The 54,036-nt window shown below is 66.4% G+C and carries 58 protein-coding genes, 1 other RNA gene, 2 pseudogenes and 1 riboswitch (1 of these 62 only partly in view); of the genes and pseudogenes, 32 read left to right on the top strand and 29 right to left on the bottom strand.

Annotated elements, in window-relative coordinates; genetic code table 11:
* From HNR60_RS14610 to rsmH, 4 genes are all read right to left on the bottom strand, one after another.
* Positions 1-82, bottom strand: the 5' portion of a protein-coding gene (locus tag HNR60_RS14610; RefSeq protein WP_184258787.1) for a UDP-N-acetylmuramoyl-L-alanyl-D-glutamate--2,6-diaminopimelate ligase. It extends 1,376 nt beyond the left edge of the window; 82 of the gene's 1,458 nt are visible here — the first part of the coding sequence; its start codon is at positions 80-82; its stop codon lies off the left edge, out of view.
* 119 nt (positions 83-201) lie between these two features.
* A complete protein-coding gene (locus HNR60_RS14605; RefSeq protein ID WP_184258785.1) occupies positions 202-1,950 on the bottom strand; it encodes a penicillin-binding transpeptidase domain-containing protein in 1,749 nt (582 codons plus the stop codon).
* Between the two features lie 2 nt (positions 1,951-1,952).
* The gene (gene ftsL / locus HNR60_RS14600; protein WP_184258692.1) at positions 1,953-2,333 is read right to left on the bottom strand and encodes a cell division protein FtsL; all 381 of its coding nucleotides are present in this window, start codon (positions 2,331-2,333) and stop codon (positions 1,953-1,955) included.
* On the bottom strand, positions 2,333-3,325 hold the full coding sequence (rsmH, locus tag HNR60_RS14595) for a 16S rRNA (cytosine(1402)-N(4))-methyltransferase RsmH (RefSeq protein ID WP_184258690.1): 993 nt from the start codon (positions 3,323-3,325) through the stop codon (positions 2,333-2,335). The genes ftsL and rsmH overlap by 1 nt, the downstream gene beginning before the upstream one ends.
* Positions 3,326-3,908: 583 nt before the next feature.
* On the opposite strand from rsmH, the gene HNR60_RS14590 reads away from it, so the two are divergent.
* The 4 genes from HNR60_RS14590 (at position 3,909) to HNR60_RS14575 (ending at position 6,913) form a co-directional block, all read left to right on the top strand.
* Positions 3,909-4,775 carry an N-acetylmuramoyl-L-alanine amidase gene (locus HNR60_RS14590; RefSeq protein ID WP_184258687.1) on the top strand — a complete coding sequence of 289 codons (867 nt, stop codon included), beginning with the start codon at positions 3,909-3,911 and terminating at the stop codon, positions 4,773-4,775.
* Between the two features lie 45 nt (positions 4,776-4,820).
* An RNA gene (gene rnpB / locus HNR60_RS14585) (RNase P RNA component class A) lies at positions 4,821-5,251 on the top strand.
* A gap of 68 nt (positions 5,252-5,319) precedes the next feature.
* Complete coding sequence (locus HNR60_RS14580; protein ID WP_184258685.1) at positions 5,320-6,426, top strand: RuBisCO large subunit C-terminal-like domain-containing protein; 1,107 nt, start codon at positions 5,320-5,322, stop codon at positions 6,424-6,426.
* Positions 6,413-6,913, top strand: coding sequence for a cupin domain-containing protein (locus tag HNR60_RS14575; protein ID WP_210313554.1), 501 nt, complete (start codon positions 6,413-6,415; stop codon positions 6,911-6,913). Before HNR60_RS14580 ends, HNR60_RS14575 begins: the two co-directional genes overlap by 14 nt.
* Positions 6,914-7,089: 176 nt before the next feature.
* Here HNR60_RS14575 and HNR60_RS14570 read toward each other — a convergent pair whose 3' ends face one another.
* Positions 7,090-8,685: a DHA2 family efflux MFS transporter permease subunit gene (locus HNR60_RS14570; protein WP_184258681.1), complete on the bottom strand. Its 1,596-nt coding sequence runs from the start codon at positions 8,683-8,685 to the stop codon at positions 7,090-7,092.
* Between the two features lie 46 nt (positions 8,686-8,731).
* Complete coding sequence (locus HNR60_RS14565; protein WP_184258679.1) at positions 8,732-9,955, bottom strand: HlyD family secretion protein; 1,224 nt, start codon at positions 9,953-9,955, stop codon at positions 8,732-8,734.
* A gap of 164 nt (positions 9,956-10,119) precedes the next feature.
* Here HNR60_RS14565 and HNR60_RS14560 point away from each other — a divergent pair, with 164 nt between their 5' ends.
* Positions 10,120-10,776: a TetR/AcrR family transcriptional regulator gene (locus HNR60_RS14560; protein ID WP_184258783.1), complete on the top strand. Its 657-nt coding sequence runs from the start codon at positions 10,120-10,122 to the stop codon at positions 10,774-10,776.
* Here HNR60_RS14560 and HNR60_RS14555 read toward each other — a convergent pair.
* Positions 10,761-11,933, bottom strand: coding sequence for an extensin-like domain-containing protein (locus tag HNR60_RS14555; protein WP_184258677.1), 1,173 nt, complete (start codon positions 11,931-11,933; stop codon positions 10,761-10,763). The two genes, HNR60_RS14560 and HNR60_RS14555, sit on opposite strands and share 16 nt — an antisense overlap.
* 152 nt (positions 11,934-12,085) lie before the next feature.
* Here HNR60_RS14555 and HNR60_RS14550 point away from each other — a divergent pair, with 152 nt between their 5' ends.
* Positions 12,086-12,331 carry a hypothetical protein gene (locus HNR60_RS14550; protein WP_184258675.1) on the top strand — a complete coding sequence of 82 codons (246 nt, stop codon included), beginning with the start codon at positions 12,086-12,088 and terminating at the stop codon, positions 12,329-12,331.
* Positions 12,332-13,322: 991 nt separating this feature from the next.
* Here HNR60_RS14550 and HNR60_RS14545 read toward each other — a convergent pair.
* The 4 genes from HNR60_RS14545 to HNR60_RS14530 form a co-directional block, all read right to left on the bottom strand.
* Positions 13,323-14,114: an ABC transporter ATP-binding protein gene (locus HNR60_RS14545; RefSeq protein ID WP_184258673.1), complete on the bottom strand. Its 792-nt coding sequence runs from the start codon at positions 14,112-14,114 to the stop codon at positions 13,323-13,325.
* Positions 14,108-15,157, bottom strand: coding sequence for an ABC transporter permease (locus HNR60_RS14540; protein WP_184258672.1), 1,050 nt, complete (start codon positions 15,155-15,157; stop codon positions 14,108-14,110). The genes HNR60_RS14545 and HNR60_RS14540 overlap by 7 nt, the downstream gene beginning before the upstream one ends.
* Positions 15,135-16,226, bottom strand: a complete 1,092-nt coding sequence (locus HNR60_RS14535; RefSeq protein ID WP_184258669.1) for an ABC transporter substrate-binding protein — start codon at positions 16,224-16,226, stop codon at positions 15,135-15,137. Before HNR60_RS14535 ends, HNR60_RS14540 begins: the two co-directional genes overlap by 23 nt.
* Positions 16,227-16,451: 225 nt before the next feature.
* Positions 16,452-16,772: a hypothetical protein gene (locus HNR60_RS14530; protein WP_347339347.1), complete on the bottom strand. Its 321-nt coding sequence runs from the start codon at positions 16,770-16,772 to the stop codon at positions 16,452-16,454.
* A gap of 309 nt (positions 16,773-17,081) precedes the next feature.
* On the opposite strand from HNR60_RS14530, the gene HNR60_RS14525 reads away from it, so the two are divergent.
* Positions 17,082-17,801 carry a L,D-transpeptidase gene (locus tag HNR60_RS14525; RefSeq protein WP_184258666.1) on the top strand — a complete coding sequence of 240 codons (720 nt, stop codon included), beginning with the start codon at positions 17,082-17,084 and terminating at the stop codon, positions 17,799-17,801.
* Positions 17,802-17,994: 193 nt separating this feature from the next.
* Complete coding sequence (locus tag HNR60_RS14520; protein WP_184258664.1) at positions 17,995-19,536, top strand: DUF4403 family protein; 1,542 nt, start codon at positions 17,995-17,997, stop codon at positions 19,534-19,536.
* A gap of 220 nt (positions 19,537-19,756) precedes the next feature.
* Here HNR60_RS14520 and HNR60_RS14515 read toward each other — a convergent pair whose 3' ends face one another.
* Together HNR60_RS14515 and HNR60_RS14510 are read right to left on the bottom strand one after the other, a co-directional pair.
* Positions 19,757-21,091: an NAD(P)/FAD-dependent oxidoreductase gene (locus HNR60_RS14515; protein ID WP_184258663.1), complete on the bottom strand. Its 1,335-nt coding sequence runs from the start codon at positions 21,089-21,091 to the stop codon at positions 19,757-19,759.
* 122 nt (positions 21,092-21,213) lie between these two features.
* Complete coding sequence (locus HNR60_RS14510) at positions 21,214-21,759, bottom strand: PRC-barrel domain-containing protein (protein WP_184258662.1); 546 nt, start codon at positions 21,757-21,759, stop codon at positions 21,214-21,216.
* Positions 21,760-21,959: 200 nt separating this feature from the next.
* A riboswitch (TPP riboswitch) is annotated at positions 21,960-22,097 on the top strand.
* Between HNR60_RS14510 and HNR60_RS14505 the strand changes: the two genes are divergently transcribed.
* The 8 genes from HNR60_RS14505 to HNR60_RS14470 all read left to right on the top strand — a co-directional run bounded on the left by HNR60_RS14505 (position 22,085) and on the right by HNR60_RS14470 (position 29,303).
* Positions 22,085-23,125, top strand: a complete 1,041-nt coding sequence (locus HNR60_RS14505; protein WP_184258661.1) for an FAD-dependent oxidoreductase — start codon at positions 22,085-22,087, stop codon at positions 23,123-23,125. It overlaps the preceding riboswitch by 13 nt.
* Positions 23,116-23,313 carry a sulfur carrier protein ThiS gene (gene thiS, locus HNR60_RS14500; protein ID WP_184258660.1) on the top strand — a complete coding sequence of 66 codons (198 nt, stop codon included), beginning with the start codon at positions 23,116-23,118 and terminating at the stop codon, positions 23,311-23,313. Before HNR60_RS14505 ends, thiS begins: the two co-directional genes overlap by 10 nt.
* Positions 23,314-23,522: 209 nt before the next feature.
* The gene (locus HNR60_RS14495; protein WP_184258658.1) at positions 23,523-24,305 is read left to right on the top strand and encodes a thiazole synthase; all 783 of its coding nucleotides are present in this window, start codon (positions 23,523-23,525) and stop codon (positions 24,303-24,305) included.
* A complete protein-coding gene (locus tag HNR60_RS14490; RefSeq protein WP_184258656.1) occupies positions 24,292-24,900 on the top strand; it encodes a thiamine phosphate synthase in 609 nt (202 codons plus the stop codon). The genes HNR60_RS14495 and HNR60_RS14490 overlap by 14 nt, the downstream gene beginning before the upstream one ends.
* 272 nt (positions 24,901-25,172) lie before the next feature.
* The gene (gene thiC, locus HNR60_RS14485; RefSeq protein ID WP_184258654.1) at positions 25,173-27,113 is read left to right on the top strand and encodes a phosphomethylpyrimidine synthase ThiC; all 1,941 of its coding nucleotides are present in this window, start codon (positions 25,173-25,175) and stop codon (positions 27,111-27,113) included.
* A gap of 428 nt (positions 27,114-27,541) precedes the next feature.
* A complete protein-coding gene (locus tag HNR60_RS14480) occupies positions 27,542-28,165 on the top strand; it encodes a hypothetical protein (RefSeq protein WP_184258652.1) in 624 nt (207 codons plus the stop codon).
* 409 nt (positions 28,166-28,574) lie between these two features.
* Positions 28,575-28,751, top strand: coding sequence for a hypothetical protein (locus HNR60_RS14475; RefSeq protein ID WP_184258650.1), 177 nt, complete (start codon positions 28,575-28,577; stop codon positions 28,749-28,751).
* Positions 28,752-28,859: 108 nt separating this feature from the next.
* A complete protein-coding gene (locus tag HNR60_RS14470; protein ID WP_184258648.1) occupies positions 28,860-29,303 on the top strand; it encodes a cupin domain-containing protein in 444 nt (147 codons plus the stop codon).
* Positions 29,304-29,342: 39 nt separating this feature from the next.
* Here the strand turns inward: HNR60_RS14470 and HNR60_RS14465 are convergent, their stop codons facing one another.
* Positions 29,343-30,755 carry a GGDEF domain-containing protein gene (locus tag HNR60_RS14465; protein WP_184258646.1) on the bottom strand — a complete coding sequence of 471 codons (1,413 nt, stop codon included), beginning with the start codon at positions 30,753-30,755 and terminating at the stop codon, positions 29,343-29,345.
* A 429-nt stretch (positions 30,756-31,184) separates the two neighbouring features.
* On the opposite strand from HNR60_RS14465, the gene HNR60_RS14460 reads away from it, so the two are divergent.
* Together HNR60_RS14460 and HNR60_RS14455 are read left to right on the top strand one after the other, a co-directional pair.
* Complete coding sequence (locus HNR60_RS14460) at positions 31,185-32,186, top strand: hypothetical protein (protein WP_184258644.1); 1,002 nt, start codon at positions 31,185-31,187, stop codon at positions 32,184-32,186.
* Positions 32,187-32,197: 11 nt separating this feature from the next.
* Positions 32,198-32,662 (top strand): hypothetical protein, encoded by a 465-nt coding sequence (locus HNR60_RS14455; RefSeq protein ID WP_184258642.1) that lies wholly within the window; start codon positions 32,198-32,200, stop codon positions 32,660-32,662.
* Positions 32,663-32,855: 193 nt separating this feature from the next.
* On the opposite strand, the pseudogene HNR60_RS14450 reads toward HNR60_RS14455, so the two are convergent.
* Together HNR60_RS14450 and HNR60_RS14445 are read right to left on the bottom strand one after the other, a co-directional pair.
* Positions 32,856-33,068: pseudogene (locus HNR60_RS14450) on the bottom strand (transposase); the annotation flags it as partial.
* Positions 33,069-33,185: 117 nt separating this feature from the next.
* Positions 33,186-33,467, bottom strand: a complete 282-nt coding sequence (locus HNR60_RS14445) for a hypothetical protein (protein ID WP_184258640.1) — start codon at positions 33,465-33,467, stop codon at positions 33,186-33,188.
* A 312-nt stretch (positions 33,468-33,779) separates the two neighbouring features.
* On the opposite strand from HNR60_RS14445, the gene HNR60_RS14440 reads away from it, so the two are divergent.
* Positions 33,780-34,934, top strand: coding sequence for a hypothetical protein (locus HNR60_RS14440; protein WP_347339346.1), 1,155 nt, complete (start codon positions 33,780-33,782; stop codon positions 34,932-34,934).
* A gap of 77 nt (positions 34,935-35,011) precedes the next feature.
* Here HNR60_RS14440 and HNR60_RS14435 read toward each other — a convergent pair whose 3' ends face one another.
* Positions 35,012-35,338 carry a DUF6968 family protein gene (locus HNR60_RS14435; protein ID WP_184258636.1) on the bottom strand — a complete coding sequence of 109 codons (327 nt, stop codon included), beginning with the start codon at positions 35,336-35,338 and terminating at the stop codon, positions 35,012-35,014.
* 186 nt (positions 35,339-35,524) lie between these two features.
* Here HNR60_RS14435 and HNR60_RS14430 point away from each other — a divergent pair, with 186 nt between their 5' ends.
* From HNR60_RS14430 to HNR60_RS14410, 5 genes and pseudogenes are all read left to right on the top strand, one after another.
* A complete protein-coding gene (locus HNR60_RS14430; protein ID WP_184258634.1) occupies positions 35,525-35,770 on the top strand; it encodes a DUF2188 domain-containing protein in 246 nt (81 codons plus the stop codon).
* Between the two features lie 2 nt (positions 35,771-35,772).
* A pseudogene (locus HNR60_RS14425) lies at positions 35,773-36,189 on the top strand (DoxX family protein); the annotation flags it as partial.
* 300 nt (positions 36,190-36,489) lie between these two features.
* Complete coding sequence (locus HNR60_RS14420) at positions 36,490-38,517, top strand: methyl-accepting chemotaxis protein (protein WP_184258632.1); 2,028 nt, start codon at positions 36,490-36,492, stop codon at positions 38,515-38,517.
* A 347-nt stretch (positions 38,518-38,864) separates the two neighbouring features.
* Positions 38,865-39,164 (top strand): hypothetical protein, encoded by a 300-nt coding sequence (locus tag HNR60_RS14415; RefSeq protein ID WP_184258630.1) that lies wholly within the window; start codon positions 38,865-38,867, stop codon positions 39,162-39,164.
* A complete protein-coding gene (locus HNR60_RS14410) occupies positions 39,161-39,370 on the top strand; it encodes a hypothetical protein (RefSeq protein ID WP_246432957.1) in 210 nt (69 codons plus the stop codon). Before HNR60_RS14415 ends, HNR60_RS14410 begins: the two co-directional genes overlap by 4 nt.
* 145 nt (positions 39,371-39,515) lie before the next feature.
* On the opposite strand, the gene HNR60_RS14405 is transcribed toward HNR60_RS14410, so the two are convergent.
* From HNR60_RS14405 to HNR60_RS24485, 3 genes are all read right to left on the bottom strand, one after another.
* The gene (locus tag HNR60_RS14405; RefSeq protein ID WP_184258628.1) at positions 39,516-39,746 is read right to left on the bottom strand and encodes a hypothetical protein; all 231 of its coding nucleotides are present in this window, start codon (positions 39,744-39,746) and stop codon (positions 39,516-39,518) included.
* Positions 39,747-40,052: 306 nt separating this feature from the next.
* On the bottom strand, positions 40,053-40,535 hold the full coding sequence (bfr, locus tag HNR60_RS14400) for a bacterioferritin (RefSeq protein ID WP_184258625.1): 483 nt from the start codon (positions 40,533-40,535) through the stop codon (positions 40,053-40,055).
* A 165-nt stretch (positions 40,536-40,700) separates the two neighbouring features.
* On the bottom strand, positions 40,701-41,108 hold the full coding sequence (locus tag HNR60_RS24485) for a (2Fe-2S)-binding protein (RefSeq protein WP_184258623.1): 408 nt from the start codon (positions 41,106-41,108) through the stop codon (positions 40,701-40,703).
* 421 nt (positions 41,109-41,529) lie between these two features.
* On the opposite strand from HNR60_RS24485, the gene HNR60_RS14390 reads away from it, so the two are divergent.
* Positions 41,530-41,850 carry a hypothetical protein gene (locus HNR60_RS14390; protein WP_184258621.1) on the top strand — a complete coding sequence of 107 codons (321 nt, stop codon included), beginning with the start codon at positions 41,530-41,532 and terminating at the stop codon, positions 41,848-41,850.
* Positions 41,851-42,065: 215 nt separating this feature from the next.
* On the top strand, positions 42,066-42,350 hold the full coding sequence (locus HNR60_RS14385; RefSeq protein WP_184258620.1) for a hypothetical protein: 285 nt from the start codon (positions 42,066-42,068) through the stop codon (positions 42,348-42,350).
* Positions 42,351-42,465: 115 nt separating this feature from the next.
* Here the strand turns inward: HNR60_RS14385 and HNR60_RS14380 are convergent, their stop codons facing one another.
* The 5 genes from HNR60_RS14380 to tam form a co-directional block, all read right to left on the bottom strand.
* Positions 42,466-43,710, bottom strand: a complete 1,245-nt coding sequence (locus HNR60_RS14380) for a lytic murein transglycosylase (protein WP_184258618.1) — start codon at positions 43,708-43,710, stop codon at positions 42,466-42,468.
* Positions 43,707-43,949: a hypothetical protein gene (locus HNR60_RS14375; protein WP_184258616.1), complete on the bottom strand. Its 243-nt coding sequence runs from the start codon at positions 43,947-43,949 to the stop codon at positions 43,707-43,709. Before HNR60_RS14375 ends, HNR60_RS14380 begins: the two co-directional genes overlap by 4 nt.
* Before the next feature lie 107 nt (positions 43,950-44,056).
* Positions 44,057-44,257 (bottom strand): hypothetical protein, encoded by a 201-nt coding sequence (locus HNR60_RS14370; RefSeq protein ID WP_184258614.1) that lies wholly within the window; start codon positions 44,255-44,257, stop codon positions 44,057-44,059.
* Between the two features lie 71 nt (positions 44,258-44,328).
* Positions 44,329-44,913 carry a TIGR00645 family protein gene (locus tag HNR60_RS14365; RefSeq protein WP_184258612.1) on the bottom strand — a complete coding sequence of 195 codons (585 nt, stop codon included), beginning with the start codon at positions 44,911-44,913 and terminating at the stop codon, positions 44,329-44,331.
* 114 nt (positions 44,914-45,027) lie between these two features.
* Positions 45,028-45,798 carry a trans-aconitate 2-methyltransferase gene (gene tam, locus HNR60_RS14360; RefSeq protein ID WP_184258610.1) on the bottom strand — a complete coding sequence of 257 codons (771 nt, stop codon included), beginning with the start codon at positions 45,796-45,798 and terminating at the stop codon, positions 45,028-45,030.
* 259 nt (positions 45,799-46,057) lie between these two features.
* On the opposite strand from tam, the gene HNR60_RS14355 reads away from it, so the two are divergent.
* The 4 genes from HNR60_RS14355 (at position 46,058) to HNR60_RS14340 (ending at position 47,347) form a co-directional block, all read left to right on the top strand.
* Entirely contained in the window at positions 46,058-46,360 is a 303-nt protein-coding gene (locus HNR60_RS14355) for a BrnT family toxin (protein WP_184258608.1), read from the top strand.
* Complete coding sequence (locus tag HNR60_RS14350; protein WP_184258606.1) at positions 46,344-46,604, top strand: BrnA antitoxin family protein; 261 nt, start codon at positions 46,344-46,346, stop codon at positions 46,602-46,604. The genes HNR60_RS14355 and HNR60_RS14350 overlap by 17 nt, the downstream gene beginning before the upstream one ends.
* An 87-nt stretch (positions 46,605-46,691) precedes the next feature.
* Positions 46,692-46,949, top strand: coding sequence for an AbrB/MazE/SpoVT family DNA-binding domain-containing protein (locus tag HNR60_RS14345; protein WP_184258604.1), 258 nt, complete (start codon positions 46,692-46,694; stop codon positions 46,947-46,949).
* The gene (locus tag HNR60_RS14340; RefSeq protein WP_184258602.1) at positions 46,946-47,347 is read left to right on the top strand and encodes a PIN domain-containing protein; all 402 of its coding nucleotides are present in this window, start codon (positions 46,946-46,948) and stop codon (positions 47,345-47,347) included. Before HNR60_RS14345 ends, HNR60_RS14340 begins: the two co-directional genes overlap by 4 nt.
* Positions 47,348-47,355: 8 nt before the next feature.
* Here HNR60_RS14340 and ettA read toward each other — a convergent pair whose 3' ends face one another.
* Positions 47,356-49,005, bottom strand: coding sequence for an energy-dependent translational throttle protein EttA (gene ettA / locus HNR60_RS14335; RefSeq protein ID WP_184258600.1), 1,650 nt, complete (start codon positions 49,003-49,005; stop codon positions 47,356-47,358).
* A gap of 230 nt (positions 49,006-49,235) precedes the next feature.
* On the opposite strand from ettA, the gene HNR60_RS24175 reads away from it, so the two are divergent.
* Positions 49,236-49,442, top strand: coding sequence for a hypothetical protein (locus tag HNR60_RS24175; protein WP_246432956.1), 207 nt, complete (start codon positions 49,236-49,238; stop codon positions 49,440-49,442).
* A 294-nt stretch (positions 49,443-49,736) separates the two neighbouring features.
* Here HNR60_RS24175 and HNR60_RS14330 read toward each other — a convergent pair whose 3' ends face one another.
* Positions 49,737-50,960 (bottom strand): L,D-transpeptidase family protein, encoded by a 1,224-nt coding sequence (locus tag HNR60_RS14330; protein ID WP_184258597.1) that lies wholly within the window; start codon positions 50,958-50,960, stop codon positions 49,737-49,739.
* Positions 50,961-51,316: 356 nt separating this feature from the next.
* On the opposite strand from HNR60_RS14330, the gene HNR60_RS14325 reads away from it, so the two are divergent.
* Entirely contained in the window at positions 51,317-52,213 is an 897-nt protein-coding gene (locus tag HNR60_RS14325) for a hypothetical protein (RefSeq protein WP_184258595.1), read from the top strand.
* 4 nt (positions 52,214-52,217) lie between these two features.
* Here HNR60_RS14325 and sseA read toward each other — a convergent pair whose 3' ends face one another.
* Entirely contained in the window at positions 52,218-53,075 is an 858-nt protein-coding gene (gene sseA, locus HNR60_RS14320) for a 3-mercaptopyruvate sulfurtransferase (protein WP_184258593.1), read from the bottom strand.
* Between the two features lie 315 nt (positions 53,076-53,390).
* Positions 53,391-53,816: a rhodanese-like domain-containing protein gene (locus HNR60_RS14315; protein ID WP_184258591.1), complete on the bottom strand. Its 426-nt coding sequence runs from the start codon at positions 53,814-53,816 to the stop codon at positions 53,391-53,393.
* Between the last annotated feature and the right edge of the window lie 220 nt (positions 53,817-54,036).

Here is a 54,036-nt window from a genome sequence, read left to right as displayed (position 1 = left end):
CCGACGCCACGCCGCGGACCTCGATCGCGGCGGCCTCGGCGGCCATCGCGGCATCATCGCTGAAAAGCTCGCGGAGCTTCATATTCATCCAGTCCGGCGCATGCGAACAACCGACGTCCCAACGGTCCCGGAGCTTTTAGCGCAACCAGACCCCAGCGCAACCGATTGCGCCCTCTCCGCCGGCCTCGGCCGGTGGAATCACTATTGAGTGACCTTCGATGCCGCAAGAATGAGGCGGTCGGACGGCGGCAGATCGAAACGCGGCTCGATTCCCAACAGCGGCGCGATGCGGGCGATCACCTTGCCGCCTGCCGGTACCGCATTCCAGCCCGAGGTGATGAAGCCGTGGGTTTCCGGCAGCGCCTTCGGCTCGTCCAGCATCACCAGCACCTGAAACTGCGGATTGTCGGCCGGCAGAATCGCGGTGAAGGAGTTCAGCACCTGCTTCTTCGAATAGCGGCCGCCGACGACCTTTTCGGCGGTGCCGGTCTTGCCGCCGATATAATAGCCCTTGGCGATCACCTCGGCCGATTTGGCGGTGCCGATTTCGGCGTTCAGCCGCATCAGGTAGCGGATCTTGTCGCTGGTGTCCTTGCGCACCACGCGCTTGCCGATCTCCAGCGCCTCCTGCTCGGTGCGTTTCAGGAAGGTCGGCGGAATCAGATAGCCGCCATTGACCATGGCATTGATGCCCATCACCGCCTGCAGCGGCGCCACCGCGATGCCGTGGCCGAAGGAAATGGTGATGGTGTTGAGCTCGCTCCAGCGCTTCGGCACGATCGGAGCTGCGCTTTCCGGCAATTCGGTGCGCAGCCGATCCATCTGGCCGACCTTTTTCAGGAACGCCTTGTGGGCCTCGACGCCCTGCGCCAGCGCGACGCGGGCCGCGCCGATGTTCGACGAGTAGGTGAAGACCTCGGTCAAGGTGATGGCGCGGCCGAGATTATGGGTGTCGTGGATCGCGAACTTGCCGAAATGCAGCGCGCCGCGGGCGTCGTACAGTGTGTTGAGATTGGCCTTGCCGGAATCCAGCGCCATCGCCAGCGTCAGCGTCTTGAAGGTCGAGCCCATCTCGTAGACGCCGGTGGTCAGCCGGTTGATGCGGTCGGGGTCGTGCGCCTCGCGCGGATTGTTCGGGTCGAAATCCGGCAGCGACACCATCGCGACGATCTCGCCGGTGCGCACGTTGGAGACCAGGCCGGAGGCGGCCTTGGCGCTGTATTTCTCCTTGGCCTTCATCAGCTCGTCGCGCAAGGCGTGCTCGACCCGCAGGTCGACCGCCAGCTCGACCGGCTTCTGCAGCCGGTCCGAGGCGAAGCCGGCGCGATGCAGGTCGGCGAGGCCGTTGGTGTCGAGCCATTTCTCGATGCCGGCGATGCCCTGGTTGTCGATGTTGACGAGCCCGATCAGATGCGACACCGCGGGGCCGGACGGATAGACCCGCTTGTTCTCGCGCAGGAAGCCGACGCCGGGCACGCCGAGCTTGCGGATTTCCCGCTGCTGCAAGGGGGTGATTTCGCGCTTCAGCCAGACGAAGCCTTTTTTCGACATCAGCCGGTCGCGGACTTCGCCGGTGTCGAGATCGGGCAAGGTCGCGGTCAACAGCTCGATCGCCTCGTCCTTGTCGACGATGCGGCGCGGCTCGGCGAACAGCGACGGCGTCTTGACGTCGGTCGCCAGCACTTCGCCGTTGCGATCGACGATGTCGGGCCGCGCGGTCGCCACCGCGTCCTGGGCTGCGGCGCGGCGGCCGCTATGGGTGTCGCCGACCACCGCGATGGTGACCAGGCGAAATCCGATCACCGCATAGATCGCGCCGAACGCCAGCATCGCGAAGCCGACCCGGGCCCGCGCCTTGACCGCGCGGTCGACGTCGCGGCCGTACAACAGGCCGCGGATCAGCCGCTGTCGCCAGGGCTCCGTCGGCTTCGGCTTGGAATTCGGTTGAATGCTCACCGCCCCACCTCCGGCGCCGGCAACGAGCCGGTGATGATGTCGGGATCGATGGTGTCGATCATCGCCCCGATCGAATCGGATTCGCTGGGATTGGCGAGATTCGGCGGCCGCTCCGGCAGGTTCTTCAAGGAATCGAATTGCTGCGCCGACACCGGCTTCAGCTTCAGATGCCGCTCGGCCAGCCCCTGCAGCCGCAACGGCGCGTCGAGCTTGGCCCATTCGGCGCGCAACACCGCGATCGCCTCGCGCTGCTCGCGCACCTCGGCCTGCAGCCGCAGCACCCGCTCGGTGCGCGCGGTGGATTCCATTTTGATCTGGTAGACATAGGCCGCGGCGAACAGCAGCGCGCCGATCACGAGAAGATGGAGCAGCCGCATCAGCGCCTCCCCATCACAGTATCGAGCGTCGGCCAGGCCGGCAGGTCGCCGCCGGCATGGGCCGGCGCCGCGGTGCGTTCGCCGGCGCGCAGCTTGGCGGAGCGCGCGCGCGGATTGCCGGCGAGTTCAGCGGAACCTGCGGTGATCGGCCGCTTGGTCAGGATCGCGAAGCTCGGCGCCTCCTGGTCGAGCTCCGGCCGATGCCGCGAACCGCCGCCGGTCTTGCCGCGGGCGTTGAAGAAATTCTTGACGATGCGGTCTTCCAGCGAGTGGAACGAGACCACGACCAGCCGGCCGCCGGGCTTCAGCACCCGCTCGGCGGCGGAAAGCGCCAGATGCAGCTCGTCGAGCTCGGCGTTGACGAAGATCCGCAAGCCCTGGAACGTCCGCGTCGCCGGATGGATTTCGCCGGGCTTGGCGTGCACCACCTTGGAGACGATATCGGCGAGCGCCTTGGTGGTGGTGATCGGCGCATTGGTGCGGGCCGCCACGATGGCACGCGCCACCGCGCGGGAATGCCGCTCTTCGCCGAAGATGTAGATGATGTTGGCGAGTTCGGCCTCGGAGGCCACCGCGATCACGTCGGCGGCGGAGGGGCCGCTCTGCCCCATCCGCATGTCGAGCGGCCCTGAGAGCCGGAACGAAAAGCCGCGCTCGCCTTGGTCGAGCTGCATCGAGGAGACCCCGACGTCCATCACCACGCCGTCGACGGTCTCGGCGCCCTGCGCGGCGCAGACTTCGGCGAGGTTGGAGAAGCGGTCTTCCACCAGCGTCAGCCGGCCGCCCGATCGCTCGACCAGGTCGAAGCCGCCGGCGATCGCGGTGCGGTCGCGGTCGATGCCGATCACCCGGCTGCCGGGGGTCGACAGGATCATCTGCGAATAGCCGCCGGCGCCGAAGGTGGCGTCGACATAGACGCCGCCGTCGCGCGGCGCCAGCAGGTCGACGGCCTCCTGGCCGAGCACCGGAATATGGCGGGACGGCTCGCTCATCGGCGCGGCCCTGCAGCCGCGTGGGGCCGCAATCCGGGTCGCCCCGGCCATTGCGTGATGCCGCGTCCGCGGCGGCTGCCCCAATCCGACATCAACCAGCCCATTCCACCCGTGATTTCCAAGCCTTGATCCATGCCTTGCCGCCGTCCCCGCGGCCGCTGGCAAGGTCGCGCGACCGACCAATCGCGCGCGCGCATCGATCCCGAGGCCCGGGCGACGTGCAGGCAAACCCGGCGCGCCGCATGGAATTGCATCGGTGACCATGGCTCGGGCGTCAAAAGGGCCTCGGCCGACCCCACCGGGCTCGGCTCTTCAGCATTGAGTAACGTCACTTAGCGTTAAGAAACCGTTGACGGGACCGATCGGATTGAAGCTGCCGAGGCGGGCGTTTGGCGTCCCCGTCAGACTTGCCGTCGACGCGGAACGGTATGCGAGTGGTGCAGAGCGTCCACACTCCACAGAAAATGGCATCATCCTGTCACGCAACCGTTGCACCGCGACTCCCGGCTCCGGATAGTAGGCGCGAGCAGCCGGTGGGCTGCAGGGCATCGCTGCCGTCCTCCTGCCTGGATTAGGTTGTCCCATGCTCTCAGCTCCGTTTGCAGTTGCACGACCAGATCCGAAGCGTCGACGGTCCCTCCCCGTCCCCAAGGGCGTCGCTGAGATGAAGACCTTTACCCCGGATTCATCCGTCGTCTCCGACGTGATTCCGTCGCCCAATCATGGCGAGCGGAACAAGGCCCGACTGCCCGACATGATCGTGCTGCACTACACCGGGATGCCCGATGTCGAAGGCGCGCTGGCGCGGCTGTGCCAGGCCGGCACCGAGGTGTCGGCGCATTACGTGGTGCTGGAAGACGGCAGGATCATCCAATGCGTGCCGGAAGCGCGGCGCGCCTGGCACGCCGGCGTCGCCTCGTGGGCCGGCGAGGAAGACATCAACTCCTGCTCGATCGGCATCGAAATCGTCAACCGCGGCCACGACTGGGGCTATCCGGATTTTCCGCTGCGCCAGGTCGCAGCGACGATTGCGCTATGCCGCGGCATCATCATCCGGCGCGGCGTGCAGGGCCACCGGGTGCTGGCGCATTCCGACGTGGCGCCGTCGCGCAAGAAGGATCCCGGCGAGAAATTCCCCTGGCAGTCGCTGTCGGATTCCGGGGTCGGGCATTGGGTGCCGCCGGCGCCGATCGTGCGCAGCGACGCGCTGAAGCTCGGCACCGACGGCGACGAGGTGATGGCGCTGCAGCGGGCGCTGGCCGACTACGGCTACGGCCTGACGCCGAACGGCCGCTACGACCCCGCCACCGCCGAGGTGGTGACCGCGTTCCAGCGGCACTTCCGCCCACAGCGGGTCGACGGCATGGCCGACGCCTCGACTCTGGCAACGCTGCAGAAGCTGCTCGACCGCCGCCGCGAGGCGCCCACGGTCGCCGCCAGGCAGCTGTAACGGCAGCCTTGACGCGGCGGCGCGAAGCCCGCATGGCTTCTCGCGTCAGTCGGCCGGACGGCCGCTCTCGCTACGGTCGAAAGGCTGCGAGGGAGGAAAGTCCGGGCTCCATCGACATACGGTGCCGGATAACGTCCGGCGGGGGCGACCCCAGGGAAAGTGCCACAGAGAACGAACCGCCCGGCGAAGTCCGCAAGGACGAAGCCGGGTAAGGGTGAAAAGGTGCGGTAAGAGCGCACCGCGTTTCCGGCAACGGAAACGGCAGGGTAAACCCCACCGGGAGCAAAACCGAATAGGGACGGCATCGCGGACAGTTCGCTTTCGGGCGATAACTCCGCAGGGCGATGTCAAGCTCGCCGTCCGGGTAGGTTGCTAGAGGCAGCGTGCAAACGTTGTCCCAGAGGAATGGCCGTCGCGTATCGCTCGTGCAAGCGGGCGGTGCCCTCCAGAACCCGGCTTACAGGCCGGCTGATACTTACGAACGAGGGGTTCGGCGCAACACGCCGGGCCCCTCGCCAGTTCGTGCCCTGCGAAAGCAAGCCGGATGACCGAGCCGCGCATCATCGCCACCTATCACATCGCCAGCGACGCCGACCGCATCGAGCAGCGCGCGCAGGGGCTCGCCATCGAGCAGAGCGTCGAATGCCCGCTGGAGGCGATCGGCGATCCGGCCATTCTCGATACAATCGTCGGCCGGGTCGAGGACATCGTCGAGTTGCAACCCGGCCGCTATGCGGTGCGCGTCGGCCTTGCGGCGGCAACCGCGCCTGCCGAGCCCGGCCAATTGCTCAACATGCTGTTCGGCAACAGCGCGATCCAGGACGACGTCGCGCTCGCCGACGTCGCATTGCCGGACAGCTACCTCGCGGCGTTCGGCGGGCCGCGGGTCGGCCTCGCGGGGATCCGGGCGCTGACCGGCGCATCGCAGCGCGCCCTCACCGCCTCGGCGCTGAAGCCGCAGGGGCTGTCGCCCGCGGCGCTGGCCGGCATCGCCGAGCAACTGGCGCGGGGCGGCGTCGATCTGATCAAGGACGATCACGGCCTCGCCGACCAGGCCTTCAGCCCATTCGCGGCGCGCGCCGTGGCGGTCGGCCAAGCGGTGCGCGAGGCCAATGCGGCGAGCGGCGGTCGTACGCTCTATGCGCCCAATATTTCCGGCACGCTCGACGACATGCGGCGGCAGCTCAGCATCATCCGCGAGGAAGGCATCGGCGCGCTGCTGGTGGCGCCGATGATCGTCGGGCTTTCGAACTTCCACGCGATTGTGAAGGAGGCCGCGGGTCTCGTTGTCGTGGCGCATCCGGCGATGGCGGGTGCGGTCAAAATTGCTCCGCCGCTGCTGCTCGGCAGGCTGTTCCGACTGCTCGGCGCCGACGCCACGGTGTTTCCGAACTACGGCGGCCGCTTTGCTTATTCGACCGACACCTGCCGCGCGCTGGCTGCGGCGTCGCGCGATCCCTGGGACCAACTGAATGCTTGCATGCCGGTGCCCGCGGGGGGCATCATGCTGCATCGCGTCAATGAGTTGCTGCAGTTCTACGGACAGGACGTGATGCTGCTGATCGGTGGCAGCCTGCTGGCCGCGCGGGAGCAGTTGACCGAACAAGCGTCACGATTTGTCGATAGGGTTGCCAGCCATGGTCAACGATAGAACGACGACGTACGGCGAAACCGAACGACAGTCAGAACAACCTGGCGTGCGCGCCGCGGCCGGCCCCGGCCGATGGCAAGACGTCGAGTTGATGGCCTACAAGCAGGACGACGCGGCGCCGTTCCGTTCGGTGACGCGTCAGGTGCTGTTTTCGGATCCGCGGCTCGGCTGCGAGTGGCGCTATTTCGAAGTCGCCGCGGGCGGTTATTCGACGCTGGAGCGGCATCACCACGTCCACGCCACCATGATCCATCGCGGCCGCGGCCAATGCCTGGTCGGCGAGGTGATCAGTGACGTCGCGGTGGGCGACCTGGTGTTCATCCCGCCGATGACCTGGCATCAGTTCCGCGCCAATGCCGGCGAGATCCTGGGCTTCCTCTGCCTGGTCAACGCCGACCGCGACCGGCCGCAACTGCCGCGCTCCGACGAACTGGCGACGCTGCGCCAGAACAAGACGATCGCGGAGTTCATCGGCGCGGAGGCGTAATTCAGCGTCGCCTCACTGCAACAACCACCGCCGTCATTCCGGGGCGCGAGGCCGCAGGCCAAGCGAACCCGGAATCTCGCTGCGCGGCCAGCATCTGGAGCGAGATTCCGGGTTCGCGCGAGCTTCGCTCTCGCGCCCCGGAATGACGGCGATTAATGATGGCGGCTGACGTGATCTCAATGCGCGTCCGGCGCGCCCATCGGGTTGCCGGGCTTGGCCAACAGCACCACAAGCGTGCTGAGCCCGATATACATCACCGTCATCAGCAGGAACGAATCCGCAAAGCTCATCACCACCGCCTGGCGGTGCACGATCTGGTTGAGCTGCTTCATCGCCATCAATGACGCGTCGCCGAGGCCCTGGAAGCGCTGGGTGAAGGTGTGGAGCAGATCGACCGCCTGGGCGTTGCCCCAGGTCACCTTGTCGTGCAGCCGCGAGATGTGGAAATCGGTACGGTCGTCGAGCGCGGTGTTGAGCGCGGCCAGCCCGACCGCGCCGCCGAGATTGCGCATCAGATTGAACAGCCCGGAGGCGTTCTTCAGCCGCGCCGGCGCCAGCGTGCCGAGCGCCACGGTGTTGACCGGCACCATCGCCAGCATCATGCCGACGCCGCGGCAGATCTGCGGCCACAGCAATTCGTAGAAGTCGTAATCCCGCGTCATCCAGGTCATCTGCCAGGTGCCGAACGCGAACAGCAGCATGCCGGCGGCGATCATCAGCCGCATGTCGACCTTCTGCATCAGCCGGCCGACGATCGGCGCCGACAGGAACATCGCAACGCCGGAGACGAACATGGTCTCGCCGATCATCAGCGCGCTGTAGCCGCGCACTTCGGCGAGATAGCGCGGATACAGATAGGTCAGGCCGTACAGCCCGATGCCGACCACGAAGGCGAACATGCAGCCGAGGCCGAAATTGCGGTTGGCGAAAGTTCTGATGTCGACGATCGGCTCGTGCGCGGTCAGCACCCGCCAGAAGAACGCCACCGCCGACAGCACGCAAACCACCGCGAAGATCGCGATCGAATCGTCGTGGAACCAGTCGTTGCGCGGCCCCTCCTCCAGCACGTATTCCAGCGAGCCGAGGAAACCTCCCATGAAGGCGAGCCCCCACCAGTCGAAGTGGTCGAGCAATGCGAAATGCGGCTCGTCGAAATCGACCAGCAGCAATACGCCGATAGTGATGCCGATGCCGGGCACGACGTTGATGAAGAACAGCCAGTGCCACGACATCAGGTCGGTGATGTAGCCGCCGATGGTCGGCCCCACGGTGGGCGCCAGCGTCGCCACCAGCCCGATGATCGGACCGACGATGTGAAACTTGCTGCGCGGAAACACCGTGTAGGCGGAGGCGAACACGGTCGGGATCATGCCGGCGCCGACGAAGCCTTGGATCGCCCGCCACAGGATCATCTGCTCGATCGACGAGGTGAAGCCGCACATCAGGCTGGCGCCGGTGAAGCCCGCCGCCGAGATCGCGAACAGATAGCGGGTGCCGAGCGCGCGCGACAGGAATCCAGACAGCGGAATCGCGATCACTTCGGCGATCAGATAGGCGGTCTGCACCCAGGAGATTTCGCTGGAGCTCGCCGACAAGCCGGCCTGGATGTCCGACAGCGACGCCGAGACGATCTGGATGTCCAGGATCGCCATGAACATCCCGAACACCATGATCAGAAACGCCAACAGCCGCATCGGCGCGATGTGATCCGACGCCACCGGCGGGGCCGGCGGCGCGCCGGCGGCGGCCGGGGATGCGGTGGTATCCGACATGAAGCAGTCCGGGTTGATGATGGCGCTTTAAGCTGCGCCGACGCTGTTAGTCCTTGGTGTTGACGGTGACGTAGACCGACATGCCGGCGCGCAGCATGTTCTCCCGCGCCACCTCGGCCGGCACCTTCACCCGCACCGGCACGCGCTGCACGATCTTGGTGAAATTGCCGGTGGCGTTGTCGGGCGGCAGCAGCGTGAACACCGCGCCGGCCGCCGGCGACAGGCTGTCCAGCGTGCCTTCGATGTGCCGGTTGCTGAAGGCGTCGACCGAGATCTCGACCTTCTGGCCGGGCTTCAGCCGGCGCAGCTGGGTCTCCTTGAAGTTGGCGTCGATATAGACGTCGTCGAGCGGCACCACATTGCCGAGCCGCTGCCCGGCCTGGATGAAGTCGCCAGTGTTGACCAAGCGATTGGAGAAGATGCCGTCGACCGGGGCGCGCACGATGGTGAAATCGAGATCGCGCTGCGCCTTGGCCAGCGCGGACTGCAACTCCACCAGTTGCGCGCGGGCCTCGAGCTGCTGCGCCTTGGTGACTTCGACATTGTCGCTGGCCGCCGCATAAGCCGCCTGCGCCGCCTGCACCGCCGCAGCGCCCTGGTCGCGGCCGGCCTGCGACACTTCGAACGTGGCGCGCGACGCAAAACCCTTGGTGCTGAGCGCCTGCTGGCGATCGAAATCGAGGCCGGCGCGCTTCGACGCGGCGTCGGCAGAGGCGAGCTGCGCCTTGGCCTGCTCCACGGCGCTTTGCTGCGCAATGACCTGGCGGCCGATCCGCTCGATGGTCGCCTGTTGCGTCGCGATCTTGGCGCGCGCCGAATCCACCGCGATCCGATAATCGCCGTCGTCGATCCGGAACACGACGTCGCCTGCGCGGACCTGAACGTTGTCGCCGGGCAGGATCGCGGCGAGATGACCCGACACCCGGGCGCCCAGCGTGGTGTTGTTGGCCCGCACATAGGCGTCATCGGTGCCGACCATGAAGCGGCCGACCAGCATGTAGTTGACGCCGAAATAGATCGCGGCCAGCGCCAGCAAGGCCGCGACGCCGAGCCCGATCAGCTTGCGCTTGTTGGACTTGCCGGACGCCGGGCGCGGCGCGACCTCGGCCACCGCCTCGGTCGGCTCCTGCAGCGGCGCTTCGGCGCGCGGCGACGCCGTCTGCTCCGGCTGCGGGCGAAGCGGATCGTGGGCAGGCGCTGCGACGCGCGCCGGCACGCCGTCGGCATCGGTGTCGACCGGCAGAATGCGGGCAGTCTGGCTTCCGGCCATCGCAGGCTCCTTGGGCAATTTTGATGGAGGCGGACGCAACCGCCCCTGCACGAAGCAAATTACCATTGACCGAACGGTTCGGTCAACGTAGATTCTTATTCTCGATGGTAAGGAAATCCCCCTTCGAAATCGTTCAGAAGGCCGTCTCAGCGGACAAACCAACCATGGTGGCAGTTTCCAGCTCGCACGCCGGCTCTCCCGGTGAAGACGACAGCGCCAAACGCCGGCAGATTCTCGACGGCGCGCGCGCGGTGTTTCTCGAGCTCGGCTTCGACGGCGCCAGCATGGGAGAGATCGCGCGGGCAGCCGGGGTGTCGAAGGGCACGCTCTATGTCTATTTCACCGACAAGAGCGCGTTGTTCGAAGCCATCGTCGCCCGTGAAGTGCTCGAACAGTCCAAGATCGCGTTCAACTTCGATGTCGCCCGCGACACCCCCTCGACGCTGCGGGATTTCGGAATGGCCTATATTCAGTTGTTGTGCCGACCGGGCGGCGGTTCATCGATCCGCACGGTGATGGCCATCGCCGAGCGCATGCCGGAGGTCGGGCAGCGCTACTACCACAATGTGATCGCTCGGGTGATCGATCGGTTGGCGAACTATCTCGAGCAGCGCGCCGGCCTCGGCGAGCTGGCCATCGACGACTTCCACCTGGCGGCATCGCAATTCATGAAGTGCTGCCAGGCCACCTTGTTCATGCCGTTTCTTTTTAACGCCAAGCCGTCCCCCTCTGCCGAGGAGATCGCGCGGGTCGTCGACAGCGCGATCCGGATGTTTCTCGCCACCTATCAGGTCAAGCGCGACGACTACTCGTCTTCGTAATCGTCGTCGCTGGCCGGCTTGTGCCGCGGCGGCACCTTGTGAGCGCCCAAAGACCCTGTGGTTGAAGGCGAACTCGACGCATAGGGGTTGCGCTGCTGGGCCCGCGCCGCGACCTCTTCGCCGGACACCGCGGCCGGCTGGCAGATGATACGGCGGCTCGAGCGGCGCATCAGATCGACGTGGATGTGATCGTAGTGGAACACGTTGGAGCCCGGCGCCAGCACGGTGTTGAACACCTGACAGGCCGAGCCTTGCACGTCGCGCAGGAAGCCCTGCTCTTCCGGAAGTCCCTTCCAGCCGTCCTTGACTGAAATCCGCCGGCCGTCGGCGAGCGTAAAGGCGGCGATGTCGAGCGCGTTGCCGAAAGCGTGTTCGGAAATATGCGCGCGCGAATTGCCGTTCATGCCGCGGCAGGAATAGGCGGAGATCTGCTTGATCTCGACGACGCGGACGCCGAACCAGCGCACCGCCGCGGGCTGCACCGCATCCGCCAGCCATTTGTCGAGCGCCGAGACGATCGGACAGGCCAGCGTCGCCACCGGCTTCACCGCCACCGGACCGACCGCGCCGGTGACATTATTGTCCGGTCCGGGACCGAGCCGCGGCTGCGAATAATCTTGTGGCAAACCTTGGGCAGCGCCGCGATCGGCCGAATAGCCGCCGCCTGCGGCCGCCGCCGGGCGATAACGTGCCGGTTCCATGCGCTGCGCGGCGCCCTCGGGCGGCAGCTCGATGTCTTCGGCCGGCTGCGCGACGCCGGGCGGGTTCAGCGTCATCGGTCCGGCGGCGGATGGGGATTGCGATTGCGGCGCCCGGGTCACCGGATAGGCGCTTTGCGAGGAGCGCTGCGGGTTGACCGGCCAGCGCGGCTGGTTGCCGCCGATCGCGCCGGGCGGCCGCAGGTCGTCGGCAAAGCCGAGACTGGCGCTTTCGCCCAACGCTGCGACCTTCAGCGGAAACTCGGCGCCGCAGACCCCGGGACCGGAGATCGGATCGATCCGCACCAGATCCTGGGTCTCCTTCACCGCGCCGGATTTCAGGCAAGCGATCTCGGCCTCGGCGCGCCAGGGCTCGCGTTCGGCTTGATACCGACCGCAACCAGCCATCGCAACGAGGACGAAGGAGCCGACGAGATACAAACAAACTCCGCGCGTCATTCGCGCACAATCGAACAACTTGTTTAACGATCTGTTCGTGGCGCGCGTTCATCGCCGGTTAACCATCGCGGCACTGCCGTTAAGGTTGAGCGGTTAGGTTAAGTGCATCTACGCGTTGACGGCGCGGCCGGCGCGGCGCACACGACGGCATGATGATCGACGACGACGACCGCTATCAGCTCGACGCGCAGGGCAACCGCGTGCTGATCGGGCTCACCGTCGAGGAGACCGCGGAGTTCTTCCGGCTCGAGGACGCGATCGCCGAGTCCTGCCCGCGCTCACAGCTCGCCGGCGACGACTGGTCGCTGCCGGAAGACGGCCGCTGGCTCGAATTGTTCGAAAAACACGAATCGGCGCGGCGGCCGTTTCTCAACGTCGACCACAAGACCAAGCATTGAGCGGGCGAGAAAAGCGCCGCAACTCACCACGTGGCATCGAGCCATTAGCCCGCATGAGCGCTGCGATATGCGGGAGACAGCGGGTGTTGCGCCAGATACCAAGAAGACTGTCATTCCGGGGCGCGAGTTCGTCAGAACGAGCGAACCCGGAATCTTGCTGCGGGTGCAAGCCTCCGCCACGTGTTGCGAGATTCCGGGTTCGCGCGCGGCTTGCGCCGCGCGCGCCCCGGAATGACGGCTCTTAGCGGGGAGACGCCGCGACGAGGAGTCCCGGATATCGCTGCACTCATCCGGGCTACGGGTCACTGCTAACTCAGCTCACCACGTTGCATCGAGCCAGTAGCCTGCATGAGCGCAGCGATATGCGGGAGACAGCGGGTGGTTGCGCCCGATACAAAGACGACTGTCATTCCGGGGCGCGAGTTCGTCAGAACGAGCGAACCCGGAATCTTGCTGCGGGGTGCAGGCCTCCGCCACGTGTTGCGAGATTCCGGGTTCGCGCGCGGCTTGCGCCGCTCGCGCCCCGGAATGACGGCTCTTAGCGGGGAGACGCCGCGACGAAGAGTCCCGGATTTCGCTGCGCTCATCCGGGCTACGGGTCACTGCTAGCTCAGCTCACCACGTGGCATCGAGCCATTAGCCCGCATGAGCGCTGCGATATGCGGGAGACAGCGGGTGGTTGCGCCCGATACAAAGAAGACTGTCATTCCGGGGCGCGAGTTCGTCAGAACGAGCGAACCCGGAATCTTGCTGCGGGTGCAGGCCTCCGCCACGTGTTGCGAGATTCCGGGTTCGCGCGCGGCTTGCGCCGCGCGCGCCCCGGAATGACGGCTCTTAGCGGGGAGACGCCGCGACGAAGAGTCCCGGATATCGCTACGCTCATCCGGGCTACGGGTCACCGCTAGCTGGATTCCGGGTTCGCTTGCAGCTTCGCTGCTCGCGCCCCGGAATGACGGCTTTCAATTTGGGAGCGTCGACCCGCTAACTCATCTCACCACGTCGCATCGAGCCCGAGCAGGCCGAGGATCTGCTGACGCAGCTCGGCGAGATAAGCGTCGCCGCGGTGCCGCGGATACGGCGTATCCACCGTGATGTCGGCCTTGATGCTGGCCGGCCGATCGCTGAACACGATGACGCGCTGCGCCAGGAACAGCGCTTCCTCGACGTCGTGCGTCACCAGCAGCGTGGTGAAGCCGTTGCGCTGCCACAGCGAGACGATCTCGGTCTGCATGCTGAGCCGCGTCAGCGAATCGAGCTTGCCGAGCGGCTCGTCGAGAATGAGGATCTGCGGATCGTTGACCAGCGCACGCGCCAGCGAGACGCGCTGCGCCATGCCGCCGGACAATTGATGCGGATAGGCGTTGGCGAAACCGCTCAAGCCCACCAGCTCGATCGCGGCGTCGACGCGGGGGCGCTGGCTCTTGATGATGCCCTGCGCCTCGAGCCCGAGCGCGACGTTCTTCCACACCGTGCGCCAGGGAAACAGCGTCGGATCCTGAAACACCACCACGCGCGACGGATGCGGCCCCTTGATAGGACGGCCGTCTTCGGTGAGAGACCCCGAGCGTGGCGGCTCGAGACCTGCGACCAGCCGCAGCAAGGTCGACTTGCCGCAGCCGGACGGCCCGAGCAGCGCCACGAATTCGCCGGGCTTGGCATTGAGCGAGACGTGATCCAGCACCGGCAGCAATTTGCCGTCGATGTCGAAGTGATGGCTGACGTCGTCGATGTCGAGCGCGGCGCCGGCGAGCGGTGCCTCCTGTTTCAGCGCCAGCGCTACCATTTCACGACACCCTTCTGCCAGATCAGCAATCCGTCGCGCACCCGGAACAACGCCGTGATGGCGCCGGAGCACAGTAGCGACATCACGATCAGCGCCGCATACATGTTGGCGTAGGCGGCCCAGCCCTGCGCCCATTGCAGATACCAGCCGAGCCCGGCCTTGACGCCGATCATCTCCGCCACCACCAGCACCGCGAACGACGCGCCGAGCCCCATGAACAGCCCGACGAAGACGTGCGGCAGCGCAGCCGGAATCGCCACCTTCAGCACCAGGAACGACGGCTTGGCGCCGAGCGTACGCGCCACGTCGTAGTAAGCGTTGCTGACGCTGGCGACGCCGGACCAGGTCAGCACCGTGACCGGAAAGCCGGTGGCCAGCGCGATCAGGAAGGTCGAGGCGCTCCAGCTCGACGGAAAGGTGAAGAACGCAATCGGCAGCCAGGCGGTCGCCGGCAGCGGGCCGATGAAACGCAGGATCGGATGAATCCAGTAGCCGACCGCGACCGACCAGCCGATCGAGACCCCGGTGACGAAGCCGAGCAGCGCGCCGATGGCGTAGCCGCCGAGTTGCAGCTTGACCGAGGCCCAGACGCTGGCCGCAAGTTTCGGCAGGTCGTCGGTGTAGACCTCGACGATCGCCTGCGGCGGCGGGAAGAACGGCAGCGGCAGCCAGCCGAATTTCGCGGTCGCCAGTTCCCACACCGTCAGCAGCAGCCCGAGCAGCAGCAGCCACGGCGCGCGTTTGCGCAAGCCCGCGCCGACGCGGCCGAACCACGGCGCGCCGAGGCTGAGGATCGCGATGGCCGCCGCAATGCCGAGCGCCGCGGCGCCGACGTTGCGGGTCTGCGACCAGTCGCCGGCCTCGACGTCGGGCAGCAGCAGCGACACCAGCCCGAACGCCGCCCAGGCAAGCCCTGCGAGCAATCCGGTCGAGCCGGCCAATAGCGTCGCCAGCGGCGGCCAATTGGCGCCGGCGAAAGCGGCGCCCTCCTCGGCCGACTGCGGCAGGGTGAATTCCGAATTAGACGCCGAGGACATTGGCATAAATCCTTTCGGCGAATTTCGCGGTGTCGGTCGACGGCTTGAACACCGAGACCAGTTTGAGATCGTCGGCGTAGCCCTTCAGCTCGCGCTTCAACTGATCGCCCGCCGGGTGATGATGATGGGTGTGGTAGCGCACCAGCGACCGTAGATCGTCTTCGGTCGCAGTCTTCGGCGCATAGGGCAGATACGACGCCGCGGCCTTGTCGGGATTCTGCGTGATGAACATCGCCGCATCGCGCAGGCCGACCGCGATGCCGCGCGCCACCTGCGGCTCGTCGCGGATCAGGCTGCCGCGCACGCCGACGATGCAGCAGGAGATGTCCTTGTAGGGGCCATCAAGATTGGAGCCGATCTCGCGGAACGCGCCGTCCTTGAGCCAGAGATAGGCGATCGGATCGGACGCCATCAGCGCCTGCACCTCGCCCTTCTCCACCGCGAGCCGCAAGAGATTGCCGGGATATTGCCGCCACTCCACCTCGGTGATCGGGTCGATGCCCTGCTTGGCGAGCTGGATCGAGAAGAAATTCTTGTCCGGCCCGGTGAGATCGCCGACCGCGACCGTCTTGCCCTTGAGGTCGGCGACCTTGGTGATGCCGGAGTTCACCGGCGCGATGGCGCGCAGGCAGCCGCCATGCGTCCCGGTGACGATCTTGACGTCAAAGCCCTGCTCCAGCGGCTTCAGCCAGCGCAGCGCCATGCCGATGCCGGCGTCGCTCTTGCCGGTGGCGATCGCCTCCAGCAACTGATCGGTGGCGCCGGAGAAATTCACCAGCTCGACGTCGAGATTCTGCTTCTGGAAGAAGCCGTGGTCGATCGCCACCGGCAGCGTGACGCCGCAGATCGCGTTGGCGTTCCAGGAAATCTTCAGCTTGCGCGGCGCGCCGGTCGGCGCCGGGGCTTCCGACGAGGCGCGGCAGATCGGAAATTCGGAGAAGTCGATCGCGGGCGCCGGACGGCCGGGGAAGGCGCTAGCGCCCCACACCCCGAGCGGCGCGGCCAACGCCGCGGCGGCACTGCCGCGGAGCAAGGCACGGCGGTTGAGCACCGCCTTGTTATCAGTGGTCGGCATCGCGGTCTCCAGTTTGCAGCATCGATCTGCCGCAAATGATGGGGCCGGCGAATAACTTCCGTCAACGAAATGGAATTTCGAATTTGGTGCGACGCAAAGACGGTTCGTCTCGCATCCTCAGCGCCGGCAGATCACGCCGTCTCGCGTAGCATGATGTCACTTCGCGTCGCGGCGGCGAGAGATTTTCTGTCTCGCGCGACGAGCGATGGGGGACGGCGCGTGGCGCTAGTAGCCGTAGTCGTCGATATAGCGGTCGAACGGACCCGGCGGCAGCGTCTGCTGCCATTCACCGACCGAGGCATAGCCGGGGCCGCAGCCGCCGCAGCCCTGCACCGGGACCAGATGCCGGACGTAGTTCGGCGGCGCCTGCACCCAGACCACCGGCGGCGCCTGCGGGATCCGCGGCATCGGGGCGGCGTAATACATCGGCGGCGGCGCGCGGCGCACATAGCGCGGCTGATACGGCGCCGCCATGTAGTCGGCGGCGAATGCCGAGGTCGACGCCAGCGCCGCAATGGCTGTGACGCAATACTGGAGCTTGTTCACGGGCGTTCTCTCGCGTCGGAAGGACGATGCTGCGGCCACCCTGGCGCAAGAAGGTAAAGGAACGTTTGCGATCCGGCCGGGCCGCGCCGTCGATGAACCGATTGCTAATTCGAGCGCACGAAACTGCGGCATCCCGCCCAAAGCTTGGCAACGCTGTTGGCACAAAGGTGGCCGCGACGACACAATTCCGGCGCCAATGAAACCATTTCCCGCCATCGACAACAACGTCCGGAAACCATTGCGGCCTATCTCTGCAACCAACGAAGCGCCGCAAGGGCGCTCACAGGGCGCTCAAAACGGAGACAGGTCATGTTCAAGTCCGCTCATCCCAAGCTCGCTGGTGGCAAGTTGACGTCCCGCCGCAGCATTGCCTCGCTCGCAGCCCTGGCGATCGGCGTCGCCGGCTTTGCCGGCCCGGCCGCCGCCGCGCCGCTGCCGCTGTTCCCGTTCCTGCCGCTGCCGATGCTGCAGCAGCCGATGCAGCCCGCGCCGCAGGCCGAGGCCGTTCCGCAGGATGACGACGCCGTGGTGACCAACGAATTGCCGGCGCGGCTGCGCCGCCAGGTGGTGAACTACACGACGCGCGAGGCGCCCGGCACCATCGTGATCGACACCGGCAACACCTATCTCTATCTGGTGCTCGGCAATGGTCGGGCGATGCGCTACGGCATCGGGGTCGGCCGCGACGGCTTCACCTGGGCCGGCGTGCAGCCGATCACCCGAAAGGCGGAATGGCCGAACTGGACGCCGCCCGCCGAGATGATCGCCCGGCAGCCCTATCTGCCGCGCTTCATGGCCGGCGGCCCCGGCAACCCGCTCGGCGCCCGCGCAATGTATCTCGGCGGTTCGATCTATCGCATCCACGGCACCAACGCGCCCTCCACCATCGGCACAAGGGTGTCGTCCGGTTGCATCCGGCTGACCAATGCCGACGTCGCCGATCTGTATTCGCGGGTCAATGTCGGCACCAAGGTGGTGGTGCTGCCGATCGATCGTCGCGCCGACGCTGCGGAGCGCAGCCGCGGCTGATCACGCCGGATCGGGTGGCGCAAATAACGCCACCCTGCCCGCGATGCCGCAACCGACCACGGTCCGATTTGCCCCGCCTTATCCCCGACGTATTTGGATAGCTGCCTCCCGCCGTGCCGACGATCCGTTCGGCGCGGCTGGCGCGGCTCGCCTGACGGCTGTAATCTCGCCAGACGCAACCTCCGGGGCCCACATGCGTCTGAAAACCATCCTAATCACGGTCGCCGTGCTGGCCGTGTCGTCCGTTGCCGGCCTGATCGCGGTCGATCGGCTGTCGCCGCGCGTCGTCGAGACCAAGGCGCCGCCGCTGGCGCCGTTGCCGGCGCTGCCCGCGGCGCGGACCTCGACCATCGTGGTGCCGGTGTCGATCACGCTGAACGCGATCCGCGACGTCGCCGAACGCGCCGCGCCGCGCAACTTCGCCGGTAAGGCGCCCAATCCGATGCCGCAGCTGTTGCAGGACGCCGACATCAACTGGACCGCGGCGCGCGGCGCCATCACCGCCGCCGGTTCGCAGAACCAGCTCGGGCTGGCGGCGCCGATCAACGGCACGCTTGCGGTGAAGGGCGCGCTCAACGGCAACGCCAAGGGCGCGGTCAACGACGTGCTCGGCAAGCTGCTCGGCGGCAAGGCCGCGGCGCAGATCGGCGTCAACATCAAGAACTTCCACGCCAACGCCGACATCAAGGGCGCCATCATGATGGCGGCGCGGCCGACCATCACGCCGAACTGGCGGGTCGAGCCGAATCTCACAGCCCAAGTCTCGCTCGGCGACAGCTCGGTCGCGGTCGCCGGAATGCACGTCAACGTGCCGGCGCAGGTCAAGCCGATGATCGACAAGGCGGTCAACGAGCAGCTCGCCTCGTTGCAGCAGCGGATCCGCAACGACGCCACGCTGGAGCAGAACGCGCGGCGCGAATGGAGCCGGATGTGCCGCTCGATCCCGCTGCAGGGCATCGCGGTGCAAGGGCTGTGGCTGGAATTGCGCCCCACCCGGGCGCTGGCGGCGCAGCCGAAAGTCGACGGCAGCGCGGTGACGCTGACGCTCGGCATCGAGGCCGAAACCCGCGTCACCGCGGCGCAGACCAAGCCGGACTGCCCGTTCCCGGCGACGCTCGGCATCGTGCCGGCGGAGGCCGCCGGCGTCTCGATCGCGGTGCCGATCGACACGCCGTTCACCGAAATCGACCGCATTCTGGAGGCCCAGCTCGCCAACAAGACCTTCCCGGAGGACGGCTCCGGCGCCGTCGAAGTCACCGTCAAGCACGCGACGGTGAAGGCCTCCGGCGATCGGCTGCTGATCGCGCTCACGGTCAACGCCCGCGAGAAGAAGAGTTTCTTCGGCCTCGGCGGCGACGCCACGGTGTATATCTGGGGCAAGCCGGTGCTCGATTCCGAGAAGCAGACGCTGCGGCTCGCCAATCTCGAACTCGCGGTGGAATCCGAGGCGGCGTTCGGACTGCTCGGCGGCGCCACCCGCGCCGCGATGCCGCTGTTGCAGCAGGCCTTAGCCGACAAGGCGGTGCTCGATCTGAAGCCGTTCGCCAGCAACCTGCAGCGCCGGATCGGCGCGATGATCGCCGACTATCATCTCAACGAGGAAGGGCTGCGGGTGGCCTCGGAAATCGACAGCCTGCGGCTGACCGCGCTGGCCTTCGACTCCACCACGCTGCGCGTCACCGCCGCGGCGGACGGTTTCTTGAACGTCACCGTGACCGCGCTGCCGAAGTTGTGAGGGGTTGCTGCGTGCGTGCTCGCAGCCCATCCTTCGAGACGCCCGGCTGCGCTGCGCTCAGCCGGGCTCCTCAGGATGACGGTTACTTTGTAGGAGCTTCACCCAACTAAGCGCCGTCATCCTGAGGCGCTCGCCGACGACGACGGCAGCGTTACTACGCAGCAGGCGCAGGCGAGCCTCGAAGGATGCGGCAACAATGTCGAGCCGCTGATCCGCCTCCTCAATGCAGCTTGACGCTGGGCGTCGGGCGCTGCGAGATGGTGGACAGCATCGCCCGCCAGAACACCGTGGAGCGGCCGTGCAGCGCCGCCTCGTGCATCTTGTAGAGCGAGCGATACATCAGCCGCGCGAACATGCCCTCGATGAACATGCTGCGGCCGATCGCGTAGCCCATCAGATTGCCGACCGCGGAATACTTGCCGAGCGACACCAGCGAGCCGAAATCGCGATACTCGAACGGCGGCACCGGCTGCCCGGCCATGATCGGCGCGATGTTGCGGATGATGTGCGTCGCCATCTGATGCGCCGCCTGGGCGCGCGGCGGCACCGGCGCGTCAAAGCCCGGGCGCGGACAGGAGGCGCAATCGCCGATCGCGAAGATGCTCGGATCGCGGGTGGTGCGCAGCGAGGTGTCGACCATGAGCTGATTGATCCGGTTGGTCTCCAGCCCGTCGAGACCCGCGAGAAAGTCCGGCGCCTTGACCCCGGCCGACCACACCACCAGTTCGGACGGAATCATTTCGCCGCTCGACAGCACCACGCCGTCGGCGCGCACCTCGGCGACCCGGGCGCTGGTACGCACTTCGACGCCGAGCTCTTTCAAGAGATCCTGCGTGGCGCCCGAGATCCGCTCCGGCAGCGCCGGCAGGATCCGCGGCGACGCCTCGATCAGCACGATGTGGATGTCGCGCGAAGGATCGATGCGGTCCATGCCGTAGCCGACCACGTCGCGCACGGTGTGGTGCAGTTCGGCGGCAAGTTCGGTGCCGGTGGCGCCGGCGCCGATGATCGCGATGTGCAATTGCCCCGGCCGCGGCCCTTCGGGTTGCGCGTTGGCGCGCAGGCAGGCGTTGACGATGCGGCGGTTGAAGCGGCTGGCCTGCTCCGGGGTTTCCAGCGGCACCGCGAATTCCGCGGCGCCCGGGGTGCCGAAATCATTGGTGATGCTGCCGATCGCCATGATCAGCGTGTCGTAGGGCAGGCTCGACGCCGGGGTGATCTCGCGGCCTTCTTCGTCGAGCATCGCCGCGAGCTTGAGCTGTTTCTCGGCGCGGTCGAGCCCGACCACCTCGCCGTAGCGGTAGACGAAATTGTGCCAATGCGCCTGCGCCAGATAGTTCAGCTCGTGCTGCGAGCGGCGCAGGCTGCCAGCGGCCACCGAATGCAGCAACGGCTTCCAGATATGGGTACGCGAGCGCTCCACCAGCGTCACCTTGGCGAGGCCCTGCTTGCCCAGCGTATCGCCGAGCTTGGTGACCAGTTCGAGCCCGCCGGCTCCGCCGCCCGCCACCACGATGCGGTGCGGCCGTTTGGCTGCGCTCGCCAGTTCAGTCATGCGTCTGCCCCCGTTGTGCCGCGCGAGCCTAGCACGGCGCCGTTCCATTGCGCTTCACGCATGCAATAAAAAGGCCGGGCGGCAACGCCACCCGGCCTCGTAACACTACGAATCGATGGCGTTCAGTTGGAGTACTTGAACTCCGGCAGCGCCTTCAGCTCGTCCTTGCTGGCGTTGAACACCGCATGATCGGGATACCACTTGTTGGCGCTGGAGCTGGACGCGGTCGACGCGGCCGAGCCTGTGGTGGTGCTCGCCGCCGTGCCGGTGCCGGCCGCCGTGCCGGTCGCGGCGGAGCCGGCCGGACGATTGTTGGCGGCGCTGCGCAGCGGCTCGTTGACCCATTTGATCTTCTCGAACGGGATCGCGATGTTGCGCTCGCCCATGCCGAGGAAACCGCCGACGCCGATCACCGCGGCCTGCACCTTGCCGGACTGATCGACCAGCAATTCGCTGATCTCGCCGAGGCTCTCGTTGTTGTCGTTGTAGACGTTGATGCCGATCAGCTTCGAGCTGCGCCATTGACCCTGATGCGACATGCTGGAGCCCGACGAAGCGGACGCGCTGGGCGCAGGCGTCGTGGTGGTGGCGCTGGGCGTCTGCGCGACGGCGGCGGTGGCCAGCAACGCGGTGCCGAGCAAGCCGGCCGTAATGGATTTCGCGAACATGTTTGTCTCCCTGTTGTAACGGTCATGGCGAAACGACGGTCGCGCGCGCATGTTCCGGACCTGCGACAATTTTCACGCCTGACGGCGGGTTCCATCGCGCCTGTCACGACGCCATGAAAATCAAGTGCAGCTGCGCGCGTTAGTTGCGACGGCCGCAGCCAAAGGCGCGTTGACACCGGGCGCCATCGGCCTACATTGCGGGCTGTTCCGAGGGGGGCTCCGACGAGGAGCTGAGATACCGCTTGCTGGCATTCGCATCGTGCGAATCACCGGGGCGCGGTGACCCTTTGAACCTGATCCGGGTCATGCCGGCGAAGGGACAGGGATGTACCAGACGACGCAGACTAAGCGCGGGCCGTTGCCCGTTGATCTCCGCACAAATGCACCGATTTCGGTGATCGGCGCCGGCATTGCCGGGGCCTGGCAGGCCTTGATGCTGGCCCGCGCCGGACGCGATGTGACGCTCTACGAGAGCGGCGATTCCGAAATGACGCAAGCCACCAGCCATTGGGCCGGCGGCATGCTGGCGCCGTGGTGCGAGGCCGAATCGGCCGAGCCGGTGATCAGCCGGATCGGCATGCGCTCGCTCGACATCTGGCGCGAGGAATTTCCCGAGACGCCGTTCAACGGCTCCTTGGTGGTGTCGCATCCGCGCGACCGCGCCGACTACGAGCGCTTCGCCAAATTGACCACCGGACATCAGCGGCTCGACGCCAAGGGCATCGCCGAGCTCGAGCCGGCGCTGGAAGGCCGCTTCCGCGAAGGCCTGTTCTTCGCCGATGAGGGCCATGTCGAGCCGCGCGTGGTGCTCGCCAAGCTGCACGAGCGGCTGATCGCAGCCGGCGGAACTATTCACTTCATGTCGGCGCAGAACCCCGACGAACTCGACGGCGTGGTGATCGATTGCCGCGGATTGTCCGCGCGGGACGCGGCGCCGGAACTGCGCGGCGTCAAGGGCGAGATGATCGTCATCGAGTCGAAGGACGTGCAGTTGTCGCGCCCGGTGCGGCTGATGCACCCGCGCTGGCCGGTCTATGTGATCCCGCGGCCCGACAACGTCTTCATGGTCGGCGCCACCACTATCGAGAGCGAGGACGAGGGCGTCAGCGTGCGCTCTGCGCTGGAGCTGCTGACCGCGGCCTACGCGCTGCATCCGGCGTTCGGCGAAGCGCGGATTCTCGAATTCGGCTCCGGGCTGCGCCCGGCGTTCCCGGACAACCTGCCGCGGATCGCGCTCGGCAACGGCCGCATCGCGGTCAACGGGCTGTATCGCCACGGCTTCCTGCTGTCGCCGGCGCTCGCCGAGATGACGCTCGCCTATGTGCAGCGCGGCGTCATCAACAACGAGGTGATGCAATGCGTGTGATCGTCAACGGCGAGCACACCGAAGTCGCCGCCGGCCGCGTCGACGCGCTCTTGAGCGAGCTCGACTACGCCGGCAGCCACGTCGCGGTGGCGGTGAATTTCGAGGTGGTGCCGCGGACCAAATGGGCCGACACGGCGCTCAACAGCGGCGACGAGATCGAGATCATCACCCCGCGACAGGGAGGGTGAGCGATGGATCACTTTCTTCACCTCTCCCCGCTACGCGGGGAGAGGTCGACCGGCGAAGCGAAGCGAAGTCGGTCGGGTGAGGGGCTGAGCACGGCCTTCCATCCATCGTCGGGATTCGCCGAGGGCTCGCCCCTCACCCCACCCCTCTCCCCGCAAGAGCGGGGCGAGGGAGCGCGCCGTGCTCCGGGGAGCAGCGCGAGGACACGATCATGGTGAACTTCTGCGGCAAGGAATTCTCCTCGCGGCTGCTGATCGGCAGCGCGCTGTATGAATCGCCCGCGATCATGCAGGACGCGATCCGCGCGTCGGGCGCGCAGATCGTCACGGTGTCGCTGCGGCGCGAGACCGCCGGCGGCAAGGCCGGCGACGTGTTCTGGTCGCTGATCCGCGACCTCGGCGTCACCGTGCTGCCGAACACCGCGGGCTGCCGCACCGTGCGCGAGGCGGTGACCACCGCGAAACTCGCGCGCGAACTATTCGGCACCAACTGGATCAAGCTCGAAGTGATCGGCGACAACGACACGCTGCAGCCCGACGTGGTCGGCCTGGTCGAAGCCGCGACCGAACTGGTCAATGACGGCTTCGAGGTGTTTCCCTATTGCACCGAGGACCTCAGCGTCGCGATGCGGCTGGTCGACGCCGGCTGCCGTGTGGTGATGCCCTGGGCGGCGCCGATCGGCAGCGCGCGCGGCATCACCAACCGCGACGCACTCAAGCTGTTGCGCGACCGGCTGCCCGATATCACGCTGGTCGTCGATGCGGGGCTCGGCGCGCCGAGCCATGCCGCAGCCGCCCTCGAACTCGGCTTCGACGCCGTGCTGCTCAACACCGCGATCGCCAAGGCCGCCGACGCGGTGGCGATGGCCGGCGCCTTCAAGCTCGCGGTCGAAGCCGGCCGTATCGCCTACGAGTCCGGGCTGATGGACGCCCGCGATTTCGCCTCGCCCTCCACTCCTGTGATCGGGACACCGTTCTGGCATGCCGTATCCTGATCGCTTCTATCCGGTGGTCGACAGCCTCGCCTGGGTGGCGCGGCTGGTCGCGCAGGGCGTCGGCACGCTGCAGCTGCGGGTCAAGGAGCTCGACGATTCGCAGGCGCTGCAGCTGGTGACCGACGCACTCGCCTTGGTGAAGGACACCCCGACCAGGCTGGTGATCAACGATTACTGGCGCGCCGCGATCGTCGCCGGCGCGCAGCATCTGCATCTCGGCCAGGAGGATCTTGCCGACGCCGATCTTACCGAAATCCGTAACGCCGGGCTGACGCTCGGGCTATCGACCCACGACGACGCCGAACTCGAGACCGCGCTCGCCGCACGGCCGGACTACATCGCGCTCGGCCCGATCTTTCCGACCACGCTGAAATCGATGCGCTTTGCGCCGCAAGGCATTGCGAAGATCAGCGAGTGGAAGAAGCGCGTGGGCACGATTCCATTGGTGGCGATCGGCGGCATCAAGCTGGAACAGGCCGCCGAGATCTTTGCCGCCGGCGCAGACTCCATCGCGGTGGTCAGCGACGTGACGCAGAACCCAGACCCCGACGCGCGGGTGCGGGCCTGGCTCGACCATGTCGCCGCGGCGGCGTGATGAACGACGGAACCGACAAACGTGCCCCGGACGCAGTGCAACGCGCCGCACTTGCGGCGTGGTGCGCTGCAGAGCCGGGGCCGTTACGGAACGCAGCATATGGAACGGTCCCGGTTCTGCGGAGCAGCGCGAAGAGCGCTGCACCGCGCCCGGGACACCAAAGCTCAGTAAGCGGATGAGGTTGTTCCTAACTCGCAATGACGGGGCGATTGCCCCTCAGGATAACGACTACAAACGCTACCCGTCGATAAAAACCGCAACAGGAGGATAGCATGAACATCCGGTCCAATCCCGACACCACGCTGCCCGCTGTGACCACCGGCCCGCTGCCCTCCTCGAAGAAGATCTTCGCGACGCCCAATGAGGCGCCGGATCTACGCGTGCCATTGCGCGAAATCATCCTCAGCGAAGGCGCCGGCGAGCCCAATCTTCCAGTTTACGACACCACCGGCCCCTACACCGACCCCAGCGTCACCATCGACGTCAACGCCGGGCTGTCGCGGATCCGCACCGCCTGGGTGAAGGAGCGCGGCGGCGTCGAGGAATATGTCGGCCGCGACGTCAAGCCGGAAGACAACGGCAATGTCGGCGCCGCCCACGCCGCAAAGTCCTTCAACGCCTATCACAAGCCGCTGCGCGGCACAGGCTGCGCGCCGATCACGCAACTCGAATTCGCCCGCGCCGGCATCATCACCAAGGAGATGATCTACGTCGCCACGCGTGAAAATCTCGGCCGCAAGCAACAGCTCGAGCGCGCCGACGCCGCATTGGCCGACGGCGAATCGTTCGGCGCCGCGGTGCCGGCCTTCGTCACGCCCGAGTTCGTGCGCAGTGAAATTGCTCGTGGACGCGCGATCATCCCCTGCAACATCAACCACGGCGAACTCGAGCCGATGATCATCGGCCGCAACTTCCTCACCAAGATCAACGCCAACATCGGCAACTCCGCGGTGTCGTCGTCGGTGGAAGAAGAAGTCGACAAGATGGTGTGGGCGATCCGCTGGGGCGCCGACACCGTGATGGACCTCTCCACCGGCCGCAACATCCACACAACGCGCGAATGGATTCTGCGCAACGCGCCGATCCCGATCGGCACCGTGCCGATCTACCAGGCGCTGGAGAAATGCGAAGGCGATCCGGTCAAACTGACCTGGGAGCTCTATCGCGACACGCTGGTCGAGCAATGCGAACAGGGCGTCGATTACTTCACGATCCACGCCGGCGTCCGGCTGCAATACATCCACCTCACCGCCAACCGCGTCACCGGCATTGTATCGCGTGGCGGATCGATCATGGCGAAGTGGTGCCTGGCGCATCATCAGGAGAGCTTCCTCTACACGCATTTCGACGAGATCTGCGACCTGATGCGCAAATACGACGTGTCGTTCTCATTGGGCGACGGGCTGCGGCCGGGCTCGATCGCCGACGCCAACGACCGCGCGCAATTCGCCGAACTGGAAACGCTCGGCGAACTCACCAAGATCGCCTGGGACAAGGGCTGCCAGGTGATGATCGAAGGCCCCGGCCACGTGCCGCTGCACAAGATCAAGATCAACATGGACAAGCAGCTGAAGGAATGCGGCGAGGCGCCGTTCTACACGCTCGGGCCTTTGACGACCGACATCGCACCAGGCTACGACCACATCACCTCGGGCATTGGGGCTGCGATGATCGGCTGGTTCGGCTGCGCCATGCTGTGCTACGTCACGCCGAAGGAACACCTCGGCCTGCCCGACCGCAACGACGTCAAGGTCGGCGTGATTACTTACAAGATCGCCGCCCACGCCTCCGATCTCGCCAAGGGCCATCCGGCGGCGCAATTGCGCGACGACGCGCTGTCGCGCGCGCGGTTCGACTTCCGCTGGCAGGATCAGTTCAACCTAGGCCTCGACCCCGACACCGCGCAGGCGTTCCACGACGAGACGCTGCCGAAGGACGCCCACAAGGTGGCGCATTTCTGCTCGATGTGCGGGCCGAAATTCTGTTCGATGAAGATCACGCAGGATGTGCGCGACTACGCCGCCTCGCTCGGCGACAACGAGAAGGCGGCGCTGAATCTCGCCGGCGGCAGCTCGTTGGGCAGCGTCGGGATGTCGATGAGCGGCGTGATCGAAGACGGCATGGCGCAGATGAGCGAAAAGTTCAAATCGATGGGCGAGAAGCTTTATCTCGATGCGGAGAAGGTGAAGGAGAGCAACAAGGCGCTGTCGTAAGGGCCGCTTTGTCGCCAGCATCACGTCATGCCGGGGCTTGCCCCGGGGCCTCCATCTGGAAACAATGGCCGGGCGAAAGCCCGGCCGTTATGTTGATCGGCAGACCGTAGCCCGTGGCCCGTAGGATGGGTTGAGCCCTTGCGAAACCCATCGCGACGGATCGCCCGTGGCTGATGGGTTTCGCTGCGCTCAACCCATCCTACGCTCAACTGCGCTCAACCCATCCTACGCTCAGCCCATGCTACGTAATAACGATCGGGATTCTCCCCACGGGGCAGAAGCCCGCGGGTGCGCGGCGGCGCGGCGCGCCTCCTAAGCCGACGCCGATGTGTTGCGTCGGCTCACGCGATGACCACCCGCGATTACCACCACAGCCTCTTGTCCGCCGCGGCGGGATTAACTAGCCTTGCGTGCAAGGGGGCTTTTCGATGCGTGTGGCGTATCGCGTCGTCGTAGCGATGAGTCTGAGCCTGCTGGCCGGTTGCGTCACCGCGCAGCAGCAGAAGGTCGTTCTGTCGCAACGGCAGTCGGCGTTCACCACGCCGCTCGACGGCAGATGGCGCAAGGCCCATGAGACGCGCCCGGTCGCCATCCTGCTCGGCCGCGCCGAGACCACGGCCATCCTGTTGCCACGCCGCGCCGCGCTGGAGGCGAGTTGTTATCGCGGCAAGCCGCGCGTCCGGCTCGCCTACGACGTGGGCTTGCGCGGCGGGCCGATTTCGGTGGCGTATCATTTCAACGACGCCGCCGAGCAGACCGGGACCGTGCTGGTGCGCGGCCTGCGCCGCAACATCGTGGTGATCGATTATCAGCCGACCGCCACCGCCTTCCTCGCCGAGCTGCGCGCGTCGACCACGCTGAAGGTGCGGGTGTCGCGCTCGGTGTTCGAGATGCACGACGCCGGATTCCGCTGGGACCCCGACGACCCGGTCCTCAAAGAGGTGCTGGCGGCCTGCCAGAGCCCGATGCTGGACGACAGGCGGCAAGACCAGCCCGACGACACCGACGAGGCGCTCGACGAGGCGATCAGGGACGTGCTGCCGGAGATCTAGCGGGGATGAGATGGGATTTTCGGCATCCACGCGGTCGGCACGCTTCACTTTGCCCTCCCTGCTCTCTGATACGAACGCGGCCCAAGCAGCGAGCCCGTAGCCCGTAGGATGGGTTGAGCGCTTGCGACACCCATCGCAAGGACTAGCGCGGGGCTGATGGACTTCGCTGCGCTCAACCCATCCTACGGCGGCGTTAGCGGTGTCGCTTCCCGCGTATCGCTGCGCTCACGCGGGCTACGGCGCTACAGCTCGATCATCGCAACCGGAGACATCCTGGTCACCCGGATCCGGCACGGCCGCGAAGCCCGCAAATGGCGCCTTAACCAAATACTAACCATAAACTCATCCACAATGAACCAAAGTTTAACCATCCCATTGTCACCGCAGGAAATTCATTCAGGAGCGGACGATGAGCGAAGCGGTTTTGATCTTGCCCAATATGCGCGGCGGCGTCGCGACGGTCGGCAACAAGGTGCACACGTTGTTTCGGTTGAACAGCCGGCAACGCATCGTGGCGGAGACGGCAACGGCGTCCGCGGCAGCCGGCGAGACCGCTCAAGCCAACAGTCGCGGCGAGCCCGCGTAGCAAGGGGAAACCCAGCTCAGCGAAGCGACATCCGCAGCGGCGATTGACTTCCTGTCGGCGCGCTGATCTTGATTGATCGGCGACGCAACCCCTCGCAAAGGATCGCCGATGCACCGCCACGCTCCAGTGATAGCACTCGCCCTGCTCGCCTGCGCTTTGGCCGCTCCCGCCGCCGCGCAGGACGCGCAGCTCGGCTACCCCGCGGTGCCGCTATTGTCGACCGGCACCACCATTCTCGGCCAGAAGATCCGCTATCCCGCGGGCGATCCCCATGTCGATGCGGCGATCGTCTCGCTGGCCCCGGGGCAACGCGCCATCCTGCACAAGCATGACGTGCCGCTGTTCGCCTATATCCTCGAGGGCGAATTGACCGTCGACTACGGCGGCTACGGCAAGCGGGTCTATCGCCAGGGGGACTCCCTCGTCGAGGCGATGGACGTGGCGCATTTCAGCGTCAACACCGGCACCACGCCGATGCGCCTGCTCGGCGTCTATATCGGCGCGGTCGGCGTCAAGGATATGACGCCGGTCCCCGAGCCCGGCGCGAAATGACGACGGCCGGCGCGTCGCGGATCGGATGAGGCGGCGCGGCTACGCCGGCAGCACCGCCAGCGCACCGACCTCGGCGCGCGCCAGGATGCATTGATTTCGTCCGCTGCGCTTGGCCTGCAGCAGCGCGTGATCGGCGCGAGCGAGCAGCTGCGCCGCGTCCTCGCCGGCTTGATGGCCGGCGACCCCGACGCTGACCGTCACCGGCCGGGTGATCGGCGCGAACCGGCAGCGCGCGATCGCTTCCCGCAGGTGATCGGCGGCCCGCAACGCCGCGGACTGTTCGGTGTTCAACAGCAACACCACGAACTCCTCGCCGCCCATCCGCGCCACCAGATCGGTCTGCCGCACCAGGCCCTTCATGGTGGCGGCGAGCTCGACCAGCACGCTGTCGCCGGCGGCATGGCCGAACGTGTCGTTGATGCTCTTGAAGTAATCGATGTCGACATAGAGCACCGATAGCGCCTCGCCGCAGCGCGCCGCGCGCGCCACTTCGCTGTCCAGCCGGTCGATCAGCAGTCGGCGATTGGCGATCCCGGTCAACGGGTCGGCGTGGGCGAGCCGCTGGAATTCGCGGGTGCGCTCGGCGACCTGCTGCTCCATCCGGCTGTTGGCCTCGTTGACCAGGCCCTCCGACAACTTGATGTCGGTGATGTCGATCCCCGAAGCGATCAGCCCGATCGGCCGCTCGCCGTCCATCCGCGGCGTGATCTTTTCCAGTATCCAGCGCCAGTCTCCCGCCGCGCCCCGGACGCGGAATTCGGTCTCGACTTGCAGCGGCGCGTCCATCAGCCCGGCGATCAAGGCCGGGTAGCGCTCCTTGTCTTCAGGATGCAGATAGTTCGTCCAATCGACCGGGCCGCCTTCGGCGCCGGTGGCGCCGACCAGGTCGAACCACGCCTTGTTGGCGAAGTCGCGCACGCCGTCGATGCCGCAGATCCAGATCAGCGTCGGCGCCTCGTCGGAAATCACGCGAAACCGCCGCTCGGTCTCCATCAGCGCGGAGATCAGGATCTGTTCGACGGTGATGCGCCGCTCGGCGTCCGGCGCGTGGTCGCGCAGCAGCGCCTTGGTCATCCGATGGTCGAGCTTGAGGATGTGCGTCACCAGCCAGGTGACGAGAAACTGCAGGAATTCGCTGACCGCTTCGACGTTCGACAGATCGCTGCGCGACGCGAGCTCTTCGACCTTCCTGATGAACGAGCGGTGCGCGCAGGCGTGGCGGGTCTTTTCCTGGATCGGCAGCGCCGAACAGCGCATCAGCTGTTCTTCGTCGCAGAAATGCGTCGCCGCGTAATCGCGCAGCTTGATCACCAGGGCAGAGATTTCCGGGAGCTTTTCACCGTTCTGGACGGCGCGGGCGAGATCGTTGGTAAGCTCGAACAGCGTGCGATGTTGGCGATCGATCCGGGCATTGCCGGTTTCGAACAGCGCGTTCCATTGAAACGGGACCATTTTGTTGTTTTCATCCCTGCGACTCGCCGCAGCGGGTTAGCAGACCGGGCTTTACGGTAAGTTAAGACCCCCGTAAAAATCCCAGCCGCGGCGGCGCGATCGCGTCGCAGCGTCGCCGGCCGGCACCGCGGCCACGCACCGCCATCCTCACGTTGCAAATTCCGCGCGGACACGTCGCAGGCCTCCTGGCGTCGATGATAGCTCGACCGCGGCGCGGCGCATTCGCCGTCGATCCCGCCGGCGCCGCGCCAGCGTTCCCACGCTAACCGCGCGACCGCGCTCTACCCGCCTGGGCTGAACCCCTCCTGATACCACAACTCATTCTTGCAGCCTGTTGCCCGCAAGTTACAGCGTCGCGACGCTTAACTAACTAGTCTGTTAGTTGCGTCCGCAGGGCGGCAGCCGTCCGTCCCGGCGCAGGAGGCGTCGATGTCTGGGGTGGTCCGTGCGGCCCTGCTGGTCGCCTGCGCGCTGTTGGCCGGCTGCGCGATCCGGCCGCTGCCGGAGGACGTCGCCGGGGTGCCGACGCCGGTGATCGTCAAACAAGTGCGCTGCGAGACCCGGCAGGCGGCGATCGACCTCGCGCTCGGCTGGCTGACCGACGAGCGCAATCTCGCCGAAAAACGCGTCGATCAGCGCGGCTACGAGATCGGCGTGGAATTTCGCAACGGCCGCCCGATCCAGCAATTCGAGCCAAAACTGTTCCAGGGTCACGCCCGCGACGTGCTGAACACCTTCTTCGGCACCGGCGTCGCTGCCACCTTCGATCTGGAGATGACCGAGGAGAACAACCTCGGCACCGAGATCAACCTGTTGCAGCCGTTCTCGTCGTCGAATTTCACGCTTGGCATCAAGGGCAAGGCCAACCGCCTGCGCAAGAACGAGCGCGTCTTCACCATCACCGACAGCTTCAGCGGGCTGTTGCGGCTGCCGGATCACTACTGCAGCGGCGCCTCGATCGGCCGCGACTATACTCATTTGGTAGGTCCGAACACCATCTATCCGATCACCGGGGAGATCGGCGTCAAGGGCTTCATCAAGGACTTCATCAACATGACGATCTTCGAGAACCTCGGCGGCCCGAAGGACAAGCGCGACGGCCCGCCGACGCTGGTCGACGCCTTGGAATTCCAGACCGTGATCAGCGGCAGCGTGGCGCCGAAGATCGCGTTCTCCGGGGTGCGCTCGGGGTTGCAGGTCAGCAACGCCGCGCTCACCGGCGAAGCCACCCGCACCGATCTGCACAAGATCACCATGGGCCTCGCGGTGCCCGGCCCCGGCCTGCCGGCGCTGGCGCAGCTGCGCTCCTATCAGTACCTGCCGCTGCTCAGCGCAAAGCCCAGCACCGCCGCCGAAGCCAGCGCCGCGGAAGCCGTCAACCAGGTGCTGGCGCTGAAGCTGTTCCGACCGACCATCGTCGTTTCGCCGTAAAGGATCCCGCCATGGCCAAGAAAGCGTCGAAAGCCAAAGCCAAGACCAAAGCCAAGACCAAGAGCAGCGCCAAGAGCAAGAGCAGCGGCAAAGCCGCCGGCAAGATCGCGAAGCCGGGCAAGCCGGCCGGCGCGCGCAAGCCGCCCGCACGCAAAGCGCCGCCGCCGATCGAGCCGACGTATCTCGCGGCAGGCGGCAGCATCCGCATCGGCCTGCACGACGTGGTGCGGGCGATCAAGATGATCGACAAGGCCGGCCAGTTGGCCAAGTTCGTCAGCGCCGCCAAGCGGCAGCAGGCCGAGGCCACGCTCGGCGCCGACACCGTGAACTTCGCCAAGGATTTTGTCGTCAAGTACCGGCTGTATGGCAACGCCATCGGCAAGCACATCGTCAACGGCCGCGGCGAGCGGTCCGAAGGCGCGGCGGAGGGCGCGTCGGACGACCCCAATCAATGCCATTTCGGCAAGGGCAATTGATCAGCGCGGCGTGTCGCGCGTCGCGGTGCGGGCTGTAACGCGAAGATGGGGAGAAGAGCGTTGTAGGATGGGTTGAGCCCTTGCGAAACCCATCGCGCACGCGACTGCGTATCTGATGGGTTTCGCAAGAGCTCAACCCATCCTACGGCGACTCCGCGATTCACCGCTCGCCGAAATCGCCGCCGACATCGGCGGCGTCGCCCTCCGGCAGCGTCCAAATCGTATGAAGGTGTTCGGGCAACACAACGATCGCGTCGATCACGAAGGGATGCCTCTGCCGCGTCTCTTGCAACGCACCACGCAACAGATCGATGTGATCGGTGAGCAGGCGCAGCCGACGATCCGCGAGATTGGCGGTGAAGAAGAAACGGCCACCGGCAATTGCGTTACGCCGATAATTGGTCATTCGAGATCGTTGCGTAGCGATGGGTTTCGCAAGGGCTCAACCCATCCGACACGAAAACTGTTTAGTCGTCCCTCGCCGGTAGGATGGGTTGAGCGCTTGCGACACCCATCCCCCCACCTACCTGCACAACTGCCCGCGCTGCAGATAGATGTTGAACAGATACACCGCCTTGGGGTTCAGGGTGCCTTCGTCGGGCGAGATCAGCGGCAGGTCGGGCGGCGCCAAGAGCGCGAATTGCCGGCCCCACTCATAGGCCCATTGCATGCCGTCCTGCGCCAGCACCTCGTCGTCGAATCGCGGGCTGCGCCCGGTGCGCACCTCGGCGACGCCGCGGCGGAAGGCGTGGCTGCCGACGATCACGTCGGACGCCACCGGCTCGGGTTCGGCCTGTTTTGGCATTACACTGGGCGCAGAATCAGTCACCGTCATACCTGCAGCGGATCGCTCGAGCGGCCTCGCGCGCGGCTCGGCGCGATCGGCGGCAACCTAGCGCATTCGGAGCGTCTCGCAATCGGCCGATCGGCGACACCGCGTTCGACCAAAGTTTCGGGACTGTGGAGTAACAGGGTATAGGCAAAGCTATTGCGTTGCGGCATCTTCCGCGTGCTTTAACGTTGCTTGCGAAATTGCGGCGCAGATCGAAGGTACGCCTATCAGGCGCACAGAATCCTTGGTAGGTTATCCACAACTGATCCTATGGGCGGGTGTGTGGTGCTCAGCAAAAAACTTGACGATTTCTTTTTAGCTCACCCGGTCGAAACCATTGCAGCCGCGATCGGGATTTTCATCATCGCGATCGGCGTGCTGCTCGGTTCGCAGACCGGCTGGGTGTGGTTCTCCGGCCAGATCCTGGCGATCGCCGGCGCGGCATTGGCGGCGATCGCGATCGCCTGGACCTTCGGCCACGACGCCTCGGAGACCCGCGTCAGCGGCCATCTCGGCGTGCTGGCGCGGCAACTCGAACTCTCCACCAAACAGATACGCAATTCGGTCAAGCTCGGCCTCGCCGATTCGCAGCACCCCGCGGTGTATTTCGGCCAGATCGAGCAGAGCATCGCCAATGTCTCGGGCGTGATCCAAGAGCTCGGCAAGCTCACCGGCGCGGTGCCGCTGCAAAGCTGCGAGAGCGCCAGGGTGCGCGGCCTGCTCAAGGACTTCGGCAAGCTCTTGGAGGCGCAGCCGGTCAGCGAGATGGCGCAGTATCAGCCGCTGGTGTCCTCGATGAAGGACAACGTCCAGGAGCTTTTGGCCTGGCTCGACGGCGGCGCCGTCGCGGCGCAAGTGCTCGCGGCTGAACCCGGCGCCGTGCAGGCAGCCGCAGGCGCAACGCCGGCTGCGGCGCCGACGGCTCTGCCCGCCTCCGTCACCGAGAACTGCCCGAACTGCAAGAAGCCGGTGACCTTTCAGATCGGCGTGCACCCCGGCGACAGCGCCACGCCGACCTGCGAGAGCTGCAAGCAGCGCTTCCATGCGCATCGCGCCACCAACGGCGCGGTGTTCGTGCGGGCCCGCGGTGCCTCGCACGCCACCGTCGCGGTCACCGTCGCCTGCCCGGTCTGCGCCTCGCGGATTCCGGCCAATATCGACGAAGGCCAGACCGAGAGCGAAGTGCGGTTCTGCTTCTCCTGCGGCGCCAAGGTCGGCATCGATCCGGTCAGCCACGAATGCACGCTGATCGCCAAAACCGACAAGCTGCGCGGCCGGTTCGACGACGCCGGCATCTTCGTCTGCGAGCATTGCGGCGAGCCGACCATGCTGCTCACCGCGAACAACCAGGGCACCTTCGGCATCTGCCGCAAGGACGACGCGCTGGTGGTGCTGCCGGCCAGCCAGGACGCCCGCGGCCCCGGCCGCAGCGCGGCGTAGCGCCTGGCGCTGTTCGGAAAACGCACGCAGCGACACGAGGCCCGGATGACGCCGCGACCGCGCGTCATCCGGCGCCTTCACAGCAGGCGGGCGTCGTCGCCGATCAGCTGATCGCGCAGCGACGGCGGCACCGGAAAGCCGTAGCCGCGGCCGGGCTCGTCCCACATCAGCCGGCCGTCCTCGTGCAGATCGCTGCTGTAGAGCAGCGTCCCGATCAGCCGCAGCGCGTATTCCAGCGCCTGCACCGCGTCGGCGCCGTTGGCGCGCTTGCGCTGCACGCCCTGCGGCCAGCCGATCTCAAAGCTGCATTCCCAGCCGCGTCCGGCCTCAACCGGCGCAAAGATCCGGATCGGAATTTCCGCGCTTTCGCCGCGCAGCTTCAACAGCCGTGTCGCGATCACCATGGTGTCCCTCCCTTTTCTTATTTGAGGTGATCATGGCCGGCTGCACGGGCCGCGTGCAAGCGAATCGTTGAAGTGGTAATATGATGCGCGCGACGCGCCGGAACCCGAGCGGATCGGGCGCGTTGTTTACCCCACACCGCAGCCTCCGGATGCTTTGCCGCGGGCAATCGATTACAGCGAGGTCCCATGGCAGAGGTCGTCTACAAGATTGTCGAACATGACGGCGGATGGGCCTACAAGGTCGGCGACGTGTTCTCGGAAGCCTTTCCGGACCATAAGAGTGCCGCCGCGGCTGCGCGCCGCGCCGCCGCCGAGCAACGCGTGCCGGGGAGCACCGAGGTGATCCAATACGAGGACGAACAGGGCAAGTGGCACGAGGAAACCTCGCGCGGCGACGACCGCCCACGCACCGACATCGTCGACAAATCCTGACTATGCCGACCGAAACGCCGCGCGGCGCCTCCGACCCGGCGCGCGCGGTGATGCGCTGGATCATGGCGGCGCTGTTCGTCGCCGCCGGGGTGCTGCACCTCGCGGCGCCCGACAAGCTGTTGGCGATCACGCCGTCCTTCGTGCCGTTCGCGCCGCAACTGATCTTCGTCACCGGGCTGTGCGAGATCGCGGGCGCGCTGGCGCTGGTCACCCGCTCGCTGCGTTGGTGGGCCGGCGTGGCGTTTGCGCTCTACGCCCTGCTGGTGTGGCCGGCCAATATCAAGCACGCGGTCGAGGGCATCGACCTGCCGGGACTGCCGAGCACCTGGTGGTATCATGGACCCCGGCTGGTGCTGCAGCCGGTAATCATCTGGTGGGCTCTGTATTGTGCCGAGGTGATCGACTGGCCGTGGCGTCAAGCAGCCTTGACAACGACGACCGATGCCGCGCGTTCCGGCGAAGCCGATCAGTTCGCACTGAGCACGATCGACGAAAGTCATACCGACAACTACGCACTCCGCCACCGGCGCAGCTCATTTCCGGCAATCTTTACTCAGTTTGTGACGCGAAATTAATCCGAACTTCACGACCCCGGCGTACTCCGCAGGAGAATGTTGTTCCGTCATCTTTCTGATACGGAGCAGGACTGCCGCGTCAGTCGATCAGCATCCCGTTAGCTCGGGCGCTCGACTGTCCGGCGCCAAGGGGGCACCGGGGCCATGAAACTGAACCGCATTGCCTACAAGCTCGGCTTCGCCGGCCTGGTTGGTATCGCGCTGTCGTTGACCATGTCGGCCAATCAGATGGTCTCGGAATCCGCGGTCAATCGCGGCAACGACCGCGCCGATGCCCAGCAGAGCATCGCCCGCCATGCGCTGGAGGCCGACGTCGGGCTGCGCCGGATGCAGCTTGCGGTGCGCGATATCCGGCTGGCCAAGACCGCCGCCGAGGTCGAAAAGGCGCAGGCCAGTCTGCGCGAGGCCAATGCGCTGGCGATGCGCGAGCTCGACGCCGCGACCCGCGAGACCACCGCCTCCGAGAACCACAGCCGGCTGGAGACCGTCAAGACGGTCGCGGCCGACTACGCCCGCCATGCCGAGCAAATCGCCAAGACCCAGCTGAAGTCGCTGGAAATCCTCGAGATGCGCACCGTGATTACCGGCGAATGGCGCCGCGCGATGGAATCGGCGCAGGCGCAGCTGATCAACATCGAAGCCGATCGCCGCGCCGACCTCGAAAAGGTGCTGTACGCCACTGACGCCACCTTCAACCTGCTGGAAGCCGCGACCTGGCGATTCACCAACACCGGCGAGCCCGAGCAGAAGGCGATCATCGAAAAGCTGCCCGGCGATTTGAACGCCCAGCTGATGCGGCTGCGCCGGCTGAACGACGACCCGGAATTCATCGGCGACGTCGACTTCATGAATTCGATCCTGACCGGCTATTACGACGCCTCCGCCGATGGCGTCGCCACCGAACTCGCCCGCAAAGAGCTGGTCGAGGTGCAGACCATGCCGCTCGGCAACCGCGCGCTGGACTTGATGCGCACCGCGGTGAGCGCCGGCGAGACGCTGGCCGACGAGGCCAAGTCCCGCGCCAAGGACGACCTCACCTCCGCCAACCGCGTGAATTTCGCGCTCGGCATCCTGGTGATGCTGTCGTCGGTGGTCTCGGTGGTGTTCGGCTTCGCCAGCGTGTCGCGGCCGCTGATGAAGCTCAACGGCGCGCTCGGCAAGATGGCGGGCGGCGAGCTCAACGTGGAAATTCCCGGCGCCAAGCGCGGCGACGAGGTCGGCGACATCGCCAAGACCGTGGTGGTGATCCGCGAGAACGCCGCGCAGCGCGCCCAGCAAGAAGCCGAAGCGATGGCCGAGCAGGAGCATGCCGCGATCGAACGCCGCAAGCAGGACATGCATCGGCTGGCCGACGAATTCGAAGGCGCGGTCGGCAAGATCGTGCAGACGGTGTCGTCCGCTTCGGCCGAACTGGAAGCCAATGCCGGCACCCTCACCGCCACCGCAGAGCAGACCGAACGACTGACCACGGTGGTCGCCGCGGCCTCCGAGCAGGCCTCGACCAACGTGCAGACGGTGGCCTCGGCGACCGAAGAGATGGCCTCCTCGATCAACGAGATCAGCCGCCAGGTGCAGGATTCCGCGCGGATCGCAGGCTCCGCGGTGCAGCAGGCGCAGAAGACCAACGCGCGGATCACCCAGCTGGCGCAGGCGGCGAGCCGGATCGGCGACGTCGTCGAACTGATCAACACCATCGCCGGGCAGACCAACCTGCTCGCCCTCAATGCCACGATCGAGGCTGCTCGCGCCGGCGAGGCCGGCCGCGGCTTCGCGGTGGTCGCCTCCGAAGTGAAGGCGCTGGCGGAGCAGACCGCCAAAGCCACCGGCGAGATCAGCCAGCAGATCACCGGCATGCAATCGGCCACCGAAGAATCGGTGGCGGCGATCCACGAGATCGGCACGACGATTTCGCAGATGTCGGAAATCTCCTCGACCATCGCCTCCGCGGTGGAGCAGCAGGGCGCCGCGACGCAGGAAATCTCCCGCAACGTGCAGCAGGCAGCGCTTGGCACCACCGAGGTGTCGTCCAACATCGCCGACGTGCAGCGCGGCGCCTCGGAGACCGGCTCGGCGTCGTCGCAGGTGCTGGTCGCCGCGCAGTCGCTGTCGCACGACAGCGACGACCTGAAGCGCGAAGTCGCACGGTTCCTGGACTCGGTGCGCGCGGCCTGAGCGGCTGATTGAACAACACCAGTTGCAAGCACTGACTTCACCTCTCTCCGCTTGCGGGGAGAGGTCGACCCGGCGAAGCGGAGCGTAGCCGGGTCGGGTGAGGGGGCGCCTCGACAGATCGCAACGCCCCCTCACCCGACTCGAACGCGCTACGCGCATTCGAGCCACCCTCTCCCCGCAAGCGGGGCGAGGGAATGGATGCCGCGCCGCTTCGATTCAACTTCGACATTTAACGTACTTCCTTGGTGACACTTATGCCGCGGCTATGACGCGCGCCCGCGCCTCGTCTCGATTTCCTACGCCGCGCTGCGCATCTTCACTTCACCAAATTGAGGTGGAGAGTTGCGATGACGCATTCGATTTCTCAGATCCTGATCTCGCGGCACGGCCTGCATGCCGGGCTGGCGCAGATCGCCGGCACTCATGCGCGGATCAAGGCGCGCGCCGCGCGCCGCGGCCGCGTCCGCGGCTGGCAAATCCCGCGCGCCCCGCGCAGCGCAGCCGGCCGGTTCGATCGCTTTATCGCAACCATTCTGGCGGCGATTGCCGGCGCCAAGCTGCATCGGCTCAGCACCGAACTTTCGCTGCGCGGCGTGCGCTACGAGCGCACGGGGAACGCCGCCTCATCCAATGGAGGCCGGCGATGAGCCGGGCCCGTTCCGACGCGATGTTCGAGCGGATCGGCGCCCATGCCAAGGTGATGGGCGCGCTGTTGAAGCGGCTCTACCGCAACTGGCGCGGGCCGGAGCGATACCGCCCCGGCGCGCACTACATGCGCGGACCGGGGCCGAAGTGGCACGACAAGCAGGCCCGTGGTTCGTTCGATTGCGATCCGCCGCAGCGGCCGAGTTAGTCATCAAGTCGTCAATCCGGATTGCGAGTTCGCTAGAACGAGCAAGTCCGGAATCCATATCGCCTGCAGGGTTATGGATTCCGGGCTCGCTCGCAGCTAAAGCTGCTCGCGCCCCGGAATGACAGCCTGGGAATATTGAAGCGCATCAATCCAAATCGAAGCGTCGGTCACGCGCGTCGTCGACGCCGGCCATCAGCGCCCGGGCGATCGCCGCCTTGGCGGCTTGGCTAGGCTCGACCATCGGCAGCCGCAGATGCGGCGCGATCAGCCCAAGCAGGCTCAGCGCGTATTTCAATCCCGCCGCGGTGCCGTCCTCGGCGAGCGCCGCGGTCAACCGCATCCAGCGATCGGGCGCGCCGAGATATAGGGGCGGCATAAGTGGCCGAGACGTGAGCATAGGTTTCCACTCATGGTGACAACGCAGCTTCGCGCCGTAGGGGCTCTGCATACGCAGGGACGCCCCGATCAAGCGCCGCGGCCAAGTCTCAACGATGTGTGCGCGGAGGAGTGAACAAGCCCGCGGTGATGTCCGCCGCAGTTGCAGAGAGCGGATTCGCTTGCGGCTGACGCCGGGCGTCGCGCTGGAACGACGGTTTGAAATGAGGGACGCAACAGCCGATGGCGCCCCATCCTCGAATCATCGCGTCGTCGCAACGACGCGATGATTCGAGTCGAAGACGATTTAGTCGTGTTCGAGTTCGCCGACGCGGGTCGACTGGTAGAGTTCGATGCCGATGCGGCTGATCAGATCGAGCTGGGTTTCGAGGAAGTCGATGTGGTGTTCCTCGTCCTTCATCAGCTGCTCGAACAGGTCGCGCGACACGTAGTCCTTGGCGCCGTGGCAGTAGGTCGCGGCTTCCTGGTACAGCGTGCGGGCGCCGACTTCGGCGGCGAGATCGGCGTCGAGCACTTCCTTGACGTTCTGGCCGATGTGCAACGGATCGAGCACCTGCATGTTCGGGAAGCCGTCGAGGAAGATGATGCGGTCGGTCAATTTGTCGGCGTGTTCCATCTCCTCGATGGACTCCTTGCGCCACTGCTTGGCCATGTCCTTCAGACCCCAATTGTCCAGCAGGCGATAGTGCAGCCAATACTGGCTGATCGCGGTCAGCTCGCTGCGCAGGCCCTTGTTGAGATATTCGATGACCTTGGGGTCGCCCTTCATGTGGTCGCTCTCCTATGGCCGCCTCGGGGTCGGCGGCTGTTGCACGTCGGATTCTGAGACAAATCAATCCGAAGCGGATCGTGTCTCCGACTGTTCTAGGAGCAGCGCAACAAAACGACAACACAGAATACGACGCGTTCGCAGGCCCAACCGCGCTGGAGCGGCTCAGGCGGCTTCGGCCGCCAGCTCGCGCTCGGCCTTAAGCTCGGTGGCGCGGGAGAGATCGTGGGTATGATGATGCGGGTCGACGTGCGGGTGCGCGTGGCCATGACCATGCGGATGCCCATGGCCGTGCTGATGCGGATGGGCGTGGGCATGGGGATGGGCGTGGACGTGAGCCGGCTTTTCCGGATGGGCGTGGCCGTCGTTGCATTGCTCGCCGGTGCACGCCGCGGAACAGACGTCGGTCAGCGCCTCGTGCATGATCTTCTTGATGGTCCGGGCGCAGCGACCGCATTGCCGGCTGCAGCCGAGGCACCCATAGACCTCACCTGTGGTCAGGGGAGCTTCAGAGGCCAGAACGGCGCCGCGGATTTCGGTGTCGGTAAGGACATTGCAAGAACAGACAATCATAAGGTCACGCTATTCCCGAGGGTGAGTGGCGACGCTGTTGAAACTCATATGCAACTTGTAATCGCGCGATGCAAAACCAAAAGCCGTGTTTTGAAGCTATTCCAAACTACCGGTGGTGTTTTGATATTCCTCAAAGGCGCCGCATTGCTAAGAGTTCGCACATAGTAGGGGGCCGGTCGGGTTCCTCAGGTTCCGCGGCTTGCGCTCGGCCGCATCCGGACAACGCAACCGGGGCCTGCCGCCGCTGCTGATGGCGCGGCCGCCCCGATCCCGGCCGATCCAGCCGGGGACGATCATGGCCGGCCTGCGGCGTCGACGTTCATGGAGTGTTCAACTGTGCTGTGGAATGCTTGCCCTGCCGACCCGACCCCCGTCGGATCCCAACGAGACGATCCAGAGACTTGATGCAAAGGTAAATGCCATGACCAAGAGATTGTTGGCGCTCGGCGCGGTGGCCGCCCTGGCCGTTGCCACCGTGGCGCTGCCCGCCCCGGCCCATGCCCAGCGCGGCCTCGGCGTGGGAATCGCTGCCGGCCTGCTCGGCGGCGCAATCGTCGGCGGGGCGCTGGCCGGCCCCGGCTACTATTACGGCCCGGGCTATTATGGCTATGGTCCGGCTTACTACGGCGGCTACGGCTACGGCGGGCCGGCCTATCTGGCGGTGCCGGGCTGCTATTGGCAGCAGCAGCGCTTCTGGGACGGCTACGGCTGGCGGCTGCGCCGCGTGCGGGTTTGCGAATGACGCCTCAGCATTGGCCGCGGTGCGAAACAGGCTGATTTTGGAACCAAAGCGAAACTGGCCCGAAAAAAGTCCGTTTTTGCCCGTCAATGAACGGCAAGCGTTTACTGCAATTTGACGGTCATGCGCTTTTCATGGCGTTTGGCCTTGTGAACCGGGCGTGCGAGTAGCCCCTCAACCCCGCGCCGATTTGCGGCGCACCTTCAGGAGAGCCCCACATGAAGAAGACGATTTCCGCCCTGCTCGCGGTTGCCACGGTTGCCTCGCTGGCAGCGGTTGCGCCGGCCAAGGCCGATGGCGGCCGCATCGCCGCCGGCGTTGCCGGCGGTCTGATCGGCGGCGCCCTGCTCGGTGGCGCGATCGCGTCGAGCCGTCCGGCCTATGGTTACGCCGAACCCGCCCCGGTCTATGTCGAAGAGCCGGCCTGCCGCGTGGTTCGCGAGCGCTTCTGGGACGACTACCGCGGCGTCTGGCGCAGCCGCCCGGTCCGCGTCTGCGATTGATGCAGCGCGCGAGTTGAAGCGCGGGCGCATCGCTGCGCCGCGTTGGAGTGTTGAAGCCCGGCCGAGATTTCGGCCGGGCTTTTTGCTGGCCGGATGGCTCCCTGGCGACGCCCTTCTATCGCCCCGCCAGCGACCGCAGCACCGCGTCGCTCGGCCAGCAGTCGAGCTTCAGCCCGGCGGATTTCTGGTAGGCGCCGAGGGCTGCGCGGGTCTGCATCCCGGCCTTGCCGTCGATCTTGTCGGCGTAGAGACCGAGCTTGGTCAGCTGCTGCTGCATCGCCTCGACATCCTTGCTGCGCAGCTGGGTGGTCGCCGCCCACGGCGTGGCGAATGGCTGCGGATCGAGGATTCGATCGGCGAGATGGCCGACGAACAGCACGTAGAGGTCGGAGAAATTGTACTGCTTGATCACGAAGTAGTTCTTGGTGGTCAGGAACGCCGGGCCGTAGCTCCCCTCCGGCTGCAGCAGTGAGGCCGGCTCGGCGCGCTCGGCGGCGCTGAGCGTCTGGCCGCGCACCGGCACGAAGCCCGCCCGCAGCCACTCGCCGATCGGCTTGGTGATCTCCGGCACGCCCTGCGAGCAATCCACATTGGCGGGCGCGCGCACCTCGTAGGCCCAGCGCAGGCCACGCTGCCAGCCCTTGTTGGCGAGTTGCTGGGCCGCGGAGGCCAGCGCGTCCGGGATCGAGCCCCAGATGTCGATCCGGCCGTCGCCGTCGAAGTCGACGCCGTGGTTGTAGAACTCCGACGGCAGAAACTGCGTCAGCCCGGTGGCGCCGGCCCACGACGAGCGCATGTCCTTACGCGCCACGTGGCCCTCGCCGATGATCTTCAGCGCCATGATGAATTCGGTACGGTACTGCTCCTTGCGGCGGCCGACATAGGCCTGCGTCGCCAGCACCCGCACCGCGTCATAGGGCAGCCGGTAGCGGCCGAAATCGGTCTCGCGGCCCCAGATCGCCAGCACCACGGTGGCCGGCACGCCGAAGCGCTGCTCGATCGCCGCCAGCGTGGCGCGATGCAGCTTCAGCAGCCGCTGGCCTTCGGTCGCCAGCCGGGCGATCGAGGCCTCCTTGACGTAGTCCGCCGGCACCTGGACGAACTCGGCCTGCGACGGCGCGCCGGTCGGCGGCCGGCCCGGCAGCAACAGGTCGGGCAATTTGTAGTCCGGCTCGAGGCCGGCGGTGACCGCCTCAAAAGTGGCGCGCGGCACCCCGGCCTCGCGCGCCTCCGGCCATAGCGAGGCGACGAAGGCGGTGAAGCCGGCGTCGGCGGCGCGCGCCGAGCCGGGCAGCAGCAGCGTCAGCAAGAGCGACAAAACGACGGCGAGGCGGCTGTTGAAACCCGGCACCCGGCTCATGCTTCGGTCAGATCGAGGCGGTGCTCGACACGCTCGATGCGATCAGACAGACGATCAACCCGGTCGGACAGCTCAGCCACCTTGACATGGACCTGAGCCAATTCGACGTGAATCAAGGCCACTTCCCGCTCCACCGCGCCGATCCGCTGCTTGACCTCGCGCATGTCGTCGCGCAGTCCGTCGACCGCGCCGCGGATGTGGCGCAAATGCTCGAGCACGAGGTTGTCGACGTCGGCCATGGTTCACCTTGTCTGCCCGCAAGACTACCACGCGGCCACCATGCTGTAACCCGACTCCGGCCCGCGTTCGACGGCCAGGGTTGCCTGTCGCGGATGCGGCACCCGGCTCAGGCTTCGGTCAGATCGAGGCGGTGCTCGATGCGCTCGATGCGCAGATCCATGCGGTCCAGCCGGTTCGACAGGCTGGCATATTGGCTTTCGAGGTTGCCGATCCGCTGCTTCACCTCGCGCATGTCGTCGCGCAGTCCGTCGACCGCGCCGCGGATGTGACGCAAATGCTCGAGCACGAGGTTGTCGACGTCGGCCATGGTTCACCTTGTCTGCCGCGAGCCTACCACGCGCGCGGCATCCCGCAACCCGGCAGCGCGCCCGCGAAGCCTCAATGCGCGGCGTGCTTGGCGGCCTCGGTGGCGTCGTTGGAGAGCTTGTCGACATAGGCGATGCCGATCGCCGACAGGATGAATACGGTGTGGATGATGGTCTGCCACATCACCCCGGTCTCGGTGTAGTTGCCGGCACGCGCCGAGCCGAGCCCGCCGGCCTCGATGAAGGTGCGCAACAGATGGATCGAGGAAATGCCGATGATCGCCATCGCCAGCTTGATCTTCAAGACGCTGGCGTTGACGTGGCTGAGCCATTCCGGCTCATCCGGATGGCCCGCCAGATTGAGCCGCGACACGAAGGTCTCGTAGCCGCCGACGATCACCATCACCAGCAGGTTGGAGATCATCACCACGTCGATCAGCCCGAGCACCGCCAGCATGATCTGCTGCTCGCTGAAGTCGAAGGCGTGCGCGAACAGGTGCCACAGTTCCTTGAGGAACAGCACCACATAGACGCATTGCGCGACGATCAGCCCGACATAGAGCGGCAGCTGCAGCCAGCGCGAGCCGAAGATCAGCATCGCGATCGGACCCAAGCGCACGCCCTTGGGCGGCAACGGCGTTTCGGGCGTCATGGACATCTGTCGAGGGTCTCGCTGCAATCGGGAATCGCGGAGCGCATCCGCGTCGCCTTATAGCCGACGCCGGGAACGCGCCCCGCGCGGCAACTGGCCGCAGCCGAAACGTCCCGGCGGCTACTTGATCGCGACGATGAACAGCCGCGGAAACCGCAGCAGCACCTTGCCGTCGGCCTGCGGCGGATAGGCGGCGGCGATCCGGGCGGTGTAGGCGGCGAGATAGGCCTTGCGCTCCGGCAGCTCCAACGGATCGATGAACGGCCGCAGCCCGGTGCCCTTGACCCATTCGACGATCGCGATCGGATCGTCCAGCAGGTGATTATACACGGTGTGCCAGATCTCCAGCCGGCTGCACAACGGCCGCAGCGCGTCATAATAGGCTCCAGGCTTCGGCAAGGCGTCGCGCAGCTGCGCGGCCTCGGCGAGCTGGTGGCGCCACGGCTCCTGGAACGCCACTTCGCGCATCATGATGTGCGTCGGCTCGTCGAGATTGTCCGGCATCTGCACCGCCAGCACGCCGCCCGGCTCCAGCGCGCCGACCAGCCGCTGCATGTGCTTGAGATGGTTCGGAACCCACTGCAAAACGGCGTTGGCGAACACCACGTCGGTGCCGACCGGCGGCGCCCAATGCGCGATATTGGCTTCGATGAAATTATGGCCGGGCAGCCGCTCGCGGGCTTGCCGCAGCATGTCGGCGGAAGTGTCGACGCCGGTGACGCGGGCTTGCGGCCAGCGCTTCACCAGAAGCTCGGTGGAATTGCCCGGCCCGCAGCCGAGGTCGGTCACCCGCCGCGGATCGTCGAGCGGGATTTGCGCCAGCAGGTCGCGCGCCGGTCGGGTGCGCTCGTCCTCGAATTTCAGATACTGCTCGGCGTTCCAGTCGGCCATCCGTCAATTCCCCGTACACCCTGCCCCACCGCGCCCTGCCATTATGCCAGCGCGCCACACCGGGCAAGATACGAAATTGCGAGGGAAAAGTTTGCTCGGGTGCGGCCGACCTGTCGCGGCATTGCAACGCCGGCGTTCCGCCCTGGCACCGTCCTTGTCCGGCCGGCGCGCCCAACGGCGGTGGCGAGCCGCGGCGCAGTGCGGCCCGGCGCACCCGGTGGCGGCTTGACGTCTCTGTATATGATGACAACATACAGCCATGTTCGATCTGGACCATATCGCCGGGTTCGATTGGGACCCCGGCAACAGCCGGAAGAGCACCGACAAGCATGGCATCAGCCAGGCGGAGGCGGAGCAGGTGTTCGCGAACAAGCCGCTGCTGCTCCTGCACGATCCGACCCATAGCAAGAGCGAATTGCGCTACCATGCCTATGGCAAGAGCAACACCGGCCGGCTGTTGCAGATCAGCTTTACGTTGCGCCAGGATGAAACGCTGCTGCGGATAATTTCCGCCCGCCCGATGAGCGCCAAGGAGCGCGCCCGCTATGCCGAAGAAGTTTAAGCCGATCCCGAAATTTGCCGATGAGGCGGAGGAGCGTGCATTCTGGGAGTCACACGACACGTCGGACTATCTCGACCTCAGCAAGGCGGTGCCCGTCCGCTTCCCGAACCTCAAACCATCGACCACGTCGATCTCGCTGCGGCTGCCGGTCGGCCTGTTGGAGCAGATCAAGATCGCCGCCAACAAGCGCGACGTGCCGTATCAGTCGCTGATCAAGATCTGGCTGGCGGAGAAGGTGGGGTAGGCTAGACCGGCAAGAGCGGGGCCATTTCCCCCGACTTGACGCCAAAGGTCGCTGCATTACTTATTTGAATAGTAATACGGAGAGGTCATGACCACCACGGTGACGAGCAAGGGCCAAGTCACGCTGCCCAAGAAGGTCCGCGACGCCGCCGGCATCAAGCCCGGCGATAAGGTCGACGTGCGCAACACGGCCTCGGGCGGTGTCTATATCGAGAAGCCGGGGGCCGCGAGCGCATATCGCAAAAAGCTGGAGGAGATCGCCAGGAAATATCCGATCCGAGGCGCCACCACGGACGAGATCATGCTTGAACTGCGCGGAGATCCTGCCGAGGATCCGAAGCCGTGACGCTGGTCGATACCAACGTCCTGATCGACATCCTCACAGCCGACCAAGGTTGGAGATCATGGTCGGCCACGGCCATCGAAAAGCAGTCCCAGCGCGGTCCGGTCGTGATCAACGAGATAGTCTATGCCGAGCTTTCGGACCGTTACTCCTCGCAGCAACATCTGGACGGCGTTGTCGAAGGTTTGCAGCTTCAATTCGAATGGTTACCAAAAGCTGCGCTGTATCTGGCTGGCCAGACCTTCCGCAACTATCGCCGCGCCGGCGGCCCTCGCAGCAGCATCCTCGCCGATTTTTTCATCGGCGCGCATGCGGTGGCGGCGGGACTACCGATTCTGACTCGCGACATTCGGCGCTACCGCAGCTATTTTCCGGATGTCGAACTGATCGCGCCGGAGTGACCCGCCCCCTACCTGGTCAGCTTCTTGTACTTCGCGCGGTGCGGGATCACCGAGTCCTGGCCGAGCCGTCGCATCTTGTCCTTCTCGTAGTCCTGGAAGTTGCCTTCGAACCATTCGACGTGGCTGTCGTCTTCGAAGGCGAGGATATGCGTGGCGATACGGTCGAGGAACCAGCGGTCATGGCTGATGATCACGGCGCAGCCGGCGAAGTCTTCCAGCGCCTCTTCCAAGGCGCGCAGCGTATCGACGTCGAGATCGTTGGTCGGTTCGTCGAGCAGCAGGACGTTGCTGCCGGATTTCAGCATCTTGGCGAGATGCACGCGGTTGCGCTCGCCGCCCGACAGTGAGCCGACCTTCTTCTGCTGGTCGCCGCCCTTGAAGTTGAACGACGAGCAATAGCCGCGCGAATTGACTTCGCGCTTGCCGAGCAGAATCAATTCGTTGCCACCGGAGATTTCCTCCCAGACGTTCTTGTTGCCGTCGAGGCTGTCGCGCGACTGGTCGACATAGCCGAGATGCACGGTCTCGCCGACGGTGATGCTGCCGGTGTCGGGCTTCTCCTGCCCGGTGATCATGCGGAACAGCGTGGTCTTGCCGACGCCGTTCGGGCCGATCACGCCGACGATGCCGCCGGGCGGCAGCTTGAAGGTCAGATTGTCGATCAGTACGCGATCGCCGAAGCTCTTGCTGAGGCCTTCGACGTCGACCACGTTCTGGCCGAGCCGCTCCGCGACCGGGATGATGATCTGCGCGGTCTGGCTCTGCTTCTCGCTGGCCTTGTTGAGCAGCTCCTCATAGCGCTGGTAGCGCGCCTTGGACTTGGCCTGCCGCGCCTTCGGCGAGGCCGAAATCCATTCCTGCTCGCGCATCAGGGTGCGCTGATGGGCGGCGTCCTCGCGGCCCTCCTGCTCCAGCCGCTTCTGCTTCTGCTTCAGCCAGGACGAGTAGTTGCCCTCGTAGGGAATCCCCTTGCCGCGGTCGAGCTCGAGAATCCAGGAGGTGACGTTGTCGAGGAAGTAGCGGTCATGGGTGACGATCAGGATCGCGCCGGGATAGTTGCGTAAGTGGCCTTCCAGCCACGACACCGACTCGGCGTCGAGATGGTTGGTCGGCTCGTCGAGCAGCAGCAGGTCGGGCTGGTCGAGCAGCAGCTTGCACAGCGCGACGCGGCGGCGCTCGCCGCCGGACAGTTTGGTGACGTCGGCGTCGTCGGCCGGGCAGCGCAGCGCGTCCATCGCCTGGTCGACCTTGCTGTCGAGATCCCACAGCCCCGCGGCCTCGATCTGGTCCTGCAGGTTGGTCATCTCGTCGGCGGTTTCTTCGGAATAGTTCATCGCTAGTTCGTTGTAGCGATCCATGATCGCCTTCTGCTTGGCGACGCCGAGCATGACGTTTTCGCGCACGCTCAAGGCGGGATCGAGCTGCGGCTCCTGCTCGAGGTAGCCGACCCGGGCGCCGTCGGCGACCCAGGCCTCGCCGGTGTATTCCTTGTCGAGCCCGGCCATGATCTTGAGCAGCGTCGACTTGCCGGAGCCGTTGACGCCGAGCACGCCGATCTTGGCGTCCGGGTAGAACGACAGGTTGACGTTATCGAGCACCTTGCGGCTCGGATAGGTCTTGGACAGACCCTGCATGAAATAGACGAACTGGCGCGCCATCGGGATCCCTGAAAAGCCGTCGGATATGTGAAGAGGTTGCCGCTGATGTAGCGGTGTGCCTTGCAAAGGGCAACCCGAGTGAACGCCTCGTTAAGGCTTCATTAACGATGAGCCGCCCATAAGACTCGATCGCAGCAATTCGAACCAGTTTTTAATGAGTTCGGCGAACACTTGCTGCGGGCCCTGCGCGCGTTTGGCGGTCAGGCGGGGCACCAAACCAGGCATTGGCCATGGCAAGCGTCAGCACGACGTCGTCGCCGTCTCCGGAGCAGGCTTTCGAGCCGCCGGCCCGGCCGTTCGAGGAAATCCGCGCATTCTGGCGGCAGTTCTTCGTCGCCGCGTTTAGCCCGTACCGGCCGGAATTGCATTATATGCGCGGACCGGGACCGGCCTGGGAGGCAAAGTACGGCCGCAAAGGGAACTCGCGCTCAGCTTGACTGCACGCCCGCGTGGAACGCACTGCCCTTCTCAGCTGGCAGCGCGCTCCCCTCCCCCTTGCGGGGAGGGGTTGGGGGTGGGGGTAAAGCGAGCGCCAGCGCTCATTCAAGTCGAACAAGCAAGGTGCAAAAAGGTCGCCCGCACGCTCGGCTTGACGGTGAAGCGATCGGGAATCGGTGCTTGTTGACCCCCACCCCCACCCCCACCCCCTCCCCGCAAGGGGGAGGGGAGCAGAGGCGGTCGTCATTTTGGCCTAAACGTCAGAAAGCCTGGAAGTCTTGAGGTGCGTGCAATCAGCGCACCGTGACCGGCGCCGGCAGCGGCGGCACCACGGTGGGCGCAGTGCCGGGGACCGGCGAGACCTGCACCGCGGCGCCCGGGCCACCGATCGGCTGCGCCTGCGCGGTGGTGGTTGGGACCGCCGGCCGCGGGCCGGCCGGCATCACCACGACGCGGGTGCCGACCTTGACCCGATCGAACAGGTCGGAGACGTCGTCGTTCAGCATGCCGATGCAGCCCGAGGAGACGAACTTGCCGATCGTCGAGGGCTGGTTGGTGCCATGGATGCGGTACACCGTGGAGCCGAGATACATCGCGCGGGCACCCATCGGATTGCCCGGGCCGCCGGCCATGAAGCGCGGCAGATAGGGCTGGCGCTCGATCATCTCCGCCGGCGGATGCCAATCCGGCCACTCGGCCTTGCGCGAGACCTTCTGCACCCCGTTCCATGTGAAGCCGTCGCGGCCGACGCGGACGCCGTAGCGGATCGCGCGACCGCCGCCCAGCACGTAATACAGATGCGTGTTCGGGGTATCGACCACCAGCGTGCCCGGCGGCTCCTTGGTCGGGAAAGCGACCTCCTGGCGGCGCAAATTCGGGGGCAGCTGGAAATTGGTGTCGGCTTCCGGCTGTTCTTCCGGCGGCAGCGCCGCCAGCGTCGTCGGGCGGCCGTCATTGCCGACAGCGCCACCGGGCGCGGCCCCGGCTTGCGACGGCGCGCCGACGCCTTCCGGCGGACGAACCGGGCGATTATCGTCGCCGGGATAGATGAAGCCCGCGCCGGGGCCGCGGCCTGACTCATTGCCGCGATCCGAATAGGTCGGCGCCGGACCGGCGGGGCGGTCGGAATAGATCACCGGCGGCGGACCGGCGGGGCGGCCGTAGCGCGGATCGTCCGGCGACATTACCGGACCGAGCGGTTGGCCCTGCGGCGCGGCCTGCGACGGCGCCCCGCGATCGGAATACACCGGCGCGCCGGCCGGACGGCCGTAGCGCGGATCGTCGGGCGACATCACCGGGCCGGGCGCCGGCAGCGCCACCGAGCCGGGGCCGCGGCCGCCGTCTTCGTCGTCGAGCGCGTCAAAATCCGGCATCGAGCTGGTGCCGCGCGGCGGATAGGCCTCGGGCGCGGCGTAGGAACCTTCGGCGGGAAGATTGCTTTGCGCGAGCGCAACGGGCATCACCGCGCCGCTGGCGGCCACGGTCGCGAGAATCGTCAGAATGCGTTTGATCGTCATTACTTTTGTATAAACCTCAAGCCACACCGGATCCTTAACGGGGATGGCGGACGATCACGGCACATTCAAGACAAAACCGGCCGAAAGCCGCGGAAATCGAGCATATTTCCGGAACCTGAGACATTTGTGATCGATCTGTGGCGATCTGTTCGCAGACTGATTGAGACCGATCGCCGATCGCCGGCTGTTCTTGCGCTTTCGGCGCGAGGTTGCGGAAATTTCTGCGAATCGGCGCAGCGCTTACGATATTCTCAGCTGCAGCTGATTCGCGTCGCGCCGATCAAGCTGGTGTTGTGGTGTCACCGCGTTCCTGTTGGCTCAAGTCACTTCGCCCCGGCGAAGGCGGAACAAGACGAATGCTCCCCGGATTCCGTTTTCTGTTCGCGGCGGTGGTGTTGTCGGTGTCGCTGCTGGTGTTCGGCCTCGGTGCCGCGGCGCTGCTGCGCGCCTCGCACGAACAATTCGTCGCCGCCCCGATCATCCGCGCGGCCGCGCCGCTGTTCGCCCGCGCGATCGAGCCGGCGCCGCCGGTGCTGACCATGCTGCGGGTCGATCCGGCGCCGGAGCGGCCGCTGCCGCAGCGCGCCAGCCTGACGGCCGCCTCGCTCGATGAGCCGGCCACGCCGCAGCCCTCCGCCGCGACCGCCCGCGTGACCGATGAACCCGTTGCGACGCCGGGGCCTGCGACAAGCCCTGACGCCAGCCCGCCTGCCGTCGCGGCGGTCGCCGACCCCACGCCGGCGGAGCCCGTCAAGACTGAGACTGCCAAGACTGAGACTGCCAAGACTGAAACTGCCAAGATCGAGCCGCCGAAGACCGGGGCCGCGCTGCCGGAAGCGGCGAAGGTCGAGCCGGCAAAGGCCGAGCCCGCGAAAGCCGAACCGGCGAAGGCCGAGCCGACCAGCGTCGCCGCGGTCGTGGCCGCCCTGCCGCCGCCCGCCGCTCCGCCGGCGCCGCTCGCCGATCCGGAAAAATTGGCTGCGCTGGCCGAGCCGCCCGCCCCGCGCAACGCCATGACGCCAGTCCCCGCCGACGCGCTGGTCGATCGTCCGAGCCTGGAAGAGGCCAAGCTCGCGACTCTGCCGCAGACCGCCTCGGCGGGCGAGGTCGCCGAGGCGCCGAAAGCCGCGGTCAAGAAGAAGAAAAAGCGTGCGCAGGCGCGCAAGCCGGCGAAGCGCCGCCCGGTGGCACGGGCGCGCAGTCCACGCCGCGCGACCGCTGCTCAGGCGACCCCCTCGCCGTTCGGAAACTAACCGCTCACGCCGCTCCGGTCGCGACCGGCGGTCCGTCGGGCAGGCCCCATTCCGCCCAGGAGCCATCATACAGCGCGGTGCGATCGATGCCGATCCGCGCCAGCGCCAGCGTGATCACCGCCGCGGTGACGCCGGAGCCGCAGCTGGTGACGATCGGCTTGTCGAGATCGACCCCGGCCGCGGCGAACACCGCGCGCAACGCGTCGGGCGATTTCATCGTGCCGTCGGCGTTGAGGAGCTCACCGAACGGCACGCTGAGGCTGCCGGGGATCCGCCCCGGGCGGCGGCCCGGCCAGGGCTCGGCGACCGCGCCCTCGTAGCGCTCGCGCGACCTCGCATCGAGCACCTGCTCGGCCTGCGAGGTCAGATTGGCCACCATCTGGTCGATCTTGCGCAACCGCGCGGCGTCGAACCGCGGCGCAAAGTCTTGCGTCGGAGAAGCCACCGCGCCGCTCTCGGTGGCGCGACCGTCCGCCACCCAGGCCTTCAGCCCGCCTTCCAGCACCCGCACATTGTCGAAGCCGTACAGCTTGAAGCTCCACCAGGCGCGCGGCGCGCCGAGATAGTTGCCGGCGTCGTACACCACCACGAGGCTGTCATTGCCGACGCCGAGCGCGCCGACATAGCGGGCGAAATCTTCTGGCGACGGCACCATATGCGGCAGCGGGTTGCCCGGCTCGGCGACGGCGTCGACGTCATAGAACGCAGCACCCGGCAGATGCCGCGCCAGATACTCGTCATGCGCGCTCGGCGGCCGCGCCGCCGGCATTTTGTAGGAGGCGTCGACGACGCGGAGCTTCGGATCGGCGATGTGGTCGGCGAGCCATTGCGGCGAGACCAGCGGGTCGTGCGGAAATGTCATGGGATGGTCCGTGTTTGTGTACGCTTAGTGAGCCGGAATTGACGCAGTTGTCCAGGCTGAAACGCTGCACGCGGGCGTTCCCCCGGCTGAATGAATCAACTGGAAGCGTGCCCCGGACGCAGCGCACTACGCCGCGTCAGCGGCGTGGTGCGCTGCAGATCCGGGGCCGTTACGAAGCGCAGCGCTTGGAATGGTCCCGGGTCTGCGGCGCAGCGCGCAGAGCGCTGCACCGCGCCCGGGACACAATGCCTCGGCCTCAGTGTCTCTCGCTGCACCGAACGAGCAGAATGAGACGTGCGCTTCGTGCGCGTCGACTCACGCCTTCGCCTTGCGCGGCTCGACGTGCTCCACCGCGCCGCCGGCGTCGCGCCAGGCCGCAAAGCCGCCTTCGATGTGCGCCACCGGATGCAGTCCCATGTCCTGCGCGGTCTTCGCCGCCAAGGCCGAGCGCATGCCGCCGGCGCAGTAGAAGACGAATTTCTTGTCGCCCTGAAACACCGGCTTGGCATAGGGGCTGTCCGGATCGATCCAAAATTCCAGCATGCCGCGGGTACAGGAAAACGCTCCCGGAATCCGTCCCTCGCGTTCGATCTCGCGGGGATCGCGGATGTCGACGATCACCACGTCGTTGTCGGCGCCGACCTGATAGGCGGCGATGACGTCCGTAGCACTCAGCGTCTCGATCTGCGCGTTGGCCTCGGCAAGCAGCGCCTTGATGCCGCGGGTGATGTGCTGGGGCATGATTGAACCTCATCTCGATCTGTCATGGTCGGCCGCCGTGATCCGCAGCGCGCTCCCTCTCCCCGCTTGCGGGGAGAGGGTTGGGGTGAGGGGGCGTCGCAGCCAGGCCGGACTCGATGAGACGCGGGGGGGGCCGCCCCCCCCCCGCCCGCGCCCCCCCCCCCCCCCCCCCCCCCCCCGCGCGGCGCGGGCGGCCCGAGAGAAGCGCCCCCCCCGCCCC

Source organism: Rhodopseudomonas rhenobacensis (assembly GCF_014203125.1).
GTDB lineage: Bacteria > Pseudomonadota > Alphaproteobacteria > Rhizobiales > Xanthobacteraceae > Rhodopseudomonas_A > Rhodopseudomonas_A rhenobacensis.
The sequence above is the reverse complement of the archived record's forward strand: the minus strand, read 5'-3'. Positions and strand labels throughout refer to the sequence as shown.

Bases quoted from the DNA above. Each gene is read 5' to 3' on its own strand.
- ftsL (WP_184258692.1), bottom strand. From the start codon at position 2,333: ATGCGGCTGCTCCATCTTCTCGTGATCGGCGCGCTGCTGTTCGCCGCG.
- rsmH (WP_184258690.1), bottom strand. From the start codon at position 3,325: ATGAGCGAGCCGTCCCGCCATATTCCGGTGCTCGGCCAGGAGGCCGTC.
- HNR60_RS14590 (WP_184258687.1), top strand. From the start codon at position 3,909: ATGCTCTCAGCTCCGTTTGCAGTTGCACGACCAGATCCGAAGCGTCGA.
- HNR60_RS14580 (WP_184258685.1), top strand. From the start codon at position 5,320: ATGACCGAGCCGCGCATCATCGCCACCTATCACATCGCCAGCGACGCC.
- HNR60_RS14575 (WP_210313554.1), top strand. From the start codon at position 6,413: ATGGTCAACGATAGAACGACGACGTACGGCGAAACCGAACGACAGTCA.
- HNR60_RS14570 (WP_184258681.1), bottom strand. From the start codon at position 8,685: ATGTCGGATACCACCGCATCCCCGGCCGCCGCCGGCGCGCCGCCGGCC.
- HNR60_RS14565 (WP_184258679.1), bottom strand. From the start codon at position 9,955: ATGGCCGGAAGCCAGACTGCCCGCATTCTGCCGGTCGACACCGATGCC.
- HNR60_RS14560 (WP_184258783.1), top strand. From the start codon at position 10,120: ATGGTGGCAGTTTCCAGCTCGCACGCCGGCTCTCCCGGTGAAGACGAC.
- HNR60_RS14555 (WP_184258677.1), bottom strand. From the start codon at position 11,933: ATGACGCGCGGAGTTTGTTTGTATCTCGTCGGCTCCTTCGTCCTCGTT.
- HNR60_RS14550 (WP_184258675.1), top strand. From the start codon at position 12,086: ATGATCGACGACGACGACCGCTATCAGCTCGACGCGCAGGGCAACCGC.
- HNR60_RS14545 (WP_184258673.1), bottom strand. From the start codon at position 14,114: ATGGTAGCGCTGGCGCTGAAACAGGAGGCACCGCTCGCCGGCGCCGCG.
- HNR60_RS14540 (WP_184258672.1), bottom strand. From the start codon at position 15,157: ATGCCAATGTCCTCGGCGTCTAATTCGGAATTCACCCTGCCGCAGTCG.
- HNR60_RS14535 (WP_184258669.1), bottom strand. From the start codon at position 16,226: ATGCCGACCACTGATAACAAGGCGGTGCTCAACCGCCGTGCCTTGCTC.
- HNR60_RS14525 (WP_184258666.1), top strand. From the start codon at position 17,082: ATGTTCAAGTCCGCTCATCCCAAGCTCGCTGGTGGCAAGTTGACGTCC.
- HNR60_RS14520 (WP_184258664.1), top strand. From the start codon at position 17,995: ATGCGTCTGAAAACCATCCTAATCACGGTCGCCGTGCTGGCCGTGTCG.
- HNR60_RS14515 (WP_184258663.1), bottom strand. From the start codon at position 21,091: ATGACTGAACTGGCGAGCGCAGCCAAACGGCCGCACCGCATCGTGGTG.
- HNR60_RS14510 (WP_184258662.1), bottom strand. From the start codon at position 21,759: ATGTTCGCGAAATCCATTACGGCCGGCTTGCTCGGCACCGCGTTGCTG.
- HNR60_RS14505 (WP_184258661.1), top strand. From the start codon at position 22,085: ATGTACCAGACGACGCAGACTAAGCGCGGGCCGTTGCCCGTTGATCTC.
- thiS (WP_184258660.1), top strand. From the start codon at position 23,116: ATGCGTGTGATCGTCAACGGCGAGCACACCGAAGTCGCCGCCGGCCGC.
- HNR60_RS14495 (WP_184258658.1), top strand. From the start codon at position 23,523: ATGGTGAACTTCTGCGGCAAGGAATTCTCCTCGCGGCTGCTGATCGGC.
- HNR60_RS14490 (WP_184258656.1), top strand. From the start codon at position 24,292: ATGCCGTATCCTGATCGCTTCTATCCGGTGGTCGACAGCCTCGCCTGG.
- thiC (WP_184258654.1), top strand. From the start codon at position 25,173: ATGAACATCCGGTCCAATCCCGACACCACGCTGCCCGCTGTGACCACC.
- HNR60_RS14480 (WP_184258652.1), top strand. From the start codon at position 27,542: ATGCGTGTGGCGTATCGCGTCGTCGTAGCGATGAGTCTGAGCCTGCTG.
- HNR60_RS14475 (WP_184258650.1), top strand. From the start codon at position 28,575: ATGAGCGAAGCGGTTTTGATCTTGCCCAATATGCGCGGCGGCGTCGCG.
- HNR60_RS14470 (WP_184258648.1), top strand. From the start codon at position 28,860: ATGCACCGCCACGCTCCAGTGATAGCACTCGCCCTGCTCGCCTGCGCT.
- HNR60_RS14465 (WP_184258646.1), bottom strand. From the start codon at position 30,755: ATGGTCCCGTTTCAATGGAACGCGCTGTTCGAAACCGGCAATGCCCGG.
- HNR60_RS14460 (WP_184258644.1), top strand. From the start codon at position 31,185: ATGTCTGGGGTGGTCCGTGCGGCCCTGCTGGTCGCCTGCGCGCTGTTG.
- HNR60_RS14455 (WP_184258642.1), top strand. From the start codon at position 32,198: ATGGCCAAGAAAGCGTCGAAAGCCAAAGCCAAGACCAAAGCCAAGACC.
- HNR60_RS14445 (WP_184258640.1), bottom strand. From the start codon at position 33,467: ATGCCAAAACAGGCCGAACCCGAGCCGGTGGCGTCCGACGTGATCGTC.
- HNR60_RS14435 (WP_184258636.1), bottom strand. From the start codon at position 35,338: ATGGTGATCGCGACACGGCTGTTGAAGCTGCGCGGCGAAAGCGCGGAA.
- HNR60_RS14430 (WP_184258634.1), top strand. From the start codon at position 35,525: ATGGCAGAGGTCGTCTACAAGATTGTCGAACATGACGGCGGATGGGCC.
- HNR60_RS14420 (WP_184258632.1), top strand. From the start codon at position 36,490: ATGAAACTGAACCGCATTGCCTACAAGCTCGGCTTCGCCGGCCTGGTT.
- HNR60_RS14415 (WP_184258630.1), top strand. From the start codon at position 38,865: ATGACGCATTCGATTTCTCAGATCCTGATCTCGCGGCACGGCCTGCAT.
- HNR60_RS14410 (WP_246432957.1), top strand. From the start codon at position 39,161: ATGAGCCGGGCCCGTTCCGACGCGATGTTCGAGCGGATCGGCGCCCAT.
- HNR60_RS14405 (WP_184258628.1), bottom strand. From the start codon at position 39,746: ATGCCGCCCCTATATCTCGGCGCGCCCGATCGCTGGATGCGGTTGACC.
- bfr (WP_184258625.1), bottom strand. From the start codon at position 40,535: ATGAAGGGCGACCCCAAGGTCATCGAATATCTCAACAAGGGCCTGCGC.
- HNR60_RS24485 (WP_184258623.1), bottom strand. From the start codon at position 41,108: ATGATTGTCTGTTCTTGCAATGTCCTTACCGACACCGAAATCCGCGGC.
- HNR60_RS14390 (WP_184258621.1), top strand. From the start codon at position 41,530: ATGACCAAGAGATTGTTGGCGCTCGGCGCGGTGGCCGCCCTGGCCGTT.
- HNR60_RS14385 (WP_184258620.1), top strand. From the start codon at position 42,066: ATGAAGAAGACGATTTCCGCCCTGCTCGCGGTTGCCACGGTTGCCTCG.
- HNR60_RS14380 (WP_184258618.1), bottom strand. From the start codon at position 43,710: ATGAGCCGGGTGCCGGGTTTCAACAGCCGCCTCGCCGTCGTTTTGTCG.
- HNR60_RS14375 (WP_184258616.1), bottom strand. From the start codon at position 43,949: ATGGCCGACGTCGACAACCTCGTGCTCGAGCATTTGCGCCACATCCGC.
- HNR60_RS14370 (WP_184258614.1), bottom strand. From the start codon at position 44,257: ATGGCCGACGTCGACAACCTCGTGCTCGAGCATTTGCGTCACATCCGC.
- HNR60_RS14365 (WP_184258612.1), bottom strand. From the start codon at position 44,913: ATGTCCATGACGCCCGAAACGCCGTTGCCGCCCAAGGGCGTGCGCTTG.
- tam (WP_184258610.1), bottom strand. From the start codon at position 45,798: ATGGCCGACTGGAACGCCGAGCAGTATCTGAAATTCGAGGACGAGCGC.
- HNR60_RS14355 (WP_184258608.1), top strand. From the start codon at position 46,058: ATGTTCGATCTGGACCATATCGCCGGGTTCGATTGGGACCCCGGCAAC.
- HNR60_RS14350 (WP_184258606.1), top strand. From the start codon at position 46,344: ATGCCGAAGAAGTTTAAGCCGATCCCGAAATTTGCCGATGAGGCGGAG.
- HNR60_RS14345 (WP_184258604.1), top strand. From the start codon at position 46,692: ATGACCACCACGGTGACGAGCAAGGGCCAAGTCACGCTGCCCAAGAAG.
- ettA (WP_184258600.1), bottom strand. From the start codon at position 49,005: ATGGCGCGCCAGTTCGTCTATTTCATGCAGGGTCTGTCCAAGACCTAT.
- HNR60_RS24175 (WP_246432956.1), top strand. From the start codon at position 49,236: ATGGCAAGCGTCAGCACGACGTCGTCGCCGTCTCCGGAGCAGGCTTTC.
- HNR60_RS14330 (WP_184258597.1), bottom strand. From the start codon at position 50,960: ATGACGATCAAACGCATTCTGACGATTCTCGCGACCGTGGCCGCCAGC.
- HNR60_RS14325 (WP_184258595.1), top strand. From the start codon at position 51,317: ATGCTCCCCGGATTCCGTTTTCTGTTCGCGGCGGTGGTGTTGTCGGTG.
- sseA (WP_184258593.1), bottom strand. From the start codon at position 53,075: ATGACATTTCCGCACGACCCGCTGGTCTCGCCGCAATGGCTCGCCGAC.
- HNR60_RS14315 (WP_184258591.1), bottom strand. From the start codon at position 53,816: ATGCCCCAGCACATCACCCGCGGCATCAAGGCGCTGCTTGCCGAGGCC.